Below are 57,671 nucleotides of genomic sequence, written 5' to 3' on the forward strand. Positions count from 1 at the left end.
ATGCAGATCCGGCGCGGTGGGATCGAAGCCGGCCTTCACCCGCAGCGGCTTACCGGTGGCGAGCCGCGCCTGCAGTTGATCGAGCTTGAGGATCTCTTCGGTGCCGCGGCCAATGAGTGCGAGGGATTCTTCGATAGTGGTCAACCACAGACTCCAGCGGCGCTTGCCGTCAAAAACGTGAATGATGTTAAACGCGGGTTAATTCCGCGCCAAGTGAAAATAATGAACAGGCTCAATGGTTTGACGCGCTGTTACAGGCTGTCTATGGTACCGGCGATTGGGCTCGCACTTCGAGCCAGCGAGGAATTTGAACGATGCAGAACTCAGAGCAGGGCCGTGCACGCAAGCGGCGCTTTCACGAACGCCTCCACGTCCTCCACGACACTGCACTGCATCGAAAGCTCAAGGCGCATCTGCCGGCGGCATTCAATGACCGCTGGACACGTCGCCACTGGATCCACGCCAGCCTGTTCGCCACCATCGGCGCGCTGGTGGCCACGATCGTGCCGGGTTTTTCCAACGCCATCGACACACCGCTTTCCAGCCATTCCACGCTGGCGTTGCCGTTGCCGCCGCTGATTCCCAGCCGCAAGCAGCTGGCGCCGAGCACCGATTGGGAAATTCTGCAGGTCAAGCCGGGCCAGACGCTGAGTACCTTGTTCGGCGAGCTGGGAATCCCGACCACGGTGATGTACCAGGTATTGGCGCATCCGGGGACCAAGGAGGTGCTGACCAAGCTGCGTCCGGGCACCGAGATCGCCTTCGACATGCCGACGCGCGGGCAACTGCGCGCATTGCGCTTCGATCGCGACGACAGTCATCGGGTGGAACTGCGCCTGCTGGGCGACGCCGTGCGCGAGAACGTGACCGAGCGGGCGACCACCACGCGCACAGTGGTTGCCAGCGGGGAGATCAGCAGTTCGTTGTATGCATCGGCCGGCAAATCCGGATTGTCGCCGGCGGCGGTGGCGATCATGACCGACGAGATCTTCAAGTACGACATCGACTTCGACAAGGATCTGCAGCCCGGCGACCGTTTCAGCGTGGTCATGGATGAAACCTGGCGCGAAGGCGAGCGGATCAGCACCGGCGACATCCTGGCGGCGACGTTCACCACCGGCGGCAAGACCTATACGGGGTTTCGCTTCGAGCGTGCCGGCAAACCGGCCGAGTACTTCGACATCAATGGCCGCCCGCTCAAGAAGAGCTTTATCCGCATGCCGGTGGCCTATAGCCGGATCAGCTCCACCTTCGGTGCGCGCAAGCATCCGGTGCTGGGCACCATGCGCATGCACAAGGGTGTGGACTATGCGGCCGCCTCGGGCACGCCGATCATGGCAGCCGGCGATGCGCGGGTGGTGTTTGTCGGGACCCAACGCGGTTATGGCAACGTGGTGATCCTGGATCACGGCAAGAACTACAGCACGCTGTACGGGCACATGTCGCGCTTTGGCAAGATCAAGGCCGGGCAGCGCATCAACCAGGGCACGGTGATCGGCTATGTCGGCATGACCGGCCTGGCGACCGGCCCGCATCTGCATTACGAATTCCGCGTGGGCGGACAGCAGCGCAATCCGATGTCGGTGACGATGCCGCCGCCGGAGCCGCTGCAGGGCGTCGAACTGGCGGCGTTCCGCGCGCAGACGGCGCCGGCCATGGCTCGCATCGAGGGCATGGAGAAGCTGATCTACGCCGACGCCGGCAAGCCGGCCAAGGGCAAGTCGCGCAGTTGAGCGCCTGCGGCTGGTAACTGCGTCAGCTGCGTCGCGGCTGCGCAGGCGGGTGGCGCGGCAGGGGTTGGGCGTCCCTCCAGCCGTGTCGCATGGTCGTTGCCGTGCAGCCAATTGCTGCAGCCGAATGCGGGTGGTGAACGCTGCGACTTCCCAATCCGGCGTTTGATCTTGGCTGTCGACCGCATCTGACGTGATTGCGGACCTTGACGATGCCTGAGGTGGGAAGGGAATCCCGACGCATAGGCGATAGTCGGGGCAGGTTGCAGCGCGTGCCGGCCCGACGATGACGCACACGCTGCACGGCTGCCATCCACGTAAGACCAGTTGACGGACCCGGCCCGGCTGCACAAGCTGGCCGGCCGTGTCTTTCTGGCTTCGGCATGTCTGTCTTGGAACACGTTGACTCCCCCTTGTACCTGGGCCTGATGTCGGGCACCAGCGCCGACGGCATCGATGCCGCGCTGGTGCGCTTTGCCGATGACACCCACCGCCGCTGCGAATTGGTGGCCGGGACGACGGTGGCGTGGGAGCCGCAGTTGCGCGAGACCTTGGTGGCGCTCGGCCAGGGCGCCGAGACGGTGGCCATCGATGCGCTAGGCCAGCTGGACGCGCAGGTGGGGCTGGCGTTCGCGGCGGCGGCCAATCAGTTGATCGGCGACAGCGGCGTGGAGCGTCGCCAGATTCGCGCGATCGGCTCGCATGGGCAGACCATCCGCCACCGGCCCAACGCGAGCCCGGCGTTCACCTGGCAGATCGGCGATGCCAGCCGAATTGCCGAGCACACCGGCATTACCACGGTGGCCGATTTCCGACGTCGCGATGTGGCTGCCGGTGGCCAGGGCGCGCCCCTGATGCCCGCCTTCCATCTGGCCATGCTGGGCGCAGGCGACGAAGACCGCGCCGTGCTCAATCTGGGCGGGATCGGCAACCTGACCTTGATTCCGCGCGATGGCGCGGTGCGGGGATTCGATACCGGCCCGGCCAATGCGTTGCTGGACAGCTGGTGTCAACGCCATCACGGCACGCCGTTCGATGCCGATGGTGCATTTGCCGCCAGTGGGCGCGTCGATGCGGCCTTGTTGCAGGCGCTGTTGGCCGATCCGTGGTTTGCGTTGCCACCACCCAAGAGCACCGGCCGCGAGCAATTCCATCTGGACTGGGCAGTGCAGGCGATGGGCAACGCGCGGTTGGATGCTGCCGATGTGCAGGCGACCTTGCTCGAACTCACCGCTGCCAGCGTGGCCGATGCGTTGCTGCGGCTGCAGCCCACCACGCGCCGGGTGCTGGTCTGCGGCGGGGGCGTACGCAACCCGGTGCTGTTGGCCCGACTGGCGGCGCGGCTGCCGGGCGCGATGGTGGAATCCAGCGCGCGGTACGGGCTGGACCCGGATTACCTGGAGGCGATGGGCTTTGCCTGGCTGGCAGCCGAGTTGCTGGCCGGACGCGCTGCCAATCTGTCCTCGGTGACTGGGGCCGCCGGGCCCCGGCTGTTGGGAGCGATCTATCCGGCGTGAGCCCGTTGGCCTCTTCCAGCCTGGATGGAGCGACTGCAGCGCTAGGGATTATTTCCCGCCGGCAGCGCCTTGAGCGCGGCAATCGCCTCGGCCAGCGCATCGACCTCCGGGTGCTGCAGGCCGCCGGTGACTTCGTATTCGCTGGCGAACAGGCCTTGTTCGAGCAGATGCATGACGGTCTGGTGCTGGGTCCAGCCACGTGCGACAGAAATGCGGCGGATACGGTCCACCAGCACCGGGTCGATGTCACGCAATACCAGATCGGTCATGCCCTGCCTCGTGCAATGCGCTGCCCCGCGCGCATCATCGGCAACCTTGGCGGACGTTTCAATCCGGCCGCCTGTCGTGCGCCAATAGCCGCGGCCACAGCCAGGCCAGCAGTAGCAAGGTGGGAATGACGGTCAGGGCGCTGAGGATGAAGAAGGTGCTGTAGGAGGTCGCATTAATCACGGAACCGGAGACGGCACCGGCGAACTTGCCCGGCAGGTTGGCCAGCGAGACCAGCAACGCATACTGGGTTGCGGTGAAGTTGCGGTCGGTCAGCGAGGACATGAAAGCCACCAGTACCGAGGCGGCGAAACCCTGGAACAGGTTATCGGCACTGAGCGCGGCATAGAACGCCCACAGCTTGCCGGGGTTGTGCGCCATCAGCAGGAACGCCAGGTTGGACAAGGCCACCCCCAACGCGGCCACCAGCAACATGCGCCGGAACCCGAACGCGGCGACTGCGGCACCGCCAGCGAAGGCTCCGACAATCCCCATCCAGACGCCGAACAGCTTGGAGACGGTGGCGATATCGGCCTTGGTGAAGCCCGAATCCAGATAGAACGGGCCCGCCATGACGCCGATCACCTGGTCGGGAAACCTGTACAGGCCTACGAACAGCAGCAGCGCGATGCCCAGCGCCAGCCCATTGCTGGAGAAAAAACTGGAAATCGGTTGCCAGAAGGCACCTGAAACATCGACTCGGCGCACCACAGTCGCCTCGGGATGGTCGGGTTCGCGGCACAGCAAGGTGGTGACGATCGGCACCAGCATCAGTGCAGCCATGCCGACGTACGCCCATGTCCAGCCAAGGTATTCGGCCATGTACAGCGCGCCCGCGCCGCCCAGGATCAGCCCGATGCGGTAGCCCAGCGTGTAGGTCGCCGCCAACGCTGCCTGCGCGGAATCCGGTGCGACTTCGATGCGGTACGCATCCACGACAGAATCCTGGGTGGCACCCCAGAACGAGGCGAACAGCACCCAGCCGACCAGGCCGGTCACGCTCAGATCCGGGCGCGAAAATGCCAGCGCGAACAGGCCGATGGTGACGCCGATCTGCGCCACCAGCAGCCAGGAGCGACGGCGCCCCAGAAACGCGGTGAGCGGAAACGCATAGCGGTCGATCAGCGGCGCCCACAGAAACTTGAGGAGGTAGAAAAAGCTGGCCAGGCTGATAAAGCCGATGTCCTGCAGGTCCAGCCCTACATCGCGCAATCGGACGGACAAGGTCTGCGAGGCGATCAACAGAAACGGCAAGCCGCTGCCGAAACCCAGCAGCGCCATGGTCGCCGCCGATGGCGTGGCGAAGGCGCGCTGGATACCACGCCAGCCTTTATAGGTAGGTACGGACGTGGTCATGCGTCACACGGTCGAGAACGAACGCCAGTGGTCGTGGCCGGCGCGGCCCACGGCACCGCTGCATGCAGCCCGCCGCGGACGACCGTCATGGCGTCACGCGTCTTGTCTTGAGCGGTCTGTGCAGCACCCCGACGACGCGCGCCCGAGCCGAGGAAGAACGTTTTGAGCGGCATCGGCACACTGCGTAATGGCGTACGAGAGCCACCGCGCGTGCTGCGGCAGTGGCCAAGGTGCGTCCAGGTGGCGAGATCGCCGGCGAGGTGGTCCCCCCACTCCGTAACACGCTGACGCGATGTGACGGAATTCACAGCCTCGACCTGCCTCACTGCGCGTAATCCACGATGTACGGCGCGTGGTCGGAGAAGCGTTCTTCGCGGTAGATCGAGCAGGCCTTCAGGGCGTCGCGCAGGCCGGGGGTGACCAGTTGGTAGTCGATGCGCCAACCCACATTGTTGGCGCGCGCCGCGCCGCGATTGCTCCACCAGGTGTAGTCCTGGCCCTGCGGATGCAGCACGCGGTAGCTGTCGACCCAACCGCGGCCGTCGGCGGCGCTGGCATCTTCTGGCGCGTCGGCGCACAGGCCGTTGAGCCAGTCGCGCTCGGGCGGCAGGCAGCCGGAATTCTTCTGGTTGGATTTCCAGTTCTTGATGTCCAGCGCCGTGCGCACGATGTTCCAGTCGCCGCACAGCACGTACTGGCGGCCACTGGCCAGCCATTCGTCCAGGATCGGCCGCAGCCATTGCATCACCTGGAACTTGTAGTCCTGGCGCAACTCGCCCGAGGAACCGGAGGGGATGTAGAAGGACACCACGCTGAGATTGCCGAAGCGCGCTTCGATATAGCGCCCCTCTTCGTCGAACTCCGGCCAGCCCAGCGCGGTACGCACCTCGTCGGGCTCGTGCCGGCTGTAGATCGCCACTCCGCTATAGCCCTTCTTGGTGCTGGCGTCGCGAAACCAGGCTTTGTAACCGGTGGGCAGGAAGTCCGGCCCGGCCAGTTGATGCTCCTGGGCCTTGGTCTCCTGCACGCACAGCACATCGGCGTCCTGGGCGGCGAACCACGCGAAGAAACCCTTGCTGGCGGCCGAGCGCAGGCCGTTGGCGTTGAAACTGATGATGCGCATAGGCCGGGAATGGGGAAATGGGAATGGGGAATCGTAAAGCCTACCCCAGGCGCATGCGGAAGGCTGCCGGCGCACGATGCGTTTACCATTCCCGATTCCCCATTCCCCATACCCGTCCAATGACCGACCACCGCACCCGTTTCCTGCAGCTGGCCCTGGACGCCGATGCCCTGCGCTTTGGCGAGTTCACGCTCAAGTCCGGGCGGCTCAGCCCGTACTTCTTCAATGCCGGGCGCTTCGATTCGGGGGCCAAGACCGCGCAGTTGGCGCAGTGCTATGCCGATGCGATCGAAGCGGCCGGGCTGGACTTCGACCTGTTGTTCGGGCCGGCCTACAAGGGCATCCCGTTGGCGACCGCGCTGGCCTGCGCCTACGCAGGACGCGGGCGCGACCTGCCGCTGGCGTTCAACCGCAAGGAAGCCAAGGACCACGGCGAAGGCGGCACCCTGATCGGCGCGCCGCTGGCCGGCCGTCAGGTGTTGATCGTCGATGACGTGATCACCGCCGGCACGGCAATCCGCGAGGCGCTGGCCATCATCCGCGCCGCTGGCGGAACGCCGTCGGGGATCGCGGTGGCGCTGGACCGACAGGAAATCGCGTCCGATCAGGACCGCCGTTCCGCCGCCCAGGCGGTGGCAGCCGAGGCCGGCATTCCCGTGATCGCGGTGGCCAACCTGGGCGACCTGCTTGCTTTTGCGGCAGGAAACGCCGACCTTGTGGGCTTCCAGGAACCGCTGCTGGCCTATCGTGGCCGCTACGGGACCGACACCACAGGCTGACGGCAGGCGACAGGGGGCTGCGATGATGCCAATACAGACACGTTCGGCATTATTCGCCGTTGCGGCGGCTGTCGCTGCGACATTGGGCATGGCTGCGCCGGCCGGTGCGCAAGACAGGCCGGCCGCCAAGAAGCTGTATTGCTGGAACCAGAACGGCGCCCGCGTGTGCAGCGATACGCTGCCCCCGGAGGCGGTGAACCAGGCGCGCGACGAATTCAACGTCAAGAGCGGGATGCGTAGCGCCGAGGTGCAGCGCGCGATGAGCAGCGACGAGCGCGCTGCTGCTGCGGCCAGCGAGCAGCAACGCCAGGCCGATCTGGCCGCCGAGCAGACGCGCCAGCGCACCGACCAGGCGATGCTGATGTCGTATCAGAGCGAGGACGACCTGCGCCGGGTGTTCAACGAGCGCATCGCCATCGTCGACAACAACATCCATACCGCGCGCTTCAATGTGACCAGCCTGCGCGAAGGGTTGGCCAGCCTGCTGCGCAGCGCCGGCGACCGCGAGCTGGCCGGCCAGGCAGTGGCCGACAAGCTGGCCGGCGACATCCAGCAGCGCCATCGCGATTTGATGGCGCAGTTGCGTCTGCAGATCAGCTTCGAGCAGCAGCGGGTAGCGCTGGATGGCGAGATCGCCGACATCCTGCAGCGCTACCGGGCCATGAAGGAGCCACCCGCCAACGCCCCGCCCGCCGGCTGACCGGCGCTTGCGTCATCCCGGCCGTGCGGCGCACCGCCGCGGGCGGCATTTCCCGATCCGGCGCCCTGCCCGCATAATGGCCGGTCTTACTCTTGCCCACGAGGCTCTCCCGCATGGCCCGGATCATCGCCATTGCCAACCAGAAGGGCGGCGTCGGCAAGACCACGACCGCCGTCAATCTGGCGGCCGGCCTGGCGCGCGCGCCCAAGCGTGTATTGCTGGTGGATCTGGACTCGCAGGGCAACGCCACCATGGGCAGCGGCATCGACAAGCGCGATGTGGCCGCCTCCACCTGCGATCTGCTGCTGGGCGAAAACAGCGCCGCGCAGATCCGGGTGACCGCGCCGGAAGGCTTCGATCTGCTGCCAGGCAACATCGACCTGACCGCCGCCGAGATTCAGCTGATGGACCAGGGCGAACGCGAGCAGCGGCTCAAGCGCGCCTTGGCGCCGATCCGCGACGAGTACGATTTCATCCTGATCGACTGCCCGCCGGCGTTGTCGCTGCTCACGCTCAATGCGTTGACCGCGGCCGATTCCATCATCGTGCCGATGCAGTGCGAGTACTACGCGCTGGAAGGGCTGACCGCGCTACTGGAAACCATCGAAGCGCTGCGCGCCAACCTCAACCCGGCGCTGGAAATCGAAGGCGTGCTGCGCACCATGTTCGACATCCGCAACAACCTGGCCAACGCGGTATCGGCCGAGCTGACCGAGCATTTCGGCGACAAGGTGTTTCGTACCATCGTGCCGCGCAACGTGCGCCTGGCCGAGGCGCCCAGCCATGGCCAGAGCATCGTCGGTTACGACCGCACCTCCCGCGGCGGGGTGGCCTACCTGGGGTTGGCCGGTGAGATCGTGCGCCGCCAGAACGACCGCAACAAGGCCGTCCGGCCCGTGGAGACCGTCTGATGAACAAGCCGATCCCCGCAAAGAAGCGTGGCCTGGGCCGTGGCCTGGAAGCGCTGTTGGGGCCCAAGGGCGCGGCGGCAGCGGCACCCGGTGCGGCCAGCGAAGAGACGTTGCAGCCTGGCGATAGCTTGCGCCAGTTGCCGGTGGCCCAGCTGCAGCCGGGCAAGTACCAGCCGCGCCGGGAGATGGACGAGGTCAAGCTGGCCGAGCTGGCCGAGTCGATCAAGGCGCAGGGCGTGATCCAGCCGATCGTGGCGCGCGAGCTGGCACCGGCGCAGTTCGAGATCGTGGCCGGCGAACGCCGCTGGCGCGCTTCGCAGCTGGCTGGGCTGACCGAGGTGCCGGTGGTGGTGCGCGAGCTGGACGACCGCACCGTCATCGCGATGGCGCTGATCGAAAACATCCAGCGCGAAGACCTCAACCCGCTGGAAGAAGCGCAGGCGCTGCAGCGGCTGATCGACGAATTTTCGCTGACCCATGCCGAGGCCGCCGGCGCGGTGGGACGCTCGCGTGCATCGGTGTCCAATCTGCTGCGGTTGCTGGAATTGCCAGTGGCCATTCGCGTGTTGCTGGAAACGCGCCGGCTGGAAATGGGCCACGCACGCGCGCTGCTCACCCTGGCGCCGGAACTGGCCAGCAAGCTGGCACAGGAAGCGGCCGACCAGGGCTGGTCGGTGCGCGAAGTCGAACACCGCGCGCAGCAGTTCGCCGCCGGCAAGGTGCCCGGCTCGCTGCGCAAGGGCAAGCCGGCGCCGGTGGCCCCACAGGCCGATATCGCCTCGCTGGAAACCGAACTGTCCGAGTCGCTGGGCACCAAGGTGGTGTTCAATCACGGCCGCGGCGGCAAGGGCAAGCTGGTGATCCATTACACCGATCTGGACACGCTGGACGGCGTGCTCGAACGCCTGCGCATGCAGCGCAGCTAATCGCTTGCACATCCAACAGGATCCTCGTCGGCCATGAATCCCGCCAAGGTGGACCGCCAGCATCTGCTGCAGCTGACCGATTTACCCAACGTCGGGCCGGCCTGCGAAAAGGACCTGCGCCTGATCGGCATCCGCGTGCCTGCGCAGCTGCGCGGTCGCGATGCCTACGACATGCACGCACAGCTATGCCTGCGCACCGGCGTGCTGCACGACCCCTGCGTGATCGATGTGTTCCTATCGATTGTGCGCTTTATGGAAGGCGAGGCGGCGCAGCCGTGGTGGAAGTTCAGCGCCGAGCGCAAGGCCAAGCTTGCCAGCGAAGCACCGCTCGCCCTGCGGTGAGCGAAGACGCATGGCGCGCTGCAGCCTTTATTTTGAGCTTGGTGTGAGCGGCGAGCACCATGAATCGCGCATGGCGCACGGCGCACCGCAGGCGCGTTGGCAGCATCGGGATGCCGGACCCGCTCGCGGCGGTGTCCGCAATGCGCCGCGCGTGCGCATCCGGAGCGCCAGCCTTTTGTTCCCGCATTTCCCAGGATCACAGCCATGACCATTCTCGTCACCGGCGCTGCCGGTTTCATCGGTGCCTACACCTGCCGCGCGCTGGCGGCACGCGGCGAGACGGTGGTGGGGCTGGACAACTACAACAACTACTACGACCCGCAGCTCAAGCACGACCGGGTGGCGACGCTGTGCCCAGGCCTGGATATCCGCACGCTGGACCTGACCGATCGCGAGGGCCTGGCTGCATTGTTCGATGAGATCCAGCCGACCCGCGTCGTGCATCTGGCTGCGCAGGCGGGCGTGCGGTATTCGCTGGAAAACCCCCACGCCTACGTCGACAGCAACCTGGTCGGCTTCGTCAACATGCTCGAGCTGTGCCGGCACCGCGGCGTGCAGCACCTGGTGTATGCCTCGAGCAGTTCGGTCTACGGCGATTCGGCCACCCCGCCGTTTTCCGAAGACCAGCGCGTGGACCAACCGCGTTCGTTGTATGCGGCAACCAAGGCCGCCAACGAATTGATGGGCCACACCTATGCGCAGCTGTATGGCCTGCGCGCGACCGGTCTGCGCTTTTTCACGGTATACGGGCCGTGGGGCCGGCCGGACATGGCACCGCTGATCTTCAGCCGTGCGGTGCTGGCGGGGCGGCCGATCGAGGTGTTCAACCACGGCAAGATGCAGCGCGATTTCACTTTCGTCGACGATATCGTGGCCGGTGTGCTGGGCGCGCTGGACACGCCCAGCGACGCGCCGGTGCCGCACCGGGTGTTCAACCTGGGCAACCACACGCCGGTGGAGCTGGAGTACTTCATCGACGTGATCGCGCAGGCCGCCGGCCGCCCGGCCGAGAAGGTCTACCGGCCGATGCAGCCGGGCGACATGATCCGCACCATGGCCGATACGCAGCGTGCGCAGGCCGCCTTCGGGTTCGATCCGGCGACCCCGGTCGAGCGTGGCTTGCCGCAGGTCGTGGAGTGGTGCCGGCAGTATTTCGGCGAGCGCGCCTAGCGCTTGGCGGGGGTTGCTGCGGAGTTGCACGTGGGCGTCGATGGGCGCGCGTAGCGCCGGGACTGCCATGCGGGCCAGATGCAGGGCGTACTACTGTCCAGCCGTCCTGGCGTACGACCGCATGGCAGATAGGCAATGCCCATGGCGATGCGTGCCAGCTGCGCTGCGCCGGAAGACGACGCGTGATCGGCCCGCTAGCCCAACACCTTCGCAGCCTTGCCACGTCCCCATCATTCACTACAGGCTGCTTCCAACCGGTCCAATGCGCATAACGCGTGCATGCTTCATGCCTGACTCAGAGAGTCAGGGCACAATGCCCGATCTTTTTCGCTCAGCCTTCATCCGGCCACCCTGCAACCATGAGCCAACCTCAGCTGTCCGTCGTCGTCCCGGTATTCAACGAGCGCGATAACGTCGCCACGCTGGTGGGCGAAATCGTCAGCGCCCTGCGCGGCGTGGTGGCCTTCGAAATCGTGTATGTCGACGACCATTCGCGCGACGACACGCTCGCAGTGCTGCAAGGCCTGAAGAGCACCACACCGGAACTGCGCGTGCTGCATCATGTGACCCAGAGCGGCCAGAGCACGGCGGTGCGCAGCGGGGTGAAGGCCGCGCGCGCCAGCTGGATCGCCACGCTCGATGGCGACGGCCAGAACGACCCGGCCGACATCCCCAAGCTGCTGATCGCGCGCAGCCAGGCGCAGGCGCAGGTGAAGCTGTTCGCCGGCTGGCGGGTCAATCGCCAGGATTCTGGCTCCAAGCGCTGGGCCAGCAAATGGGCCAATGCGATCCGCTCGCGCATGCTGCGCGACAATACGCCCGACACCGGCTGCGGCATCAAGCTGTTCGAGCGCGAGGCATTTCTGGACCTGCCCTACTTCGACCACATGCACCGCTATTTGCCGGCGTTGATGCAGCGCGCCGGCTGGCGCACGGTGAGCGTGCCGGTCAACCATCGCCACCGCACCGCCGGCGTGTCCAAGTACAACAATCTCAATCGCGCCCTGGTCGGCATCCGCGACCTGCTCGGTGTGGCCTGGCTGATCACCCGCAGCAAGCGCACAGTGGTGCAGGAACGCTGATGGACCCGTCCTTTCTCGACCAGCAACTGACCTGGCTGTACTGGACAGGCATCCATGTGACCGGGTGGAAGCTGATCGGCTATGTCGGCGCGCTGATGTTCGGCGGCCGCTGGCTGGTGCAGTTCGTCGCCTCCAAACGCGCCGGCAAGCCGGTGATTCCGCGCCTGTTCTGGTACATGAGCGTGGTCGGCAGCTTGATGACGCTGAGCTATTTCGTGTTTTCGGCCAAGCAGGATTCGGTCGGTGTGCTGCAGAACCTGTTCCCGGCGTTCACGGCGTTTTACAGCCTGTATCTGGATGTGAAGCATCGTGGGTGGAAGCGGGATAGGGCCAGTCATTGAGGCGGGGTTCGGGATTCGGGATTCGAATCGCCTGGTCCGGATGGTTGCCGGTGATCGAACGCTGTTGGTGAGCCGTGGCGGGTGGAGATGATCCCGATGCGCGGCAAAGCGCGTTGCTGCATCTGATTTTCGGCGATCCATCGTGGTTGGCGATGCCTCAGCGTACGCAAGCGATACGGATGCACTGCATCTCACTGACCAGGTTTTGGGCTGCGATGCAGCGTGATTGACGAGCGCTTGCGCGCATTGACGTGATCCGGGGCATCCACCCGATGCAGCGCAGATTGCCGGAGGCGTGGCGATAGCGCTGACCGCTGATGCCTGCTTTTCGGACACGCCGCTGCGCGCGCGGCCGACGCGATGATGGGGTGCCCGCCGATATTGCCGCTCCCGCGTCGCTGGCAACCTGCGACCATGTCCAGTGCGCTCCGTCATCGCCCCCTGCCCACGCCGACGCTTGAAGCAGCGTATTGGCATCTGCGGCTGCACACGCATCAGCACGTGCCGTTGTTCGCGGACTGGCGCTGCGCTCGCGCTGCGGCGGCCAGCCTGGCACTGCCCCGCCATTGGCAAGGTGCGCAGTTGCTGTGCTGGGTGCTGTTGCCTGACACGTGGTGCGGGTTGCTGCAGGCACCGAGCAAGTCGGCATTGCTGCAATTGGCCGCGACGGCGCGACTGATGACTGCCGATGCGGTCAATCGCGCACGCGGGCGTGGTGGAACAGTGTGGCAGCCGCAGATGCAGGTGTCGGCGCTCCCGCTGCTAAGCGATCATCGACAGTTCGCCCGCACGCTGGTCGCATTGCCCCTGCGGGCAGGGCTAGCCGAGCAGGTGGGCGGGTATCCGTACTGGGACGCAGTCTGGCTATTGCCGGACGGTCATGACGCTGCATCGATCACCACGCCACGCGGTCATGCTGAGCGACTGGAACAGGTGGAACACACGGGTGACCGCGTACACCGACGCGATACCGGATGACGGACCGCCGCGTCGCGCACCGGCCCAGCTGCGCTGCCGCTCCACAGGCAACGCAGCGGACGGTCTCCGCATCCGGCAATCAGAACGCCACGGAATGCTCCGGCAACAACGTCTGCAGTTCGTTGCGGAACAGCGTGCGAATCCGCTGCAATGCGGCTTCGCTGTCGGCTTCGAACCGCAGCACCAGGATCGGGGTGGTGTTGGAGGCGCGTACCAGCCCCCAGCCGTCGATGAAGTCCGCACGTAGTCCATCGATGGTCGACAGCCGCGCCGATTCGAACGGCGATTCTTCGCCGGTCTGCGCACGCGCGACAAATTGCGCGACCAGCGCATGCGCATCGCCTTCCACCGGCACCTTGATCTCCGGCGTGGAGACGCTTTCAGGCAAGGCGTCCAGCACCTCGGACGGCGTCTGCTCGCGCTGGGCCAGGATTTCCAACAAGCGTGCGGCGGCGTAGATGCCGTCGTCAAAGCCGTACCAGCGCTCCTTGAAGAAGAAGTGGCCGCTCATCTCGCCAGCCAGTTCGGCGTCGGTCTCGCGCATCTTGGACTTGATCAGCGAATGCCCGGTCTTCCACATCAGCGGACTGCCGCCGTTGCGCAATACGTAGTCGGACAGCTTGCCGGTGCACTTCACGTCGTAGATGACCAGTGCGCCAGGGTTGCGCTGCAGTACATCGGCGGCGAACAGCATCAGCAGGCGGTCGGGGAACACCATCGCGCCTTCCTTGGTCACCACGCCCAGGCGATCGGCATCGCCATCGAACGCCACGCCGATATCGGCATCGAAACGCTGCACCATCTTCACCAGATCGTTGAGGTTGTGCGGCTCGCTCGGATCAGGGTGATGGTTGGGGAAGGTGCCATCGATATCGCAGTACAACGGCACCACGTCGGCGCCGATCGCTTCCAGCAGGCGCGGTGCGATCTCACCGGCCACGCCATTGCCGGCGTCCACCACCACCTTGATCGGGCGATCGAGCTGGACGTCGTCGGCGATGCGCTGGATGTAGGCATCGCTGATGTCGCGCTGTTCCAGTTCGCCAGGCGTGGCGGCGGTATGCAGGCGGCCTTCGTTGATGCGCTGGTGCAGTTCGGCGATGGCGGCGCCGGACAAGGTCTCGCCGCCGACCACGATCTTGAAGCCATTGTAGTCCGGTGGATTGTGGCTGCCGGTCACCGCCACGCAGCTGCCGGCACGCAGCTCGTACGCGCCGAAGTACACCACCGGCGTCGGTGCCAGACCGATGTCGGTGACGTTGCAGCCGGCACGGCGCAGGCCTTCGATCAGGCCGTTGCTCAGCTCCGGCCCGGACAGCCGGCCGTCGCGACCGACCACCACATCGCGTAGTCCCTGCGCCTGCATCACGCTGCCGATGGCCTGGCCGATCAAGGCGGCAACGCCGGGGTTGAGGTCTTTGCCGACCACGCCGCGGATGTCGTAGGCACGAAACATCCCGGCGGCGACCTGCACCGCCGGCACCAGCGCTGGCGGTGCGGGCGACGCCTCGGCGTCCAGCGCGCGTGCTTCGCTGGCAACGCTGGCGTCGTGCTGCAGGCTCTGACTGAAGGTGGGTTCATCGGCGCTGGATTGGTCAGCCGCCCGGCGCCGTGGCAAGGCCACCTGCCCCCGGCTGGCCAGCACCAGCAGCACCGCAATGATCAGCAGCAGTGCCGCCACGATGGCGCAACCGACGGTGCCCAGACCCAGTGGGCCACTATCGCCTTGCGGCACTGCCGCAGCCACGCGCAAGCCGCTGTTCCCAAGCGGCCTGGCCAGCGTTTCGGCCGCATCGGCCAATGCCATATCGCCCTGCTGGGCCACGTTGTAGCTGCCCTGGCGCACGGCCAGGTAGGCGCTGTCCGGCGCCGCAATCGCATCCAGCGGGCCGGTCAGGCGCAGTAACGGCAACCGCGCATACGCCACCGCCGGCTGCCCGCCAAGGCGCACCGCGGCAGCCACGCCCAGGCGGACTTGTTTGGCGTCGCGCACGACCCGGACCTGCGCACGGTCGGCCACCTGCGCCGATTCGAGCAGGCTCAGACGCGCGTACCCGAAATCCTTGGGGTTGGCATAGGCCGCAGCAAGGTCGCCAGGCAGCACCTGGACATCCTCGGCACCTTTGAAACGCTCGCGGATGGCCGATGCGGCCGCCAGCGCGTCGCCACCGGCCAACGCAGCGATGACCGGCGGCTGCTTGAGCACCGCGTCGAGCTGGCTGGCCTGCGTGGCCATGGCCTGGCCGACGTCCTGCACCGCGCGGTCGCGTGCCTGCTCCAGCCCTTGCGCCACCGCGTCCTGGCGCCATTGCGCATAACTGTTCCAGCCGAACCAGACGGCCAGCAACAGCAATATGCCCCCCAACACCGGACCACTCGTACGCACGCTGGACATCCCCTGCCTGCGCTCGTTCGCCTTGCTCATGTAATTTCCCCTGTCAGCGCACGCCGGTGTGGCCGAATCCACCCGCTCCCCGCGCGCTGTCGACGAAAGTATCCACCACTTGCAAGCCCATACGCACGATCGGCAGGATCACCAACTGCGCGATGCGATCGCCGGGCTCGATGGTGAAGGCCTCGCGGCCGCGATTCCAGGTGCTGATCAGCAGCGGTCCCTGGTAATCGGCATCGATCAAACCGGTGCCATTGCCGAGCACGATGCCGTGGCGATGGCCCAAGCCCGAGCGCGGCAGGATCACGGCGCACAGTTGTGGGTCGGCCAGATGGATCGCGATACCGCTGGGGATCAAGGCCGCATCGCCCGGCTGCAGCGTCATCGGCGCCTCCAGCGCGGCGCGCAGGTCCATGCCTGCACTGGATTCGGTGGCATAGGCCGGCAGCGGCCACAGATCGCCGAAGCGCGGGTCGAGCAACTTCACCTGCAAGGACTGGGTTGGGGGGCTCATGCCTGCAATCTCTCCGCGATCAGGGCCAGCAGTTGGTCGGCCAATTCGGTCTTGCTGCTGCTGGGAAACACGCGCTCGCCGCCCTGCCAATAGGCCGTGGCTGCGTTGTTGTCGCTTTCGAATCCGCCGCCTTCGATCCCTACCTGGTTGGCGATGATCAGGTCCAGGCGCTTGGCCGCCAGCTTGCCACGGGCGTAATGCTCCACATCGTGCGTTTCGGCAGCAAAACCGACCACCAGTTTCAGCGCGCCGGTCTGCGCGGCGACCTCGGACAGGATGTCCGGGGTCCGCACCAGTTCCAGGGTCAACGTTTCGCCGGTCTTCTTGATCTTCTGCGACACCACCCGCTTGGGGGTGTAGTCGGCCACGGCGGCAGCGCCGATGTAGATGTCGGCCGGGAATGCACCCAGCACCGCGTCGCGCATCTGCGCGGCCGAGCGCACGTCGATGCGCTGCACGCCATCCGGGGTGGTTTGATGCACCGGCCCGCTGACCAGCACCACATCAGCGCCTTGCCTGGCAGCTGCGGCGGCCAGGGCATAGCCCATCTTGCCGCTGCTGCGGTTGCCGACGTAGCGCACCGGGTCCAGGTCTTCGAAGGTGGGGCCGGCGCTGATCACGATGCGCAGGCCCTCCAACTGCGCGCTGCTGGGGATGAAGACGGGCGCGACGACGCTCCTGGCGCCCTCCGGGGCAGTGCTGGCGGCCGCCGCGCCACCGGCCAGCGCAGCAATGATCGCCGCCGGTTCGGCCAGCCGCCCGGGGCCGGATTCGCCCTCGGCCAGCGGGCCGTCGTCAGGGCCCACCACCGTCACCCCGCGCGCGCGCAGGGTGGCGATGTTGGCCTGGGTGGCAGGATGCAGCCACATGCGGTGGTTCATGGCCGGCGCCACGGTCAGCGGCGCGGTCGTGGCCAGGCACAGCGTGGTGACCAGATCGTCGGCCAGACCATGCGCCAGCCGCGCCAGCAGGTCGGCGGTCGCCGGGGCGACGATCACCCGATCGGCCCAGCGCGCCAGTTCGATGTGGCCCATCGCCTGCTCGGCGGCGCTGTCCCACAGCGTGGTGCGGGTGGGCTGCCCGGACAATGCCTGGAAGCTGAGCGGGGTGATGAATTGCTGCGCACCGCCGGTCATGGCGACCTGCACCTGCGCACCGGCGTCGCGCAGGCGACGGACCAGTTCGAGCGATTTGTAAGCGGCGATGCCTCCGCCGACGCACAGCAGCAAACGCTGTCCGTCCAGGGGGCGGGCCTGAGTGGAGCCGATCACGTCGGGGTCGTCCTACGGTTACAAGGACAACTAGATTAGCCGATGCCTCTGCTTGGCCTGATGGGCGTCGGCGATGAGCACCGGCAATCTCGCCATATGCACATACACGACTGGCCCACCCACGAACGCCCGCGCGAGAAACTTCTGGCGCGCGGGGCCACTGCCTTGTCCGATGCCGAGCTGCTGGCGATCCTCGTCGGCTCCGGCTTGCGCGGCCAGGATGCGGTGCAGACCGCGCGCGATCTGCTGCATCGGCACGGCCCGCTGCGTCTGTTGCTGGACCGCCCGGCCAAGGCGCTGACGCGCCTGCCCGGGCTGGGCCCGGCCTCGGCCTGCAAGTTCGCCGCCGCGATGGAGCTGGCCCAGCGGCACCTGATGAGCGCGCTGGAGCGCGGGGAGGCCCTCAGCGACCCGCCCAGCGTGGGCCGCTACTTCTCGCAGCGGCTACGCGCGCGGGCCTATGAAGTGTTCGCGGTGCTGTTCCTGGACAACCGCCACCGCGCCATCGCCTTCGAAGAACTGTTCACCGGCACCATCGACGGGGCCGACATCCACCCGCGCGAAGTGGTCCGGCGGGCGCTGCTGCACAACGCGGCGGCGGTGATCGTCGGGCACAACCACCCGTCGGGTAATCCGGAGCCCTCCGAGGCCGACCGCGCGGTCACCAAGCGCCTGCTGGACAGCCTGGAGCTGGTGGACATCCGCCTGCTGGACCATTTCGTCATCGGCGACGGTCGGCCGGTGTCGTTCGCCGAACGCGGCTGGCTGGAATGAGCAGTGGTGCGCTGACCTGAACCATTGCTCGGACCCTGCGGCACGCGGTCGGGTAAAATCGCTGGTTTGGTTCCAAGCAGATCCCACGTGAAAGCCCTACTCCGCGCACTGATCGGCCAAGGCATTGAAGCCTTGCGCGCCAATGGCACCCTGCCCGCCGACACCCTGCCGCCGGATTTTGTGGTCGAGCGACCCAAGACCTGCGAGCACGGCGACTTCGCCACCAACGCCGCGATGCTGCTGGCCAAGGCTGCGCGCAGCAATCCGCGCGCACTGGCGCAGGCGCTGCTGGCGGCCCTGCCGGCCAGCGACGACGTGGCCAAGGTGGAAATCGCCGGTCCGGGCTTCATCAATTTCCACCTGGCCCCCACCGCGTATCAGCGCGAAGTGGCGCATGTGATCAAGCAAGGCCACGACTACGGACGCGGCCTGGCCGGCAACGGCCGTTCGGTGGGCGTGGAATACGTCTCGGCCAACCCGACCGGCCCGCTGCATGTCGGCCACGGCCGTGCCGCGGCGATCGGCGACAGCCTGGCGCGCGTGCTCGATGCCAACGGCTGGAACGTCAAGCGCGAGTTCTACTACAACGATGCCGGCGTGCAGATCGAGAACCTGGCGCTGTCGGTACAGGCACGTGCGCAGGGGCTCACCCCCGACAGCGACGGCTGGCCGGAAAACGGCTACCGCGGCGACTACATCGCCGATGTGGCCAATGCCTACCTGGCCGGCGACACCGTCGATCTGGAAGGCCATCTGGTCACCGGCACCAAGGATCCGGCCGATCTCGAATCGATCCGCCGCTTCGCGGTGGCGTACCTGCGTAACGAGCAGAACCACGACCTGGCTGCGTTCCGGGTCGATTTCGACATCTACTTCCTGGAAAGCTCGCTGTACAAGGACGGCAAGGTCGAAGAAGCGGTGCAGAAGCTGATCGCCTCCGGCCACACCTACGAGGAAGGCGGCGCGCTGTGGCTGAAGTCCACCGACTTCGGCGACGACAAGGACCGCGTCATGCGCAAGTCCGACGGCACCTACACCTATTTCGTGCCGGACGTGGCCTATCACCTGACCAAGTGGCAACGCGGCTACGAACGCGCCATCACCGAACTGGGCGCCGACCACCACGGCTCGCTGACGCGCGTGCGCGCCGGCCTGCAGGCGATGGAGCTGGGCATCCCGCAGGGTTGGCCGGAATACGTGCTGCACCAGATGGTCACGGTGATGCGCGGCGGCGAAGAAGTGAAACTGTCCAAGCGTGCCGGCAGCTACGTCACCCTGCGCGACCTCATCGAAGAAACCAGCGCCGATGCGGTGCGCTGGTTCCTGATCGCGCGCAAGCCCGATTCGCAGCTGACCTTCGATATCGACCTGGCGCGGGCGCAGAGCAACGACAACCCGGTGTTCTACGTGCAGTACGCCCATGCGCGGGTATGCAGCGTGCTGCGCCAGGCGCAGGAAAAGGGCTACAAGTACGACCAAGCCCATGGTCTGGCCGAGCTCGCATGCCTGGACGACGAACACTCGCTGGCGGTGATGCTGGAGCTGTCGCGTTACCCGGAAGTGGTGGAAATCGCCGGTCAGGCGTTGGAGCCGTACCAGATCGCGCAATACCTGCGTGAATTGGCGCACGCCTTCCACACGTGGTATCACAACAGCAAGGTGCTGGTGGACGCTGCCGCCGAGCGCGACGCCAAGCTCACCCTGGCGGTCGCCACCCAACAGGTGCTGGCCAATGGCCTGGAACTGCTCGGCGTCAGCGCTCCGGAAAAGATGTAAACAGGCGGTAGCTCCCGGGCGCCATCGCAGGCAGCAGCGTAGCGCATGGCACTGCGGTAGGCGCCGGCCTGCCACCTCGGGCGCTGATGGCGCTCACCGGGCAATCAGCGCAGCGGCGCGCATTGCCACAGCAAGTCGGGCCAGCGGGCCCGCAACGACACGATTCGGAGAAGTGGTAGATGGCAGCACGACGCGGTAAGAGTCAGGCCCGGCGCAACACCAGCAATGGCACCCCCGGTTGGGTGTGGCTGGTGGCTGGCGCCGCGATTGCGGCAGTGATCTTCCTGGCCGCACCCAACCTGTTCAAGAAGGACGGGGACGGTTTCCTGCGCGTGGGCCCGCGTGCCAATCCGGATGCGCAGCCCGAGCCGGTGGCCGATGCCGACGTGGACACGCCGGCCGAACTGCCCAAGCCCAGTGCGCAGCCGCCCAAGCCGCAGGCCAAAGCTGGCGATGCGCAGACCCAGTACGACTTCTACACCTTGCTGCCCGGCAAGGAAGTGCAGATGTCCGATGCCGAACTGGCGGCCAGCGCGCGCGCCGAAGAGGCCGCGCGTGCGCGTGCGGCGCTGGAAGGCAAACCCGTGCCCCCCGCACCCGGCGCCAGTGTGGCTGCCGCCACACCGACCACCAGCGTCCCGACGCCATTGAAGGAAACCACCGCCAGCGTACCCAAGCCGCTGCCGGAAACCGCCCCTGCACGCCCGGCCGCCACGCCGGCTCCGGCCAGCACCGCCGCACTCACCGCGCCGGCCGCCGCCGCGCCCAAGCCCGTCGCAACTGCCGCCGCTGCAACAGCGCCGACGGCTGCTGCGCCGGCGGTCGCCGACAACACCCGCTACATTTTGCAGGCCGGCTCGTTCGGCGCCTCCGGCGATGCCGAATCCACCAAGGCCAAGCTGGCGATGATGGGCCTGGCCGCACGCGTGGAATCGGCCGACATCAGCGGCAAGACGGTCTATCGCGTGCGCATGGGGCCCTACGGCAGCGCCAGCGAGCTTGCCGAGGCCAAGCAGAAGCTCACCGGCAGTGGCGTGTCCGCCATCGCGATCAAGGCGCAGTAAACGCCCGTGTTGCGGCGTATCGCTGGCGTGTTGCTGTGCGTGCTGGCGTGGGCCGGCCCGGCGCAGGCCACCGATCAACTTCCCGACCTGATCCAGATCGACGGCCAGCAGGCCACGCTGCTGGCCGAACCCTTGTCCGGCCCACTGGACGACCCAGCCACCTGGAAGCGCTTCGTGGCGCACGCAGGCAGCGCGCTGGGCAGCTGCAGCGCCAACTGGCGCGGCTACCGCGCCCACTGGCGTCTGGACGGGCAACAGCTGGTGCTCGATCGCGTGGTCCTGGGCGCCTGTAACGACGCGCCGCCCACGCTGCCGCTGGACGTAATGTTCCCGGGCCAGGCAGCGCCAGTGCCCGCCGCCTGGGTAGATGGCGAATTGATCGTCGCGCTGCCCGCCACCGCGACGAGCGCTGCGCACGCGCCGGCCCCGTACGTGGCGCTGCAGCTGCGGCGTGGCCAAGTCGTCGCGCGCCAGACCCTGACCGAACAGCTGCTGCGTGCACGGCATGCCGCAATGGCGAACCCGCGGCCTGCTCACTGAATCTGGTTCCCGCCCCCCTGTCCTCCTGGAGTTCCTCATGTCCAAGACCGTCCTGATCACTGGTGCTACCTCCGGATTCGGCAGCGCCGCCGTGCGCCGCTTCGCTGCAGCCGGCTGGAAGGTCATCGCCACCGGCCGGCGCGCCGAACGCCTGCAGGCGCTGGCCGCTGAACTGCCGGCCGGGCAGGTCCACACCGCCGCGTTCGACATGCGCGATGCACGCGCCTTGTCGGACGCGATCGACGCAGTGCCGGCCGCATTCGCCGATATCGACGTGCTGGTCAACAACGCCGGCCTGGCGCTGGGCACCGCACCGGCGCAGCAGGCCGACCTGGCGCAGTGGCAGCAGATGATCGACACCAATGTCACTGCGCTGGTCACGCTCACCCACCGCCTGCTGCCGGCGTTGATCGCGCGCCGCGGCGCCATCATCAACATCGCCTCGGTCGCGGCAACCTACCCATATACCGGCGGCAACGTCTACGGCGGTACCAAGGCCTTCGTGCAGCAGTTTTCGCTGGGCCTGCGCTCTGATCTGCACGGCACCGGCGTGCGCGTGACCTCGATCGAACCGGGCATGGCCGAGACCGAATTCACCCTGGTGCGCACCGGGGGCAACCAGGCGGCGTCGGATACGCTATACCGTGGCGCCACCCCGATGACGGCAGAAGACATCGCCGAACAGATCTTCTATGTCGCCAGCCTGCCGGCGCATTTGAATATCAACCGCCTGGAAATCATGCCGGTGACCCAGTCCTTTGCGGGGTTCCAGGTGGCGCGCGACGCGCAGTGAGGCGTTGCACTGAAGCCAGGGCTGGGGCGGTGCGCGCGCAGTGCGCCAGCCATACATCCCGCTGCGCCGCGTAGCCCTACCGAGTATCGAAAAGCCGCGCATTGCGCGGCTTTTTTTCAACTCCCGCCCGTGCGATGGATGACTGCAGATCGCATCACGCACGTTCTGCATCGCGGCGCACGGCTGCGCGCCGCCGCAGCAGCGCGCCGCGCAGCTGCAGGAACGGACGTTCCACCACGTAATGCAGCAGCGCACCCGCCGCCAGCGCCACCGTGCCATACACTGCAAAGGCCAGGACGCCACGACCCTCCAGCGTGGCATCGAACCACCCCTGGGTGACATGGAACATCGCCTTATGGGTCAGATACATGCTGTAGGAAATGGCGGCCAACCAGGCAGCGCCCGGCACGCGTCGGCGGCCCAGTGCGCTGTCGGTCGCGGTGCCTGCCAAGACCAGCAAGGCTAGCCCCAGCGAAAGCACCGGCCAGCCCACTGCGTTGCCCAGCAGGCCGGTTCGCTCGCGGAACAACCACATCGCCAGTGCCAGCGTGGCCACCCCGGCCAGCGCCCAGGTGTTGCCGCGCTGCTGCAGCCATTGCCATGTGCGGGGGCGGAAGACCTTCACCATTGCCAGCACGACACCGGCCAGCAAGCCGTCCAGCCGGTTCCAGGTGGGGTAATAGAGATCTTCGACAAACCAGTTGCGCTGCTGGCCGCCGCCGAGCTGATCCAGCGCCGTGTTGTGCAGCCACACGCTGGTGCGCAACGCGATGCCGGCGACCACCACCGCCACGCACACCGCGACCACGCGCGCGGCCGATGGACGCCGCAACAACAACGCCGCCAGCAACGGAAACACCAGATAGAAATGCTCTTCCACGCAGAGCGACCATGCGTGCGAGAACGCGGCCTGCTCGCTGTAGTCGACGAACAGATTCAATGTGAAGGTGAGAAACATCCACCATGGCGCCAGCCCGGGCGATTCGCGAAAACCCGGCCATGCCATGTAGATCGCCAAGACCACCAAAAACGCCGGCAGGATGCGGAATGCGCGGCGCAGGTAGAAATCGGTGAAGTCCAATGGCTTGCCGCGCGACAGCGGGGTCAGCACCTGGGTGCCGATCAAAAAGCCGCTCAGCACGAAGAACAGGTCCACCCCCATCCAGCCGTAGCGCGACAGCCATTCCCAGTCCTTCCCCAACCCGCCGACCACGAACGAATGGAACAGCATCACCCAGACGATGGCGATGCCACGCAACAGGTCCAAAGCGGGATAGCGCATGCGGGCGAGATCAACCGAGGGAGCCCGATTGTGCCGCATGCCGGCAGCGCGCAGTGCGTCGCTGCCAACCACGCGCTGCCGTACCGCGCTGCAGTGCGCGCATCAACTGCTGCGGGCGGATGCGCAGCACCCCCATGCTTATGCGATGGCGTGCTGCTCGGTGCGAGCGGCCGCCGCGGGCGCCACTGCCGTCGGTTCAAGCAGTTGCCAGGCTTCCAGTTGATCGACCGCAGTGCGGACACCGTCTTCCTCGCCAATCCGTTGACCGAGTGCGCGCGCGGCCGCACGCATGGCCGGCGTGCTCGCCTGATGGATGGCAGCGGCCAGGGCTTCTGGCTGCAACCCGGCACGCGCCAGCGCCGGCGGCGCAACGCCACGCTGGGCCAGGCAATGCGCCCAGAACGACTGGTCGTAGCCAAAGGGCAGCACCACCGAGGGAATCCCCGCCGCCAACGCCGCACCGCTGGTGCCGGCACCACCGTGATGCACGGCCACCGACACGCGCGGGAACAGCCAATCGTGCGGTGCCTGTTCCAGATGGAAGAAGCGCTCGGCGTCATCGGCGGCAGCGGTGTCCCCCGCCCCCAGACCGCCCCAGCCGCTGGCCAGCAACGCGCGCTGCCCGGTCAATCGCACCGCTGCCTTGACCGTGGCAGTGAGCTGCGCGACGGCGCTACTGGTCATGCTGCCGAAGCCGATATACAGCGGCGGCGGCCCGGCCTGCAAAAACGCCTGCAGCGCGGCTGGCGGTTGCCACTGCGACGGTGGCAGCTGCCAGAAGCCGCACACCTGCGCGCTTTCCGGCCAGTCCGGCGGACGCGGACACACGTGCGCGCTATAGCCGTAGATCACCCGTAGCCCGCTGCGATCCGGACCGCTCCACGGATACCCCGGCAGCCCCAATGCCGGACGCACGATATTGTTGAGGGCCGGCCGCATCAGCTGCCAGCCGACAAAGCGCATCAGGCGATGCAATGCCACGCTGACACTTCCCGGCAAACGCAGGTTGGGCATCAGCATCAACGGCAGGTGGCGCGACTCGGTGAGCGGCTGCAACTGCGCAAACGCCACCGGCACCCCATACGCCTCGCCCAGGCTATGGACGAGAAAACTGGCACTGCCCACACCCAGGATCAAGCCGGCGTCGGCACACGCCGCGCGGCCCTGTGCGGGCCAATCGCGCGCCCACTCCAGCAACTTCTTGCGCAAGATGCCTGGGGCGCCGCGCATCTCGGCAACATCCGGATGGTCTTGCAACAGCTTCTGGAGATCGCCGCTGAGCGGGAAGAATTCCAGCCCGTGGGCACGGATCAACGTCTCGAAGTTGGAGCTGGTCAGCACCCGCGCCGGATAACCGCGCCGCTGCAGGCCAAGCGCCAGCGCAATGATCGGGCGCACGTCCCCATGCGTGCCAAGGGTGGCGATCACCACCGGGCGCTGGCGTAACGGATCGGCTCTGGACTCAGGCATATTCGGTCACTCCGTCGCCGGCGACCGCACTACGGCCGGTCTGCCCTACAGGCTGTTCAGCCCGCGCGGCCTCTGCGGTGGCCGCGTGCAGCAAGGTGCTGAGCGTGGCCGAATGCGTCGGCGAGAGCATCGAATGGTGGTCGCTGTCCAGAGCGTGCAGCTGCAGGTTGCGCACGTACGGGTGCCACGCCTGGGGACGGTAATCCACCCACAGCGCATCGTCGCCGCCGGAGCTCATGCGCACGCTCGCTTCGACAAAGACCACATCCTGGTCCAGCTGCCTGGGCCGATGACGCCGCGCCAGGTGCAGGTGATGCTGGGTGAGGGCGCCCAGATCGTCCAGCAAGGTGGGACGTTGCTCCAGCAACTGCCGCACCGCAGGCAACTCGTTCAGCCCGTAGTGATCGCACAACAGGCTGGCAAGCTCGGCGACCGTGGTCGGCATCGGCTGGCCCGGCGCCAGATGCAGGGCCAACGCGTGCACCGAGGCGCGTACGTTCTCCGATTCCGACAGCGATGCGGCCTGTTCCAGATGCGGGTAACTGTCGAGCATGACCAGCAACTCGACCTCTTCGCCCAGCGCATGCAATTCGGCCGTGATGGCGTGCGCGATCAAACCGCCCAGCGACCAGCCCAGCAGACGGTACGGCCCCTTGGGTTGCACGCTGCGCAGATGCGCCAGGTAATCGCGCGCGATCGCCTCGATGCTCTCCGGACGGTGCTGCGGGTCGCTCAAGCCCGGCGATTGCAGCGCATACACCGGCCACTGCGGATCCAGCTGACCCAGCAAGGTGAGATACGACCAGCCCAGGCCGATGACCGGATGGATGCAGAACAGCGGCGTGGTGCCGGCGGTGCCGGCGCGCAGCGGCAGCAGCACGCTCAACGGGTCGTTGGGCGTGTGTGCGCTGCGCTTGATCACCTCGGCCAGGCCGGCGATCGTCGGTGCATGGAACAACGTGCCCAGCGGCAGTTCCACCCCGAACATCTGCGGGAAACGCGCGGTCATTTCCGCCGCACGCAGCGAATCGCCGCCAAGCTCGAAGAAGTTGTCGTCTACGCCCACCACCTCGATGCCCAGCACCTCCTGCAGCATCGTTGCCAACTGGCGTTCGAGCGCATCGCGCGGCGCCAGGTGCGCGCGTTGCGGCAAGGCGCCAGGCGCCGGTAATGCGCGCCGATCCAGCTTGCCGTTGGGGGTCAGCGGCAACGCCTCCAGCGGCACCCACAGGGTAGGAATCATCGATGCCGGCAGGCGCTGCTGCAGATGCGCGCGTAGCAGCTCGACCGATGGCGCGTTGCCGTGCTTGCCCACCACATAAGCCAGCAGCTGCAAGGCATGCTCGCCATCGCTGTGGCCCACCACCACCGCCTGCGCCACCTGCGAATGCAGCAGCAAGGCGCTTTCGATTTCGGCCGGCTCCACCCGATGTCCGCGGATCTTCAGCTGCGCATCGGCGCGCCCGATGAATTCCAGCAGGCCATCGCTGCGTTGACGCACGCGGTCGCCGGTGCGGTACATGCTGCTGCCGTCGTCGGCGAACGGGTCGCGCATGAAACGCTCGCTGGTCAGCTGGCGCTTGCCGCGATAGCCCTTGGCCACGCCCGCGCCGCCGATATACAGCTCGCCGATCGCACCGGTCGGCAGCGGTTGACGCTGCGCATCCAGCACATAGACGCGCGTATTGAGCAGCGGCCTGCCGATCGGCGGTGCGGCGGCATCGGTCAGCTGCAACGGCATGATGGTCGACCAGATCGTGGTTTCGGTGGGCCCGTACAACTGGGTCAGGCGCCCCACCCGGCTGAGCAATTGCGTGGCCAGTTCCGGCACCAACGCCTCGCCGCCGATCAGCGCGTGGATGCGATCCAGCACCAGATCCTCATTGGCCAGCAGGATGCGCCACAGCGATGGCGTGGCCTGCACCACGCTGATGTGTTCGTCGGCGATCAACCGCGACAGGCCGCGCGGGTCGTGGCTGATACCGGCCGGTGCAATGACCACGCGCGCGCCCACCAGCAACGGCAGGTACAGCTCCAGCCCGGCGATATCGAAGGTGATGGTGGTGACTGCCAGCACACGATCGCGCGGACGCAATGCCAGCTCGTGCTCCATCGCATGCAGGAAATTGAACAGGTTGCGATGGCTGATCTCCACGCCCTTGGGCGCACCGGTGGAGCCGGAGGTGTACAGCACGTACGCGGTGCCGTCGGGCGTCGCCAGCGGTGCGATCGCCTCCGGCAACACGGCCGGGCGCGGATCCAGCCAGACCATGCCATCGAGCAGATAGCGCTCGCACAGTGCCGGCTCGCAGACCAGGCCGATGGCACCGGAATCGTTGAGCATCTGGCGGTTGCGCGCGGCCGGGCTCTCCGGATCCAGCGGCAGGTACGCCGCACCGCTCCACATCACCGCCAGCAACGCCACCAACAATTGTTCGCTGCGCGGCAGCGCCACCGCGACCACATCGCCAGGGCCCACGCCATCGGCCACCCATTGCGCGGCGATGCGCGAGGCAAGTTCGCACAACGTGGCATAGTCGAGCGTGCGGTTGTCGTATTGCGCCACCACGGCCGCAGGCATCAACTCGGCGCGTTGCAGCATCCCGTGCAACAGCGTGGCCGGCTCCGGCAGCGGCGCTGCGGTGTTGTTCCAGGTGTGCAGCAAACGCCGGCGCTCGCTATCGCCGAGCACATCGACCTGGCCCAGCGCGCATTCCGGATCGGCCAGTACCGCATCGGCCAGATGGGTCAGACGGCGGCAGTGTTCGGCCAGTTCGTCGCTGTCGTATAACGCCGGGTTGGCATCCAGATCGAAACGCACCGCTGCCCCATCGCCGCGTTCGTAGCAGAAGATGGTGAGGTCGTCGGCCGGGCCGTTGGAAAGGTTGTGCGGCACCGCGTACGCCTCGCCGAAGCGCAAGGCGTAGTCGAAGGGCTCGATGTTCACCGCCAGGCGTGCGAACTTCTGCTCCATCCCGAACATGCCCAGATCGCGGCGCACGTCCTCGAAGCGATATTGCTGATGGCGCAAGGCGTTCCGCACCACCGAGGATACCTGCGCGAACAAGGTATGGATGGGCTGCTGCGGATCCATCTTCAGGCGCAGTGAAATGACGTTGGCCACCAGGCCTGCGGTTTGCCGGTAGCGCGCGTTGATGCGGCCGGTGACCGGCATCGCCAGCACCAGGTCCTCGGCACCGGTGCAGCGGTAGTAGTACGCCGCGATCAGCGAAATCAGCATCTGCGGCAGGCTGGCGCCGTACTCCTTGCCCAGCGCGCGCAAACGCACCACCTGCTGCGGCGAGAACTGCCCGGTGCCACGCAATAGCCCGGTGGACAGCTGATTGCCCGGCCGCGCCAGCGTCGCCGGCGGCGGCAGATCGGCCAACTGCTGCATCCAGTATTCGCGATCGCGCTGGAACCGATCGGAGTTGCGATAGTGCTGTTCCATTTCGAGCAGCGACAGTGCACTACCGTACTGCGCAGGCTCCGGCTCCATGTCGGCCACGTAGGCGTTATAGAGCACGGCCATGCGCTGCATCATGACCGACGCGCAATAGCCGTCCATCACCAGATGGCTCACACATTGCACCCATAGATGATGATCTTCGCCAAGACGGAACACCGCGCAATGCCACAGCGGTCCGTTCTGCAGATCTTCCGGCTTGCGGATTTCTTCGTCGATCCAATGTTCGGCGGCATTACGCGGAGCAGGATCTGAGCTGACGTCGAAGTATGGAATCGTGCCGTTGTACTCGGGCAAGACCACCTGCGAAGGCACGCCCTCGCGCTCGACGATACACAGGCGCAGCGTATCGAACTCGTGCGTCAGCTGCATGCTGGCGCGGATCAGCACCTGGGGATTGAGCGGGCCGAACATTTCCAGTACTTCGGCCAACATCAAGGTATTGTCGGTGTGCAACTTGTTGGCCACCCAAAGGCCACGTTGCGCCTTGGTCAGGGGAAAAACGGGAGAGGCGTCAGCGTGCATTGCGTGCATCCTTCTGATGTGGCGCGCAGTCCGTCGACGCCCCCCAACCGTTATGCGGTCAATGGACGCCGAATCAGCATCTGGCCTTAAGAAACGAGGGGTAAGAAACACCGCCGACGACCGACAGTTGCCGGCAATACGCGATGGAAACGCATGATGAAGACGCACAGCACAGCGACTCGCACAATCGAACAACAATGTGCAGGTGACTTGGTTGAAGCACTTGTATCCCGACAAGTTAAACGAACACTAACAATTCGCCCGGGGCCGAAACCGTGCAAAAAATCACGGAAATCGCGTGATACCTAAAATTTTTTCACCGAAGTGTGATTTGAACTAGTGTTCTGGATGCATACATCCGATCAAATTCCGCGCCGCGTCCGGCACATGCCAGCGCCACACCCCGCATACGGCATGGTCGACGATACCCACAGCATTCAAGGCGAATATGCGCGCACCGCGGCAGATAAAACGCCGCACTGAATAAGACCAATTCCAAATCAGCGTTACTGGAATTAGGTTATTCGGAAAATCACTTTACGAGAGAAAATACGCTTTCAATGCGTCTGCCTCGATAAGCGCGCGCGACCACGCGATGGTCGCCTGACTGTCATCGGCGTGCAGCACACACGCGCGAGAATGAAGCCGATCCGATTGCAAGGCGTGGCGCAAGGCAAAGCGCAGGCGCTTTGTTCGACGCGACAAAGCACGGCGGCATGATGCGCAAGCGTAGCCGACCTCAGCGCACGTCGGCGCGACAGCGCGTCGCAGGAGCTGCGGCGGCCATGCCGGTGATGTCCCTGCGCGGTGTTTGCGGCGGGAACGCGTGGCAGGTTGCCATGTCGTTGCACAGCCAGCGCTGCGGCGTTGCCCCAGCGCACTGCGGATCAGCCCAGCGGCTCGTCGGAGAGATAGGTGTATCCGGTCAGCCCAGCTTCCAGCGCAGCGCTGAGTTCCTGCGCCCGTTCGGGCGAGAGGTGTGCGGCAGCAATGCGCTCGGCATAGGTGGCACGCAGCGTGTCCAGCTGATAGCCCACGTAGTCGAGCATCACGTCGGTGGTATCGCCGCGGCGCTGCTGGGCGATGCGATAGCCATCGCGATCCACCACGACTTCCACCGCATCGGTATCGCCGAACAGGTTATGGATATCGCCCAGGATTTCCTGATAGGCGCCCACCAGGAAGAAGCCGATGCGATAGCTCTCACCGGCATTCAAACGATGCAGCGGTAGCGAGCTGTCCAGGCTTTCGTTCTCGACATAGGTCTTGACCATGCCGTCGGAATCGCAGGTCATGTCGGCGATGATGCCGCGCCGCTGCGGCGCTTCGTTCAGGCGCTCGATCGGTACGATCGGAAACACCTGATCGATCGCCCACACGTCCGGAATCGACTCGAACACGCTGAAATTGACGAAGTACTTGTCCACCAGCCGCTCGTTGAGCTCATCCAGCACCGGGCGATGGCTCTTCTCGTCGAAGCTCAAACGTGCGCGCACGCCATGTGCGATGGCGTAGAACAGATCGTCGATGCGCGCACGGTGGGTCAGGTCGATCTGGCCCAGCGCATAGGCGCTGAGGCCTTCGGCATGGAAATGCTGGGCTTCCTGGAACAATTCCACCGCCGGGCGCACATCGAGCTCGTCATGGATCTCGCGCAGGTGGCGGATCGCGGCCGGTTCGTCGTCGTGCGCGTCCGGCACGCGGCCTTCCGGCGCCTGTTCCACTTCCGACACGTTGGCGATCAGCACCGCATGGTGCGCCGTCATCGCGCGCCCGCACTCGGTGACGATGCGTGGCGGGGTCAGGCCATGCTCTTCGCAGGCGCTGGCCAGCGGCTGCACGATATTGCTGGCGTACGAATGCAGGCCGTAGTTGATCGAGCAATAGCTGCGCGAGCGCGTGCCTTCGTAATCGATGCCCAGGCCGCCACCGACGTCGACATGGCTGATCTTTGCGCCCAGGCGCGAGAGCTCCACGAAATAGCGCGTGGCCTCGCGCATGCCGTTGGCGATGTCGCGCACATTGGAAATCTGCGAGCCCATGTGGAAATGCAGCAGGTTCAGGCTGTCGGCGTACTCGGTGTCGCGCAGCGTCTTCCACAGGTCCAGCACCTGGCGCGGCGAGAGACCGAACTTGGCCTTGTCGCCACCGCTGTTCTGCCACTTGCCCGCACCCAGCGAGGCCAGGCGCATGCGCACGCCCAGGCCGGGCTTGACGTCCAGCGCGCGTGCTTCTTCCAGCACCAGGGTCAGTTCGGAAGGCTTTTCGATGACGATGAAGGTCTGCAGGCCGAGTTTGCGGCCGATCAGCGCCAGGCGGATGTATTCGCGGTCCTTGTAGCCGTTGCACACGATCAGCCCGCCCGGACGCGACAGCGCCAGCACCGCCATCAGTTCCGGTTTGCTGCCCGCTTCCAGCCCGAAGCCCTCACCGTGGTGGCTGGCCAGGGTGCCGGCCACGCCGCGATGCTGGTTGACCTTGATCGGATACACGGCCGTATAGCCGCCGGCGTAATCCCACTCCGACTGCGCCTGCGCAAACGCTGCCTGCAGCTTGCCCAGGCGTTGGCCCAGGATGTCCGGGAAGCGCACCAGTAGCGGCAGCTTGGCACCGGCAGCGCGCGCGGCATCGACCACCTCGGGCAGCGACACCGCCGGACCATCGGCGGTCGGGGTGACCACCACGTGTCCGGCAGCGTTCACATCGAAATACCCGTCGGCCCAGTGCGGGATCGAATAGGTCTTGCGGGCTTGGTCGAGGGACCAATCGCTCATTTCGCTGTCTCGGCTGGAATAAAAAAGGGCGTGAAGTGTAACGCCTGGCATGCGCAGGGTCCGTTACAATCCGCGCCGACTTCACGCCCCTCTCCTGGTTGGAGCGGGGTTGGCGTGGGTCAGGCACTGCGCAGTTTGGCTGCGCGAGGCCGTGCCCGACCCTCATCCGGCGCTTTGCGCCACCTTCTCCCGCTGGGAGAAGGAACAGCCCACTTCTTTTTTAGGACTTTGCATGAGCGCCAACGACAACTGGTACATCGAACACTTCCAGCCCACCGGCTCGGCGATCGGCTTCCGCATCAGCGGCAAGCTGGACGAGGTGCAGTCCCCGTTCCAGAAGATCGAGATCTACCAGACCACCGATTGGGGCAAGCTGATGCTGATCGACGGCGCGGTGATGCTCACCAGCCGCGACAATTTCTTCTACCATGAGATGATCAGTCACCCGGCACTGTTCACCCACCCCGCGCCCAAGCGCGTGGTGATCATCGGCGGCGGCGACTGCGGCACGCTGCGCGAGGTGCTCAAGCACCCGGGCGTGGAAAGCGCCACCCAGTGCGATATCGATGAGCAGGTCACCCGCATGTCGGAGAAGTATTTTCCCGAGCTGTGCGATTCAAACCACGACGCGCGCGCCGAACTGCTGTTCGACGATGGCGTGGCCTATATGGCCAATTGCCAGGCCGGCAGCGTGGACATCGTGATCGTCGATTCCACCGACCCGGTGGGCCCGGCCGAAGGCCTGTTCAACAAGGCCTTCTACGAGAGCTGCTTCAAGGCCTTGAAGGACGACGGCATCCTGGTGCAGCAGTCCGAATCGCCGCTGGCGCTGCTGGACCTGATCAATGAAATGCGCACCGAAATGGGCAAGGCCGGCTTCCAGTCGTTCAAGACCCTGCCGTTCCCGCAGCCGTGCTACCCCACCGGCTGGTGGAGCGTGACCATGGCCAGCAAGCAGGCCAAGGCCGATTTCGCGTTCCGCCAGGACGCTGCGCAGGCCAAGGGTTTCGACACCCTGTACTACACCGCCCATCTGCACACCGGCGTGCTGGTTGCCCCGCCGTTCGTGGCCAAGGCGCTGGGCGAGTAATCGCGGCTGGCCTAGCATGGCCAGCAAGTGCAGACAGCAGGTGTTGAATCGTGGCGCTTGAATGGACGCGGCGGGTTCCAGCGACCGGCCGCGCCCGCTTGGCGGTGATCCGCAACCGGTTTGGTAGTTTTCTGCATGACATGGCCTGCGTGCCTACAGCGCGCGGGCCGGTGGGTCAGCGCAACGATTTAGGTCTGGTCACGCAACGCTGGTCGAGTGTGAGGCCGCTGCGCGACTAGCAGCCTTCTGGAGCGGCGAGCCACCGACAGCGCCGCCGTGCGATGGACGCGTCGATGGGTCGCGGCCGCTGATGCGTCACTGCTGCGATCTATGGGCCGTGGTATGTGAAGCCGACCAATGCGCGGAGGTACTGCGCACGCTATAAGCGCGCCAGCACTTCTGTCTTCTTGGCGTCGAATTCGTCCTGCGTGATCAGCCCCGCATCCAGCAGTTGCTTGAGCTTGCTCAACACCTGCACCGGATCGTCGGACGCAGGAACGGCGCTGGCCTGCGATGGCATTGCTGCGCCGTGCGTGCCAGGCGCATGCACCACCACGCCACCGGCCGCCGCGCGCAACTTGTCGATCTCCAGCTGCTGGCGCTTTTCGTAGGCGGATTCTTCCACCTGCTGCGCATAGGCGTACACGCGCCGCGCCTGTTTCTTGGGCAGACTGTCGATGGAGGCGTAGGCGCCCTGCGTGGTGCGGCACATGATGGTGGCTCCGAGCATCTGCTCGCTCATGTGCACATCGAGCACCTCGCGCCAGGGGAAATCGCGGAACGTCATGCCAAGCAGCTTTGGGTAGACCACGATGAAGCGGCGGTTGGTCAGCACCACCGCATCCGGCGAGAAGTTCATCATCATTTTCTTCTGCACGGCGATGTACTCGACCTGCTCGTCGCGGGTCAGCAACTCGGTGATCCTGGGCAGGATCTTGCCCACCGCCACCGGGTCCTGTTCGTCTGTCAAAAACTGCGCCAATGCGTCCATCTGCCCTCGCCCACGGCTGAATCAGTGCGTTGACCAGGACACTACAGCAAACCGCATGGATGGCTGTGCAATGCCGACAACCGTTTGCGGTGCAGCTTCAAATGGATTTTGCTGTCCGCCGCATAGCGGTTGCATGCGGCATGACGCAGAAGGGCGAGCGCTGCCGCCCGCCCTTCTTTGCCATTGGCCCGGATCAAAAGCGGATCTCGGCTCCGAAACTCAGCACTTCCGCACGATTGATCGTGAGGTCTTCGTAGTCGTCGTAATACTCATCAGCGTAGACGTAATTCGTGTAGAGCGCGCTCAAGCTGACGTGCTTGCCGATATCCACACCGAGACCGGCGCCCACGTACGCACCATAGACGCGCTCGTTGTAGTCCTCACCTTTCGCCGTACCGCCCCAATAGCCCAGCCGCACAAGCGCAAATACCGGGGCATCGCCGAAGTTGAAGCGCGCCGTTCCACCGAGGCTGCCGAAATCCACGTTTGGAATGACAACAAAGCCGTCCGCGTCCTTGGAACCATCCACTTTCCCGGTTGCGGCTTCGATACCGATCAATGTGACCGGACCTGCGCGCCAGCGGTAGCCGACGTTGAAGCCCTGCATATCCTGCTTGCCATTTTCAAACACCTTGGCTTTGCCGCTCTGCACACCAAGGAACAGTCCGCTTTTGAGGCGTTGCTCTTCTTCGCGCGGTGGCGCCGATACGTCGGCAGGCGCGACAGGCGCTGCCTCTGCCGACGTCCGCTCGGTCACCGTACTGAAGCCGCCGGACGCACCAGGTTGGCCGGAGCCGCTTCCACCCACAGCGGCCGGCGCTCCGCCAACGTCCGCTTGCGCCGGGCGCGACGATGGCGCTGCAGGCGCGGTGGCGCCCTGGGTGACGGTCTGCTGCTTTTGCTGTTGACGGTAGCTGTCCCATCCGCGCGACAACGACTGCGCCGAGGCCTGAGCCGTGACGCCGAATGCCGTGCAAGCCAACAGCAGTGTTGCGGTCCTTTTCATTGCATCCCCAATGAGTCGTCCTCCATCGTTTCCGCATCCTTGCGCATGCAGGTGGCAACCTGACGGCGTCTGGAAGCGGCGCAGTTGCGGTCGCATCGGGGGCTTCCCGGCATCACCGGATGTCGCGCGACATCGAGCCGGGCACTGCCCAAAGAGCGTGCCCGTGCCAACGCGTATGCGGCCCCCTGACCGCAGCCGGCACAGTGTAGGGAGTCTCAGTCCGTGTCAAGAAGCAGCGTGACCGCCACCGCACCCCGGCGTGTGAACAGACAGGCCTCGCCTAGAGGAGGCGCAGCGCTGGCGATACCAACAAATCGCCTGCATCGGCATTGCCTGCATGTACGCGCTGGCGCATGCCACTGTATCGAATCGCGACTTCCGCCAAACGCCTGATTCCAAAAGCCGTTCCACTCGCGGAACATTTCATTTGTTAAATAGATATAATTTCAATACCCGCAAGTTCTAAAATTGGGCAGACCGATCCCTCGCGATCACAGTGAACCTGCGCAACGCGTGACCTCTCCGCGCCGCCAAGGTCTGGAGAACTGCCATGCATTACCAGCCGCTGGACGTGTCCAGCCTGCACCTCGTCACTCCCGTTCTGCTCACGCAAGGCACCCGGCTGCTCGAGCCGGACGTCTACCGCACTCATGTGAACGGGCAACCGGCGGTGGTCAAGGACTACGGCCGCTATCGCCGCACATTGCTGGCGCCCATTGCGCGGTTGATGGTGCGCCACGAGGCCAGCATGCTGCGGCAGTTGCAGGGCTGGCGGCACGCACCGGCCCTGCTCGGCACGCTGGGCGGGCTGGCGCTGGGCATGGAATTCATTCCAGGCGACACGCTCAGCGCCAGCACCGTCGTGGGCCAGGAGGTCTTCCAGCAATTGCAGCAGGCGCTACGCCGGCTGCATGCGTTCGGCATCACCCATAACGATCTGCATGGCACCAATGTGGTGGTCAGTGCGGGAGTGCCGGTGCTGATCGATTTCACTTCGGCATGGCGATTCCCGCGCTGGCTGCGGCGCGGCACGCTGGCACGTCAGCTGCAACGTAGCGACGTGGCCAACTTTCAGAAAATGCGCCATCGCCTTGCTGGCATCGCACCGAGTGTCGACGAATCGGCACGCAGTGCGGAACCGCGCTGGATACATGTAATCCGTAGCGGCTGGAAGCGGCTGTATCCACGTTTGAAAGGCAAGGCGTGATCAGCGCTGCTGACGAAAGGCGACCGAGCACGCCGTTACGCTCGACTGCTGCGCTGAGTCGTCGGTTTGATCCGTAGCGCGGACATCCTTCGAGCGCGCCATGCCACGTGCTGCGATGCAGATGGCAATGGCGCTGTCGTGTTTGCATGCACCGCGACGCGAACCATTCCCCATGCGCGCCGCGGTGTTTCTGCACTACCCCATCACTTTGCTGCTGCCGAATCAGTCACTGCCGCCTGGCGATAGGCGATCAAGTGCGGTGCCTGCGCGATGAAGCGGTCCAGCACGCCGTCGGCGATCTTGACCGGGCCGCCGAAGCGCGTGGCGCCGGGAATCGATGGGATCTGGCTCGCGACGGCGGCGATCGCAGCCGCCTCGGCAAACAACGCGGGCGTCTGCGTGTCGCCGCGATTGGCCGCATCCAGCCCGGCTGCCGTCTTCTGCAGCGCATGGCCCCAACCTTCCATTGCCTCCAGCCAGGGGCGCGATTGCTCGGCAAAGCCCTTGTCGACCACGCCGTCGCGGATGATCTGCGGTGCCGCAGCCATTTCGTCGGCAGTGCGTGCCAGTTCGGCAATCGCCTGCGTGCGTGTTGCCGCATCGCCAAGCGCGACTGCCTCGCGTACATGATCGAGCACGGCCTTCAAGCGTGGCGCCTGTTCCTGCCACGGCTGGCTGCCAAAGGTTGGCGCCAAGTGCTGGGTGTCGAAGAAGGTCAGCAGGGCCGCAGCGACACGCGCATCGCCGCCGGCAAGATCGCGCGCCGCCGCGTGCCAGGTGCGTTGCGCGTCGTAGTCCTTGTCGTTCCAGGCGAACGCGGCCACACCCATCACCGCGACGCGGCTGGGCACTTCCTGGTTCATCGGGTTGGAGACGATGCCCGACAACTCGGCCGACAGACCCGCCTCGCGCCGCGCATACGGCGCCATCAGCAGGCGCCCGGCCGAGGTTTCGAAGTCGTTGACCGGGTAGTTGTCCCACAGCAGCGTCCTGCGGCCGAACGCCTTGGTGGCCGCGCGCGCATCGGGGATGGAAATGGCCGGCGGCACCACGTCGGTGCCGGTCCACTGCACCACGATCTTCGGGTCCAGATGCTTGCGCAGCGCTTCCTTGTACGGGCTCTCTTTGGCGTCGTAGTACTCGGTCGGCACCATGATGAGTTCGGAGGCCGCATCGTGGCGCGCGACCAGATCCGCCTGCACCAGATTGAGCAGATGCGACTGCGCGATACCGGCCGCCTGCGCGCCGGATTCGCCGAAGGTGGTCTTGTCGCGTTCGCAATTCCATTTGGTGTATTCGATGTCGTCCAGCGCCACGTAGAAGCTGCGCACGCCCAGCGCGCGGAACGCATCGAACTTGCGCAACAAGGCCTTGGCATCGGCCGGATCGGAGAAGCACACCGTGGGGCCAGGCGAAATCGCATAGACGAAATCGACGTGATTACGCTTGGCGGTGGCGGCCAGTTGGCCGAGCGCCTTCAAGGTCGCCTTCGGGTACGCCTCGCGCCAGCGATCGCGCGCGTAAGGGTCGTCCTTCGGGCTGTAAATGAAGGTATTGGCCTTGGTGCGGGCGAGGAAATCGATGTGCTTGCTGCGATCGCTCATCGACCACGGCGCGCCGTAGAAGCCTTCGATGGTGCCGCGGATCGGCATGGACGGGTAATCCTGGATCGTCAGCGTCGGGATGGCCGGCCGCTCGACCAGCTGCCGCAGCGTCTGCGCCGCATGAAACAGGCCATCGTCATCGTGGCCGGCCAGCGTGATCAGGCTGCCGCGATCGCGCGCAACGCTGGCCAGCGTGTAGCCTTCCTTATGGGTGTCCTGCGTCGCCTTGCTGCGCGTCAGCGCATCGCGCACCACTGCCGCATCGCCGGTGCCGAGCACGATGTACGGGCGGTCCAGGGTGGCAGGCAGGCGTGTGGCGGTCGCAATCTTGGTGACGCCGGCGCCATCGAGAATGCTGCGCACCAGCGCCACCGTGGCCTTGTCCGCGCCAGGGGCGACCACCAGCACCGCCGAGCGGCCCAAGGTGATGGTGGCACCATCCAGCGTGATCGAGACCGGAGTCGGATAGATCGCCGGCTGGGTGACCGGTTCGGTGACCGATTGCGCCAACGCAGGGGCAGCCAGGCCCAGCGCCACCAAGACCGAAAGCAGGCGCACGCCCGGCTTGCTGTTGCGTCGCTTCATTCTCGAACTCCGGTATTGGAATGGTATTACGCCCTAGGGTAGGCAAGTCGCGCGACGGCGACAAGCGCGGCCGGAATTTCAATTTGGCCAATACCTGGATTGGCCTGCGGTGACATCAACCTGCCTCTGCATCGCAGTCCAGAAAGTGCGTCAGCGATAGGTGGCGGTATTGAAATGGTATGAAACAACGGGTGGTAGCGCCGTCGCGCCTGGCAGCGGCCTTGCCCGTAGGCGCACAGCCGCGCATCCGCTGCGGTGATGCGCGCCACCGTCAATGCACTGAGCGCATGCGGCGCACGCCGCATGGCTTGAACGGCCCGATTCCCTGCGGTCGGTGCAACTGCAATACGCCTGATCCAGCACCGCTGGCTGCATCGCCGGCTCAGCAATACGGCCCCCGGTATCGACGTTGCGCGGGCCGAGGGCATCAAACCCCTCGTCGCCCACCACACACCTGGCAAGCACCAAGCGCCAGGTTGCGAACTACAACGCGTCGCTATCCAGCTCGCCGGTACGGATGCGTACCACCGTGCCCAGGTCGTATACGAACACCTTGCCGTCGCCGATCTTGCCGGTACCGGCCGCTCCGACGATCGCCTCGACCACGCGCTCGGCCTGGTCGTCGGTCACCGCCACTTCGATCTTCACCTTGGGCAGGAAATCGACCACGTATTCGGCGCCGCGATACAGCTCGGTGTGGCCTTTCTGCCGGCCGAAGCCTTTGACCTCGGTCACCGTGATGCCCGCCACCCCGCAGCCGGCGAGTGCTTCGCGCACATCGTCGAGCTTGAACGGTTTGACGATGGCCATGATCATTTTCATCGGTGCAGGTCCCAGGGCATGACGGCCGCGCAGCATACCGTGGACGGGCGCAACACTCATCCAACCCGCGCGCTGCCATCACCGCGGACGACGGCCGAATGGGACTATCCTTACCGCCTGCCGACTGCCTTGCCGATGTCCCGCGTGTCCCGGCCTGCACTAGGCTTCCTACGGACCTGCGGAGAACACCATGATCGATTTCAACCAGCTCGACGACCTCGCCCGCCGCCTCAGCGACCTGGTGCCGCCGGGCCTGCGCCAATCGCGCGAAGAACTGCAGAGCACGTTCAAGGGCGCGTTGCAGGCCGGCCTGGGCAAGCTGGACCTGGTCACCCGCGAAGAGTTCGATGTGCAGCGCGCGGTCTTGCTACGCACCCGCGAAAAACTCGACGCACTGGAGCAGGCCGTCGCCGCACTGGAAACACGCGCCCCCGGCGCGCCGCCTGCCGCACCTCCCACCACCACCACCTGAGCGAAGGCCACCACCATGAGTCTGGCGCTGGTGCACAGCCGTGCCCGCGTGGGGGTGCATGCGCCTGAGGTTCGGGTGGAAGTGCATCTCTCCGGCGGGCTTCCCTCTACCCAGATCGTGGGCCTGCCCGAAGCGGCAGTGCGCGAATCGCGCGAGCGCGTACGCGCTGCCCTGCTATGCGCACAGTTCGAATTCCCCGCCCGGCGCATCACCATCAACCTGGCACCGGCTGATCTACCGAAAGAAGGCGGCCGGTTCGATCTGCCGATCGCCCTCGGCATCCTGGCTGCCAGCGGGCAGATCGACCGCCAGGCCCTGGCCGATTACGAATTCCTCGGCGAGCTTGCGCTTACCGGCGAGCTGCGTGGTGTCGACGGCGTGCTGCCCGCGGCGCTGGCGGCCGCGCAGGCCGGGCGACGGCTGATCGTCCCGCTCGCCAACGGTGCCGAAGCCGCCATCGCCGGGCACGTCGAAGCCTTCACCGCGCGCACCCTGCTGGAGGTCTGCGCCACGCTCAACGGCAGCCAGAAAGCGCCCGCCGCCGAGCTGGCAGTGCAGGCGCTCGGCGCACGCGCCCTGCCCGATATGGCCGACGTGCGCGGGCAACCGCACGCACGTCGCGCGCTGGAAATCGCCGCTGCCGGTGGGCACCATCTGTTGCTGGTCGGCAGCCCCGGTTGCGGCAAGACGCTGCTGGCTTCGCGCCTGCCTGGTCTATTGCCCGAAGCCAGCGAAGCAGAAGCACTGGAAACCGCTGCAATCACCTCGATCAGCGGCCGTGGGCTGGATCTGGCCCGCTGGCGGCAACGGCCGTACCGCGCCCCGCATCACACCGCCAGCGCAGTGGCCCTGGTCGGCGGCGGCACGCATCCGCGCCCCGGCGAGATCTCGCTGTCTCACAACGGCGTGCTGTTCCTGGACGAATTGCCCGAATGGCAACGGCAAACCCTGGAAGTCTTGCGCGAGCCCTTGGAGTCGGGCGTGGTCACGATCGCGCGCGCGGCGCGCAGCGTGGATTTTCCGGCGCGCTTTCAATTGGTCGCCGCCATGAATCCCTGCCCGTGCGGCTGGGCAGGCGATGGCAGCGGGCGCTGCCGCTGCAGCAGCGACAGCATCCGCCGCTACCGCAGCCGCATCTCCGGCCCGTTGCTGGACCGCATCGATCTGCATGTCGAAGTGCCACGCCTCCCTCCGCAGGCGCTGCGCAGCGGCAACCTCGGTGAAGACAGCGCCAGCGTACGTGCCCGCGTGGTCGCCGCGCGACAACGACAGCTTGCACGTGGTGCGCTGCCCAATGCGCAACTGGACCAGGCCGACACCGACCGCCATTGCCGTCTGCAACACAACGATCAGGTGCTGCTGGAGCGCGCCATCGAACAGCTGCAGCTGTCCGCACGCTCGATGCATCGCATCCTGCGCGTTGCGCGCACCATCGCCGATCTCGACGACAGCGCAGACATCGCCACACGCCATCTCACCGAAGCGATCGGCTACCGCAAACTGGATCGTGCGCTTGGCGCCGCCAGCGCGGCGTAGCGCGCTCGTCCGGTCAACCGGGCCGCGATCCGCAAGCCATGCGCGGGCGTGCCGCCCTGGTACTGCAGAGCGCCCGCTTTGCCAGGACGTTATGCCGGTGCCGGTGCCGGTGCCGGTGCCGGTGCGCAACATCATTCGCCGCCGCGGTGTTCATCGCATGCAGCCAATTGGTCGCTCGGGCGGCATCGGCCCACGAGCGGCATCGTGCCAACGCCAATACGCACCGAGCCGATGCTCTCAGGCACGCCCGTCCTTGCTGCACGGCCGCTCGCGCCGCATCCCAACATGCATTTCATGGCGCGACACGTACAACAGGCGCCACTCCATTGTGCTGAGGCCTGTATGAGCCACCATCCCGAACTCGCCACTGTCCCTTCGCTGGATCTGAATCGCTACCTAGGCACGTGGTACGAAATCGCCCGCCTGCCGACCCGCTTCGAGGATGCGGACTGCACCGATGTGTCGGCGCACTACACCCTGGAAGACGACGGCAGCGTGCGCGTCCAGAATCGCTGTTTTACCGCGGAAGGCGAGCTGGAAGAAGCGATCGGCCAGGCGCGCGCCATCGACGACACGCACAGCCGGCTGGAAGTGACCTTCCTACCCGAGGGTCTGCGCTGGATCCCTTTTACCAAAGGCGACTACTGGGTGATGCGCATCGATGCCGATTACACCGCCGCACTGGTCGGCAGCCCGGATCGCAAATACTTATGGCTACTTGCACGGTTGCCGCAGCTGGACGAAAACATCGCCCAGGCCTATCTGGCGCATGCACGCGAACAAGGCTTCGACCTAGCGCCGCTGATCCACACCCCGCACACCGGGCGGCTGACCGAGCAACCGCTTCCGTAGGGGATTCCGACTAGTTGGTACGTCGTCAGGCCGGCGACCACAGCGCCGCTGCGCCTCACTACAACGGTAGCGGCGTCGATGCACTGACCAACGCACGACAGGCATCTAATGCTCGCAACGACCACCCAGACGACACTCGCCCACCGACGCCATCACCATGCCTAATGGCATGGCGACCCGGCGCCCTGGCCCTGGCCTTGGCCGTTCTTCCATCGCGCAGGCCAGCGTTCCAGTCCCCCTCAATCGTCGAGCGTGCCGAGATCCTTGGCAGCGGCCTGTGCACCTTCCAGGCTGTCGAACGCCACGCCGGTGTCGCCGACCACGTACTTGGTCAGCTCGCCGTCGCGTGTTGTTTCCAGCATCTTGAAGATCGGCACCGCATCGGTGCCGCCGACGCGTTCTTTCTGCGTTGTCATGGGTGATTCCTCCAGTAAAAGCGCCCTGCGTGGGACCGGTGTCCCGTCGCTCCCGGGCGGGAGCGCAGACGATTGGACCCTAGCGCGGCAGTGCGTGCAGTCGCGTGAATCCGCAGGCGGCCCCGACTGCCAGGATGCGACGCAGGACGATCGGAAAAAAATCACGGCCGCTTCGCTCCGCAAACGCGCGCAATGCACGCGTGTGTCGTACATTCGCGACGTGCAGCCTCATCAGTCCATGCCGTGTGTCACCAATCGCTACGTGCGCCACGTTCGCGCGCGCTCCGGTTGGCGTGCACCTTCCATCTGCCAAAGCCTGCGTTGGCGGCATTTCTGCAGGGGCCATGCGTGAACCGGCAGCGCAGCCGTCGCGGGTGGTGAGGTGAAGCGCCAACGCATCATCAGTGTCACCGTGCTGCTGGTGTTGCTGAGCGCAACGCTGCCGATCGGCCTGTCCTACTACCTGGCCTGGCGGCTGGCGTTGGCGCGCGAAGAGGGCAGGCTGAGCCAGCTGGCTGCGCTGTCGATCCGGCGCACTGAAACCGCCTTCGACGAGGCGCATGGCATATTGTTGAGCATGGCCGCCTCGCGGTTGCCACCGTGCTCGCCCGCGCACCTGGCGCAGATGCGCGCCTTGGTGCTGACCAGCCACTACATCGTCGAGCTGGGGCGCTTTCAACAAGGTCGTCTCAGCTGTACGTCATGGGGCCAACTGCGCAACACCATTCCGCAGCGCACGGCCGATTTCGTGGTCAAGCGCGGCATCTCGGTGACCACGCGGCTGCTGCCATTGGCCAATCCGCAGCGTCCGCTGATGGCGCTGCAACTGGGCGAATACAACGTCCTGATCAACCCCGACACGCTGGCCGACATCAATATTCCGCCTGGCCTGCAACTGGCGATCGGCACGCCGGACGGACAGATTCTCAGCAGTACCGGCACCGCCGCCGAACACTTGCTGATCGACCCCACGGCCAAGCGCGAGCCAGGCGATCTCATGCTGTCGCAGGTGCTGTTCGGGCGCGACCGTCGTGGCGATTGGTCCGCGGTGGTCACCGAGCCGGTGGCCTATCTGCGCGGCCCACTGGCGGCGGCGAGGTGGCAGTTGGTGCCGGTTGGCATCGCCATGGCACTGCTGCTGGTCGGTGCAGTGCTGTGGGTCTCGCGGCGGCGGCTGTCGCCACTGGCGCGGCTGGGAATCGCTGTGCAGCGCGGCGAGTTCATCGTGCACTACCAACCGATCATTGCGCTCGATAGCGGTGCCTGTGTCGGTGCCGAAGCGCTGGTGCGCTGGCAGCAGCCCGACGGCGTGCTGGTGCCACCGGACGCCTTCATCCCCCTGGCCGAACAAAGCGGCCTGATCCTGCCGATCACCGATCTGGTGGTGGCCGAAGTCCTCCGCGAACTCGGCCCCACCCTGGCCGCCGATCCAGCGCTGCACGTGGCCATCAATGTCTCCGCCGACGACATCAAGAGCGGCCGCGTGCAGGGCGTGCTGGCGCAGGCGTTGCGCGGCACCGGGGTAGACAGCGGCCAGCTGTGGGTGGAGGCGACCGAACGCAGCCTGATGGACATCGATGCGGCACGCACCACCATCACCCATCTGCGCGGTGCCGGCCACACGGTGTCCATCGACGATTTCGGCACCGGCTATTCGAGCCTGCAGTATCTGCAGGGCTTGCCGCTGGACGCGTTGAAGATCGACAAATCGTTCGTGGACACCATCGGCACCCATTCGGCCACCAGCGCCGTGACCGCGCACATCATCGAGATGGCCAAGACGCTACGGCTACGCACCATCGCCGAAGGGGTCGAGCGGCAGGAACAGCTCGATTATCTGCGCGCCCATGGCGTGGATCTGGCGCAGGGCTGGCTGTTCTCGCGCGCGTTGCCGGCCACTGGTTTCATCGCCTATCACGCACAGGCGCGCAGCGCGACGCAGTAAAACCGGCAACAAAAAAGGCCGCCATTGGCGGCCTTTCGATGTCGATCACGCGTTGTGCAATCCGATTACGCGCTCTGCAATGCACCACTGCCCTGCCGCACCGGCTTGGGCCGGCTCGGAAAGGCATGGCGCACGATCCGCCACATCACCTGGCCGAACTGGCGCGGCAGCGAGCCGGTGTTGTAGTGCTGGCCGTAGCGCGCACAGACCTGCTTCACTTCGACGGCGATCTGCGCATAGCGATTGGCCGGCAGGTCCGGATAGAAGTGATGCTCGATCTGGTGGCTCAGGTTACCCGACAGCACGTTCATCAGCTTGCCGCCGGTGAGGTTGGACGAACCACGCAGCTGACGCAGATACCAGTGGCCACGCGATTCGTTGCGGATGGATTCCTTCGGGAACACTTCTGCATCGGCGGTGAAGTGGCCACAGAAGATGATCACGAACGTCCAGATGCTGCGCAGCACGTTGGCGGCCAGGTTGCCCAGCAGCACGGTCAGGAAGAACGGGCCGGCCAGCAGCGGAAACACGATGTAGTCCTTGAGCATCTGGCGCCCCATCTTGCGGCCGACCGGCAGGAACGAGGCGCGCAATTCGGCCGCCTTCATCTTGCCGGCGAACCAACGGCCCAGACGCAGGTCCTGGATCGCCACGCCCCATTCGAACAGCAGCGCGAACACCACCGCGATGAACGGCTGCAGCAGGTAGAACGGGCGCCAGCGCTGCTCGGGGAAGATCCGCAGCAGGCCGTAGCCGATGTCATCGTCCATGCCGCGCACGTTGGTGTAGGTGTGGTGCTTGAAGTTATGCGTCTTGCGCCAGTTGTCGCCGGTGGCAACGATGTCCCACTCGTAGGTGTTGCCGTTGAGCTGCGGGTCGCCCATCCAGTCGTACTGACCGTGCATGACGTTATGGCCCAGCTCCATGTTCTCCAGGATCTTGGACAACGCCAGCAGCAGCACGCCGGCGATCCAGGCCGGGATCAGCACGCTGTGCACGAATGCGCCCAGGAACAGCAGCGCACGACCGGCCACGCCGGTCCAGCGCACGGCGGCCACGATGCGGCGGATGTAGCGCGCATCGGCAGCGCCCACCTGGCTCAGCACGCGCGCGCGGATGGCATCGAGTTCGTCGCCGAAAGACTGCAGTTCGGCAGCGGACAAGGCACGGTTATGGACTCGGCTCATGAAGATTCCTTACAGATCCAGGATCAGGTCGGTGCTCGGCGCACTGATGCACAGGCGCACCTGTGCGGTGGGTTCGTTGCTGCGTTCACCGGTCAACAGATGCCGGGTGGTGCCGGATTGGCGCGGGCAGGCGCAGGTATTGCAGATGCCCATGCGGCAGCCGTGTTTGGGCCGCAGGCCCTGCGCTTCCAGCCCTTCCAGCAGCGACTGGCCGCGCGGCAGGGTCAGGGTACGGCCGCTGCGTGACAGTTGGACCTGCACCTGCCCGGTCTCGGCCTCATCCAGTGCCGGCACGCTGAAGGCTTCGGCCTGAAATGCAGCCACGCGTCCCTGCAGACGTTCGCGCGCGGCCTGCACGAAACCGCCCGGCCCGCAGGCCATCACATGGCGCTGGTCCAGCGCGGCAATCTGGTCCAACGAATAGGTGTCCACGCGTTCTGCAGGCGTCTCGCCTTCGCGGGTGGTCAGCAGTTGCACACGCAGGCGCGGATGCGCCGCAGCCAGCGCTGCGAATTCGTCGACAAAGCAGGCTTCGTCGCGCTGGCGCACCCAATACAGCAGGTCCACGTCCATCGGCATGCCGGCTTGCGCGGCGGCCTGCAGCAACGCACGCATCGGCGTGATGCCGGAGCCGGCGGCCAACAGCAGGAGCGGGGTAGGCGTGGTCGGCAACAGCATGTCGCCGAAGGCCGGGGCTAGCGACACCACCGTGCCCAAGGCCGCATCGCGCGCCAGGAAGCGGCTCACCAGCCCACCCTCGATGGCCTTGACGGTAATCGCCAGCCGGCCGTCGGCCAGCACCGTGGGGCTGTAGCTACGCAACAGGCGGCGGCCGTCGATCTCCACGCCCAGACTCACATGCTGGCCGGCCTGCAGGCCGCGCCAGTGGCCGTTGGGCTGCAACACCAGGGTCACCGCGTCACGACTGGCCGGGATGCGCTGGACCAGGCGCGCCACCGGCTGTTCGAGTGTCCACAACGGGTTGAGCCGGGTCGCCCAAAAATCGAACAGTTGCGGCGACACCAGCCGGCGCGCCAGGCGTGCCGGCAGCGGGGACTTGGACTTGCGAGGAGATGCCAGGTTCATGGGTCGCACTATACGCATGCATGCACAGCCGTGTATACACTTGTATATTGCTGGAGGGGCTATGATTCAGACCCACGCCCGGCTGCAGCCTCATGACCTCTATCGCCCTGCCTTCCCACGACGCGCCGCCGTCCCGCAAGCCGGCGATTTCACGGGAAGATCTCATCGCTGCAGCGCTGTCCTTGATTGGCCCGCACCGCAGCCTGTCCACGCTGAGCCTGCGCGAGGTGGCACGCGAGGCGGGTATCGCGCCGAACAGCTTCTATCGCCAGTTCCGCGACATGGACGAGCTCGCCGTGGCCTTGATCGACCTGGCCGGGCGTTCGCTGCGCACCATCATCGGCCAGGCGCGCCAGCGCGCCACCTCCACCGACCGCAGCGTCATCCGCGTCTCGGTCGAAGCCTTCATGGAACAGCTGCGCGCCGACGACAAGCTGCTGCACGTGCTGCTGCGCGAAGGCGCGGTGGGCTCGGACGCTTTCAAGCAAGCAGTGGAGCGCGAACTCACCTATTTCGAAGACGAGCTGCGCGTAGACCTGATTCGCCTGGCCGCGGCCGACAACGCCAAGCTGCACGCTCCTGCCCTGGTGTCCAAGGCGATCACCCGGTTGGTGTTTGCGATGGGCGCGGTGGCAATGGATTCCCCGCCGGAAAAAGACCCCGAGCTGATCGAGCAGATCTCGCAGATGCTGCGCATGATCCTCACCGGCGCGCGCGCCCTGGGCACGCACGCTGGCTGATCGTCTGCACTGACGTTGGCGTGCGGGTGAAAGGGACATCGCAGGCGGTCGGCGTCGTGCCAGACGACGGATCTTCAGCGACGTGGCGGGCACGGCATCGGCCTTGCGAGCCACCCTGATCCAACATGTCAGACCTCGCGTCACCGGGCGACATGCGGGCGCGCAGCACGCGCGATGAGGTGTCATCCCGTCTGCCATCGGCACATCGTCCTCTTTGCGAGGCGAAACTGGCCCGCAGCACCGACGCGCGACGCCTCGCCCAATGCTCCGCATGCGGCACCTCGGCGAAGCATCTGACTGCCCCATTCTCTCCAAGCGATGGAAGCATCGCAGGAGACGGCTTCCGTAGCCTACGAAAACCAAGAGGCAGCACGCAGCATGAGCGCGTCCAGTGTGTAGCTTGGGCATGGGTCACGCGACACACTGGCCAACAGCACGCCGCTTGAATTGCGTGACGATTGCTCGCCGCGCGCAGGGCTGGCTCGCTTGATCCTGGTTTTCGAAATCGTGTCATCGCCTGCGTCGACCATCCCACGCAAGGGGTATGGCCTGCTACCGCTACGCGGTTTTGATTCTGTTTCCGACTTCCGAATCCGACCACCAGACAGATAATCCGAAAAATAATTGCATAAAGTGCTTGCATCACTAAAAAGACGCGGGTAATGTTCGCGCCCTCGGCAGCCACGCCTGCACGTTTACCCAATCGATCTCATGTTCCTGCTCAACTCCGCCACATTCAATCGACTGCCCAGCGCGCACCGCGCGGCATCGTTTGTGCGCACGAAGAAAGCAGACGTGCGCATCCCCCTCTTCGACTGATGTCCTGACAAGGAGATCGGTCACCCGATCTCCGAGGCAAGCGAACGCCCTCGGATGCTGCATCCGGGGGCGTTTTCGTTATGCGTTCGCACCGACTCTTGCGGATGACCTTCCAGGCACCCGGGCATGGACTGCCCGACAACACGGACGTAGCACGCGATGAGGCGCGAAAGCGCTGTGCCCTGGTGCCGGGCACGGGTAGCGCGTGGTCATGCGCATACAAGAGTTACCGTTGAATAAACGGTAATCAGAAACATTGCGGAAGATATTCAGCGGCCTGGAGTTTATTCCAGCTGGTGCGCGCGGCGATGTCGTGGCGTATACCGAACTCTTTCTCATGTTTCTCGTTACGGGTATCGGCTCCTGGTGGAGCGGCGGCGCAAGCCGTAGGCCTGGTTCAATTCCGGAATACCCACCACTGGATAGCTCAATTGGTAGAGCAGCAGATTTGCAATCTGTTAGTCGCGGGTTCGAATCCCGCTCCATGCATGATCTTTCGGTCATTCCTCGGGACGCAAGTCCCTTTACGGAAACGCCCATGCCGCAGGCAAACAGGTATCCATCGCCTGACCGCCCATAGCAGCGGCAGCCTTGCCGGGCCCTTGCCCTGAACGCGCGTGCTCCGCCGTTCGCGACCGCGACGCAGCACATCGCACCGCGGCAGTCACGCACTTGCAGGCGCCAACAGCGCATTGCGCCCCGCACAGCCGCCGTCACCGGCGTTTCCACCTTTCAACGCCGCGTTGCATCGGCACACGTTCCGCCAGCAGTCCGATCCGGGCAGCGGGACGGCTGTAGCCCCGGATCGGACCACCGGAGCCAAACCTAAGGAGAAGTGCCAATGTTCTGGACCAAGCGGGTCGTGATCGGTGACGGCGAGCGCGGCCTGGTGTATCGAAACCGTCGGTTCGAGCGCGTGCTCGTCCCCGGCGTCTATCGCCTCTTCGACCCGTTGGGTCGCAGCGAGGTCATCGTCCACGCCATCACGCAAGGCGCCTATGTGGGCCGCGACGCGGAGATGCTGTTCGACACGCTCGGCAGCACCCTGCCGCAACACTTCGTGTTGGCCGACATCGGCACCGCGCAGGTCGGCTTGCTGATCCGCAACGGCAAGCTCGACGACGTGCTGCCACCGGGCACGCGCACGCTGTACTGGCGTGGTCCGGCGGCAATCGAGCTGCAGACCCTGCCATTGGGCGAGGGGCTGCAGGTGCCCGCCGATGTGCAACGCAGGCTGCGTCAGCTCGGCACGCTGTCGCGCGTAGCGGTCTGCATGGACGTGCCGGCCGAGTCGCAGGGACTGGTGTTCGTCGACGGCAAGCTGGTTGCACCGTTCGGGCCGGGGGCGTATGCGTTCTGGAACTTCCAGAAGAACATCGCCACCGACGTGATCGATCTGCGCGTGCAGTCGGTCGAAGTGTCCGGGCAGGAGCTGTTGACGCGCGACAAGGTGTCGTTGCGGGTCAACCTGGCCGCCAGCATGCGCGTCACCGATGCGGTGGCGATGCGCACGCGCGTGGCCAAGGCCGGCGATTACCTATATCGCGAGTTGCAGTACGGCTTGCGGCGCGCGGTCTCGGCCAAGACGCTGGACGAGTTGTTGGGCGACAAGGCCTGCCTGGATGCAGATATCTTCGGGTATGTGCGGGGCAGCGTGAGCGGCTTCGGCATCGAGGTGCTGGGCGTCGGCGTCAAGGACGTGATCCTGCCGGGCGAGATGCGCGAGATCCTCAACGCGGTCGTGCAGGCGGAGAAGCAGGCGCAAGCCAACGTCATCCGTCGGCGCGAAGAGGCCAATGCCACGCGCTCGTTGCTCAACACCGCCAAGTTGATCGAGGACAGCCCGGTGCTGATGCGTTTGAAGGAACTGGAGGCGCTGGAAAAGGTCACCGAAAAGATCGACAAGCTCACCGTGTTCGGCGGCCTGGATGGCGTGCTGAAGCAATTGGTGACGATCAGGCAATGAAGGTAGTGCGTGGCGGAAGGATCTGCCACGCACTGCCGCAAGGGAATGACAACAATGAGTACATCGCAACACTTTGAATTTCTGCACGCCGAAGGCAGCACGACCCCGATCAAGGGCTGGGTACGCGGCGTGCCCCTGGAAGAACAGGCACATGCGCAGCTGCGCAATATCGCGGCGGTACCGTTTGTCGGTCCGTGGGTCGCGGTGATGCCAGACGTGCATCTGGGCAAGGGCGCAACCGTGGGCTCGGTGATTCCGACCCGTGGCGCCATCATCCCGGCGGCGGTCGGCGTGGATATCGGCTGCGGCATGGCTGCAGTGCGCACCACACTGCGCGCCGCCGACCTGCCCGACAATCTGGCGCAGTTGCGTGCCAGCATCGAGCGCAGCGTGCCGGTGGGCAACGGCCGTGGCGGCGAGCATCGCAAGCTGCCGGACAGCATTGAGAGCCGCATTGCGCAGTCCGGGCTGGTGCAGCGCCTGGATGCGATCAAGCAGCAGCACAAGCGCATCCGTACCGACAAGCTGGACTGCCAGATCGGCACGCTGGGCGGCGGCAACCACTTCATCGAGATCTGCCTGGACGGAACCGATGCGGTATGGGTGATGCTGCACAGCGGGTCGCGCGGCACCGGCAACCTGATCGGCACGTACTTCATCGAGCGCGCGCGTGAGCAACTGGCACATCGCGTGCTGGGCTTCCATCTACCCGACAAGGACCTGGCCTTCTTCATGCAGGGCGAGCCCTTGTTCGACGAATACGTCGAAGCGGTGTCGTGGGCGCAGGATTACGCCCGCGAAAATCGTGAGGCGATGATGGCGCGCGTGCTGGCCGAGATGCGTCACCGCCTGCCGAAATTCCAGCTGGAAAAGCTCGCAGTCAATTGCCACCACAACTACGTGCAGAAGGAAACGCACGGTGGCGAGGAATTGTTGATCACCCGCAAGGGAGCGGTGAGCGCTCGTGCCGGCGAGCTGGGCATCATTCCGGGTAGCATGGGCACGCGCAGCTACATCGTACGTGGGTTGGGCAATGCCGACAGTTTCCACAGCTGCAGCCACGGCGCAGGGCGTGTGATGAGCAGGACCGCTGCACGCGCGCAGATCACCCTGGCACAGCATCGGGAGGCCACCGCACATGTGGAATGCCGCAAGGACGCGGCAGTGATCGATGAGTCGCCTGCGGCGTACAAGTCCATCGATGCGGTGATGGCGGCGCAGCAGGATCTGGTCGAGGTGCTGCACACCTTGCGCCAAGTGGTGTGCATCAAGGGATAGCTGTCCATCAAGGAATGGAAAAGGGCCGCATTAGCGGCCCTTTTTGTTGCAGACACGTTGCGCGAGCGGGTGAGCAACCTCATCCGCAATGCGGTGCACAGTTCAGTCATGTCGCGATGGCGCTCACATCAAAGCACGCGCGTTTCACTCTTTCGACGCCATCGTGGCGCCTCGTTCGCGGTCTGATCTCCAGGGCGCATCCATTAGATAACCGGAGGCGGTATGAGCAATCTCGACAAGCAGGAACGCAAGGAAGAAGCAAGGGACTTGAACCGCGACCCCATCTCCGGTGCGCCCGGTTCGCATCCGGTCGGCGTCGGTGTGGGCGGCATCGCCGGCGGTGCGGCAGCAGGCGCGCTCGCAGGCACGGTGTTCGGGCCGCTCGGCACCTTGATCGGTGCAGCAGCCGGTGTGGTTGCTGGCGCTGCGGCTGGCAAAGGCGTGGCCGAGCGGCTCGACCCCACTGTGGAGACGGAATACTGGCGCCAGGAGCACCGCAATCGTCCTTACTACAAGGAAGGCACCGACTACGATCGCGATTACGCAACCGTCTACGGATTCGGTTTGCAGGCACGTGAGACCCGCCCCACCAGCACGTGGGAAGAAACCGAAGCCACGTTGGCCGGCGAATGGCCGCGTAACCGCGGGCAATCGCGCCTGGAATGGGACGAAGCGCGGCTTGCAGCACGCGACGCATGGGAGCGTGCGGACCGCACCCACACTGTCTATCGCGACAGCGACACGCACTACGCAGGCCGCTTCGACAGCGCCAGCTACCGCGATGCCGACTATTCCTATGACGACTATCGCCCGGCTTACCGCTATGGCATGCAGGCGCGCCAGCAGCACGCCGGCCGCCAGTGGGACGACCACCTGGAACGCGATCTAGGCGATGGCTGGGATCGCTTCAAGGCAAATTCACGCCTGAGCTGGGAAAAGGCCAAGCACGCGGTGCGCGAAGCGTTCGATTCCGAGCATCACGATGCAGCCGCGCGCCGTCACCCGACCGACCCGCGCGTTTAAAGCGTGATCGCCGCGGCGCTGTAATAAGCGCCGCGGCGAGCGCAACGCGCTGAACCAGGGCGGGCCCGTTGGGGCCCGTTCCGCGTGGTGGAGCGATGCAAGTTCCATTGCTCGCTCGGCGGCACTCAGGGCGCATCGATGCGACATGCATTCCGAGCTGAGCAACCAACACGATAGTCCGCGCGCGCTGGGCATCACCAGGCCGAGAAGGCGACGGATGCACGCCCCATCGAGCTTGCGCGCGCCATCTCGTCCCGGACGACTAATCTGCGGTCTTCTCCACCGCACGGATGTCGCCACGAAAGACCGGAGCGGCCTGTTCCAATGAGGTCGCAGCAGCACCTTGCTGATCCTTGAGCAGCTGCTTGCGCGTGGCCACCACTTCCTTGGCCAATGCGATCCGACGTCCCACGACCATTTCGGTCAGCCAGTCGATCAGTGCACGCGTGTATTGCTGCTGGTGTTCCTTGATGCTGAGCGCATGGTCCGCGCCAGCGATGACGCGCGATGTGAGCGAACGCGCCTGCACGAACGCTTGCGCATAGTTGTGCAGCACCGGCTGCGGCACGATCACATCGTGTTCGGCTTCCACCAACAGCACATCGCCCTTGTACTCGGCGCAGGCGGCCAAGGCGATGTTATCGGCCGGATGCAGGCGCTGCTGGCGGTACGCCATCAGGTCCGGGTCGGCGTTCAGGCTGACCTTGGGTTGATCCCAGTGCGCGTCCTTGTAGAGCGCAGGAGATCGCAACGCCAGCCATTCCACCGGGCGTTCGCGCGTCAGCAATGCGGACAAATAGCCCCCGTAACTCAGGCCGACCACTGCGATCGACTGCGCATCCACGTACGGCAGGCTCGCCAATTGATCGTACGCGGCCTTGATGTCGTCCAGGTTCTGCGCCCGTGTCACGGTCTGGCGCATCGATGCATAACCCTCATGCCCACGTAGATCGAAGGTCATGCAGATGCAGCCCAGGCCTGCCGCCTCGCGCGCACGTACCAGGCTGTGGTGTTGGCTGCCGCCCCAGCCGTGCACGAACAACACTGCAGGCATACCTGAAGGCGTGAGCAAGGTGCCACTGAGTGCGTCGTTGCCGACCGGAATGTCGATACTGGAAAGTTTGGCTTCCATTACGTTGCAGAGATCCTCCTGTATTTGTAACGCGGCCCAGGGCCGGGTTGGGTTGCGCGGTAGTAGACCTGCGCATCGGTCGGCGGCTCGCCCGCATAGATTTCGTGAGTGGACGCACTGACCCACTGCAATGCGGGATCTTGCTGAAACGCGGCAATTGCAGCGAGTTCGGCCGGGGTTGCGCCCCCGATTCGCCAGGATTGTTCCAGTACGCCGCATACCGGAACGTTGCCCGCATCCTGCCCGCTGACCACATCGTAGTTGCGGCGGGAAATCTGCAGCTCAGGATAAGCCGCGGTGACGCCTCGATCGTAGCTGCACGCCTGTTCGACCACCCGCCGCTCGAGCGATGGCAAGGCTGTCGCCATCAATGCCTCCAACGACCCGCGGTAGACGCGCAACGACGAGCCGCCGTAGACATCGCTGCCGTCCGCATTGGGCACGCTGCATTGCGTGCCGTAGTACGCGATCTGGACGCCGGCAAGACACAACTCGCCCACGCTGTGCGTCATTGGCTGCAAGATATTGCGCTCAAGCACGCCGCCATGCGTACCTAGATAGGTATCGGGCAGGCTGTCCAGCATCTGCGTCAGCTGCCATGCATCGGCAATGCGCCACTGGTCGTTGCCACCTACGCCGGTGGGTAGCTTCAGGCGCACGTCTCCGCCGCCAGACAGCGCCTCGAACGCATGCAACGCATCCGGGCGAGAAAACGCGGTGTAGCCCGGCAGCGTGGCGGGAATCAGTGATATGGCTAGCGCCTGATCCCAGCCCGCCGTGCTTGCCGCATCGGCGCAAATCAGTGGGTGACCGATGACCTTGGTCGCCAGAAACGCATGCGGCACGATACCTCCGAGCAAGTCGCCGGCGCCTTGGATACCAAGTCCGCGTGCTTGTGCGGTGGTGAGCGTGTCATCGGGTACGTGGAACGTTCCAGCTTCAACGACGCCATGGCCGGCGACGCCGGCATCGCGCACGCCCAGCAAACGCGCAATTTCGCCACACACCCAAGCATGCGTTGCACGCTCATGACCATGCTCGGGCACGGGGCGCGTGGCATGCCCAAGCACCTGCCGGTAGTGCGTCTGTGCCATGACCTCTCCCCTGCGGCGTGATCGCGCGTCGTTGCTGGCCTCGGTCGCAGCTGAGGGACGAGTCGTGGAAGTGGGTGTCGCCGGAGCCTTACTTCAGTGCCAGATACAGGCCAAGCACAATCAGGAACACCACGATCAAACTGATGGCGATACGCCCGCCGCGCAACTCCAACAAGGCGTGCCACCACACGCGGGCTTCAGGTGCGCCGCTTGCATGATGCGGCTTACGGCTACTGGTCTCGCTGTCCTGCATCCTGGGTACTCTCGCTCCATTACGTCGCCGCTTACCTTAATGATCAGACGTTACATAAGTGTGGAGCGGTTCAGAATCTTCCGTGAAATGCGGCATTGCAAAGGCGATTTTCGCCTGAGCGGCGATCACATACGGGACCCAAGGTGGTCGGGTGCACTACTGTCGTGACATCGGAACGCGTACGAGACCAACGCGTTGTTTCGACAACGCGGTTACAAACGCGTCACGTGGTGCGCGTTGACCACATGCACGCGGCTGCATGCGCCGCGTGCAGATGCAGTCAAACAATCTGACCAATTAAGCGTGCAACGCGCCGAAGTGCTGCAATGGTCGGGTTCGATGATCAATCGTTGACATACCCGCAGTTACCCTGCAGGTCAAGTTTGTTTATACCGGAACACCCCAAGCCATGAGCAGAGATCCATCCGTCATCGATGTACAGGCCGAAATCGCGCATTGGCAGGCGCGGCATGCCCAGGGCAACCTTGGCGCAGGCAAGTTCAGCGAGTTGTCCCCGGTGGTGAAAATGGCCTGCGATATCTATCTGCAAGCCCCGCGTTCGAGCGACCAGGAACGTCTGCGCCTGTTCCGTGACCGCCTGGAGCATCACTTCATCTCATCCAGCACGCAGTCCAACTACGAACAGTTGGCAACCGATTGCTGGCAGCGTTTGGGCGCACGCAATAGTTGAGTCCGCAGTACCCAGCAACACCCGTTTTTCATTGGAGATCGTCATGAAAACCCCGTATCAAGTGCAGCAGGAGCTGGAACGACTGGAGCGGTTGGTGCCGCACATCGTCAGCGACCAGGGCGACCGCGCGGAGGAAATCCTTGGCTTCCACGTCGCCAGTCTGTTGGGCAGCGCGCCGGCCAGCGAACACGCGTTGATTCGCGAACGCACCGCCCGCATGGCGCGTACCTGCCGCAGTGCGCAGGACGCCGTGCGCGCGCCCAAGGTGCCTGCCAGACCATTGGGCATGTCGCCCGTTGCCCAGCCGCAATGGGCCTGACCGACCTCCCCGGAGCCGCGTAGCGGCTCCTTTGTATTTCAACGTCGGCAATCGTCGACTCATTCCAGGATCTTCATGAAATTCACGCTTATCACCGCTTCGCTATTGGCCATGCTCTCTCTGACTGCCTGCGATCGCCCCGGCGGCGATGCGTCGCGCACTGCGCCAGCGGTGTCGCCCGAGCCGACGGCTGCGCCCGTCAGCGGCAACGGTGCGACCGAGTTGGCCAAGGGCGATAGCGCAGTGCTGGGCGTGCTGGCAGCGATCGACGACAACGAGATCGCACTCGCCAAGCAGGCCATCGCACAGGATCTGGGCGGTGCCACCGGCGAGTTCGCGCAGCAGATGCTGCACGACCACCAAGCCAACCTTGAAAAGACCAAGTCGCTTGGCGCAACGGAGAGCCCACGCGCACAGGCCATGCGCGCCAAGGGCAAGGCGGCAGTGGAAGCGCTGTCCAAGACGCTGACCTTGCCGGACGGCAAGGATGCGTACCGCAATGCATTCATGCGCAACATGGTCATCGACCATGGCGACACCATCAAGATCATCGATTCGGAACTGCTGCCCGCCGCCGAAAGCGCGCCGGTCAAACAGCATCTGGAAGAGACGCGCCGCGTGGTTTCGGCGCATTTCGAACGCGCCCACGCGGTGTCGTCGTCCAAGTAGGCGGCTGATCAAGCGCTCGCCCTGCAAACGCGCCGGCCAGTCCGGCGCGTTTGCGTTGGGTGGGCAGCACGCGCCGCTGTCGTCCAGGTAGCTGGGCCACGCCGCAAGCTGACGGCGCAGCGCACAGCCGCATGTCCGTGCCAGCTTCACCTCGCTTGGCGGGATCCTGGCCTATCGTGCCGCATCGATTCGGCCAGGAGCCCTGCATGCATCTGCTCATCACCGGCGGCACCGGCTTCATAGGACAGGCCTTGTGCCCGGCATTGCTGCAGGCCGGCCATCAGGTCAGCGTGCTGACCCGCGACCCGCACCGCGCCGCGCGCAGCCTGCCCAGCATCACCGCAGTACACACACTGGAGGGGGTCCAGGCCGATGCGGTCATCAACCTGGCTGGCGAGCCGCTGGCCGCCGGCCGCTGGACCGACGCCCGCAAGCAGCGCTTCCGCCAATCGCGCCTGGGCATCACGCGCCAATTGCAGGCCTGGATCGCGCAGCAGCCGGCCGCGCAACGCCCCTCGGTGCTGATTTCCGGCTCGGCGGTGGGCTACTACGGCGAACGTGGCGATACTGCGTTGACCGAAGCCGAGCCCGCCGGCGATGACTTCTCTGCGGTGCTGTGCCGCGACTGGGAAGCCGAAGCCAACACCATCGCCGCACTCGGCCCGCGGGTGAGCTGGGTGCGCACCGGGATCGTGCTGGATCGCGATGGCGGCGCGCTGGCCCGCATGCTGCCGGCATTCCGATTCGGCGGCGGTGGACCGTTCGGCGATGGCAGGCACTGGATGAGCTGGATCCACCGCGCCGATATGGTTGCGCTCTTGCTGTGGTTGCTGCAGCAAGGCCAGCCTGGCGCCTACAACGCGACGGCACCCAATCCGGTGACCAATGCCGACTTCGCACGCACGCTGGCCCAGGTGCTGCACCGCCCCGCCCTGTTGGCATTGCCGGGCGGTTTGCTGCGGCTGGGCTTCGGCGAGATGGCCAACCTGCTGCTGATCAGCCAGCGCGTGCTGCCGCAACGCGCG

50 protein-coding genes (2 of these 50 only partly in view) are annotated in these 57,671 nt (G+C 65.5%); 30 read left to right on the forward strand and 20 right to left on the reverse strand.

All coding sequences use genetic code 11. The annotated features are described in order from the left end of the window. Positions 1-144, reverse strand: partial view of a tyrosine--tRNA ligase gene (tyrS, locus tag AMD14_RS20065; protein ID WP_011052588.1) — the 5' end (the start) only. Its footprint begins 1,068 nt before the window's first position; only the first 144 of its 1,212 coding nucleotides appear in the window; its start codon is at positions 142-144; its stop codon lies beyond the left edge, outside the window. A gap of 170 nt (positions 145-314) precedes the next feature. Between tyrS and AMD14_RS20070 the strand changes: the two genes are divergently transcribed. After that, positions 315-1,733 carry a M23 family metallopeptidase gene (locus AMD14_RS20070; RefSeq protein ID WP_011052589.1) on the forward strand — a complete coding sequence of 473 codons (1,419 nt, stop codon included), beginning with the start codon at positions 315-317 and terminating at the stop codon, positions 1,731-1,733. Between the two features lie 380 nt (positions 1,734-2,113). Then, a complete protein-coding gene (locus AMD14_RS20075) occupies positions 2,114-3,247 on the forward strand; it encodes an anhydro-N-acetylmuramic acid kinase (RefSeq protein WP_045714622.1) in 1,134 nt (377 codons plus the stop codon). 41 nt (positions 3,248-3,288) lie between these two features. On the opposite strand, the gene AMD14_RS20080 is transcribed toward AMD14_RS20075, so the two are convergent. The 3 genes from AMD14_RS20080 to AMD14_RS20090 all read right to left on the reverse strand — a co-directional run bounded on the left by AMD14_RS20080 (position 3,289) and on the right by AMD14_RS20090 (position 5,993). Beyond that, on the reverse strand, positions 3,289-3,516 hold the full coding sequence (locus AMD14_RS20080) for a hypothetical protein (protein WP_003489057.1): 228 nt from the start codon (positions 3,514-3,516) through the stop codon (positions 3,289-3,291). 58 nt (positions 3,517-3,574) lie between these two features. Then, complete coding sequence (locus AMD14_RS20085; protein WP_015463687.1) at positions 3,575-4,870, reverse strand: AmpG family muropeptide MFS transporter; 1,296 nt, start codon at positions 4,868-4,870, stop codon at positions 3,575-3,577. A 322-nt stretch (positions 4,871-5,192) separates the two neighbouring features. After that, on the reverse strand, positions 5,193-5,993 hold the full coding sequence (locus AMD14_RS20090; RefSeq protein WP_011052592.1) for an exodeoxyribonuclease III: 801 nt from the start codon (positions 5,991-5,993) through the stop codon (positions 5,193-5,195). A gap of 119 nt (positions 5,994-6,112) precedes the next feature. Here AMD14_RS20090 and pyrE point away from each other — a divergent pair, with 119 nt between their 5' ends. The 9 genes from pyrE (at position 6,113) to AMD14_RS20135 (ending at position 13,222) form a co-directional block, all read left to right on the forward strand. Next, positions 6,113-6,772 (forward strand): orotate phosphoribosyltransferase, encoded by a 660-nt coding sequence (pyrE, locus tag AMD14_RS20095; RefSeq protein WP_011052593.1) that lies wholly within the window; start codon positions 6,113-6,115, stop codon positions 6,770-6,772. A gap of 88 nt (positions 6,773-6,860) precedes the next feature. Next, positions 6,861-7,472 carry a hypothetical protein gene (locus AMD14_RS20100; protein WP_011052594.1) on the forward strand — a complete coding sequence of 204 codons (612 nt, stop codon included), beginning with the start codon at positions 6,861-6,863 and terminating at the stop codon, positions 7,470-7,472. A gap of 113 nt (positions 7,473-7,585) precedes the next feature. Further along, positions 7,586-8,383: a ParA family protein gene (locus AMD14_RS20105; RefSeq protein WP_003489066.1), complete on the forward strand. Its 798-nt coding sequence runs from the start codon at positions 7,586-7,588 to the stop codon at positions 8,381-8,383. Next, positions 8,383-9,309: a ParB/RepB/Spo0J family partition protein gene (locus tag AMD14_RS20110; protein WP_011052595.1), complete on the forward strand. Its 927-nt coding sequence runs from the start codon at positions 8,383-8,385 to the stop codon at positions 9,307-9,309. Before AMD14_RS20105 ends, AMD14_RS20110 begins: the two co-directional genes overlap by 1 nt. Positions 9,310-9,342: 33 nt before the next feature. Continuing rightward, on the forward strand, positions 9,343-9,651 hold the full coding sequence (locus AMD14_RS20115; RefSeq protein WP_003489070.1) for a helix-hairpin-helix domain-containing protein: 309 nt from the start codon (positions 9,343-9,345) through the stop codon (positions 9,649-9,651). Positions 9,652-9,855: 204 nt separating this feature from the next. Further along, positions 9,856-10,821: an SDR family NAD(P)-dependent oxidoreductase gene (locus AMD14_RS20120; protein ID WP_011052597.1), complete on the forward strand. Its 966-nt coding sequence runs from the start codon at positions 9,856-9,858 to the stop codon at positions 10,819-10,821. 359 nt (positions 10,822-11,180) lie between these two features. Then, on the forward strand, positions 11,181-11,903 hold the full coding sequence (locus tag AMD14_RS20125; RefSeq protein ID WP_015463688.1) for a glycosyltransferase family 2 protein: 723 nt from the start codon (positions 11,181-11,183) through the stop codon (positions 11,901-11,903). Beyond that, positions 11,903-12,244 carry a lipid-A-disaccharide synthase N-terminal domain-containing protein gene (locus AMD14_RS20130; RefSeq protein ID WP_003489077.1) on the forward strand — a complete coding sequence of 114 codons (342 nt, stop codon included), beginning with the start codon at positions 11,903-11,905 and terminating at the stop codon, positions 12,242-12,244. The genes AMD14_RS20125 and AMD14_RS20130 overlap by 1 nt, the downstream gene beginning before the upstream one ends. 414 nt (positions 12,245-12,658) lie before the next feature. Then, on the forward strand, positions 12,659-13,222 hold the full coding sequence (locus AMD14_RS20135; RefSeq protein ID WP_005914401.1) for a hypothetical protein: 564 nt from the start codon (positions 12,659-12,661) through the stop codon (positions 13,220-13,222). A 79-nt stretch (positions 13,223-13,301) separates the two neighbouring features. Here the strand turns inward: AMD14_RS20135 and AMD14_RS24785 are convergent, their stop codons facing one another. From AMD14_RS24785 to coaBC, 3 genes are read right to left on the reverse strand one after another with little or no spacing between them, the layout of a single operon-like run. Then, entirely contained in the window at positions 13,302-15,647 is a 2,346-nt protein-coding gene (locus tag AMD14_RS24785; protein WP_015471480.1) for a phosphomannomutase/phosphoglucomutase, read from the reverse strand. Positions 15,648-15,660: 13 nt separating this feature from the next. Continuing rightward, positions 15,661-16,128, reverse strand: coding sequence for a dUTP diphosphatase (gene dut, locus AMD14_RS20145; RefSeq protein WP_007964142.1), 468 nt, complete (start codon positions 16,126-16,128; stop codon positions 15,661-15,663). Then, a complete protein-coding gene (gene coaBC, locus AMD14_RS20150) occupies positions 16,125-17,399 on the reverse strand; it encodes a bifunctional phosphopantothenoylcysteine decarboxylase/phosphopantothenate--cysteine ligase CoaBC (RefSeq protein ID WP_003489095.1) in 1,275 nt (424 codons plus the stop codon). The genes dut and coaBC overlap by 4 nt, the downstream gene beginning before the upstream one ends. Positions 17,400-17,495: 96 nt before the next feature. On the opposite strand from coaBC, the gene radC reads away from it, so the two are divergent. From radC to AMD14_RS20175, 5 genes are all read left to right on the forward strand, one after another. Beyond that, positions 17,496-18,173, forward strand: coding sequence for a RadC family protein (radC, locus tag AMD14_RS20155; protein ID WP_011052600.1), 678 nt, complete (start codon positions 17,496-17,498; stop codon positions 18,171-18,173). An 87-nt stretch (positions 18,174-18,260) separates the two neighbouring features. Further along, positions 18,261-19,949: an arginine--tRNA ligase gene (argS, locus tag AMD14_RS20160; protein ID WP_045714623.1), complete on the forward strand. Its 1,689-nt coding sequence runs from the start codon at positions 18,261-18,263 to the stop codon at positions 19,947-19,949. 179 nt (positions 19,950-20,128) lie between these two features. Next, positions 20,129-21,013 (forward strand): SPOR domain-containing protein, encoded by an 885-nt coding sequence (locus AMD14_RS20165; protein ID WP_011052602.1) that lies wholly within the window; start codon positions 20,129-20,131, stop codon positions 21,011-21,013. A 6-nt stretch (positions 21,014-21,019) separates the two neighbouring features. Further along, positions 21,020-21,553: a hypothetical protein gene (locus tag AMD14_RS20170; RefSeq protein WP_011052603.1), complete on the forward strand. Its 534-nt coding sequence runs from the start codon at positions 21,020-21,022 to the stop codon at positions 21,551-21,553. Positions 21,554-21,590: 37 nt separating this feature from the next. After that, a complete protein-coding gene (locus tag AMD14_RS20175; protein ID WP_003489104.1) occupies positions 21,591-22,346 on the forward strand; it encodes an SDR family NAD(P)-dependent oxidoreductase in 756 nt (251 codons plus the stop codon). Positions 22,347-22,500: 154 nt separating this feature from the next. On the opposite strand, the gene AMD14_RS20180 is transcribed toward AMD14_RS20175, so the two are convergent. From AMD14_RS20180 to speA, 4 genes are all read right to left on the reverse strand, one after another. Then, complete coding sequence (locus tag AMD14_RS20180; RefSeq protein ID WP_015463690.1) at positions 22,501-23,628, reverse strand: acyltransferase family protein; 1,128 nt, start codon at positions 23,626-23,628, stop codon at positions 22,501-22,503. Positions 23,629-23,766: 138 nt separating this feature from the next. After that, positions 23,767-25,098, reverse strand: coding sequence for a glycosyltransferase (locus tag AMD14_RS20185; RefSeq protein ID WP_011052605.1), 1,332 nt, complete (start codon positions 25,096-25,098; stop codon positions 23,767-23,769). Then, entirely contained in the window at positions 25,091-29,032 is a 3,942-nt protein-coding gene (locus AMD14_RS20190; protein WP_234705871.1) for a non-ribosomal peptide synthetase, read from the reverse strand. The genes AMD14_RS20185 and AMD14_RS20190 overlap by 8 nt, the downstream gene beginning before the upstream one ends. Positions 29,033-29,976: 944 nt before the next feature. Continuing rightward, the gene (speA, locus tag AMD14_RS20200) at positions 29,977-31,863 is read right to left on the reverse strand and encodes an arginine decarboxylase (protein WP_003491107.1); all 1,887 of its coding nucleotides are present in this window, start codon (positions 31,861-31,863) and stop codon (positions 29,977-29,979) included. Positions 31,864-32,095: 232 nt separating this feature from the next. Here speA and speE point away from each other — a divergent pair, with 232 nt between their 5' ends. Next, a complete protein-coding gene (gene speE / locus AMD14_RS20205; RefSeq protein WP_011052607.1) occupies positions 32,096-32,953 on the forward strand; it encodes a polyamine aminopropyltransferase in 858 nt (285 codons plus the stop codon). A gap of 379 nt (positions 32,954-33,332) precedes the next feature. Here speE and AMD14_RS20210 read toward each other — a convergent pair whose 3' ends face one another. Both AMD14_RS20210 and AMD14_RS20220 read right to left on the reverse strand, forming a co-directional pair. Further along, entirely contained in the window at positions 33,333-33,944 is a 612-nt protein-coding gene (locus AMD14_RS20210; RefSeq protein WP_015463692.1) for a PH domain-containing protein, read from the reverse strand. A 193-nt stretch (positions 33,945-34,137) separates the two neighbouring features. Continuing rightward, complete coding sequence (locus tag AMD14_RS20220; protein WP_011052609.1) at positions 34,138-34,950, reverse strand: outer membrane beta-barrel protein; 813 nt, start codon at positions 34,948-34,950, stop codon at positions 34,138-34,140. 550 nt (positions 34,951-35,500) lie between these two features. Here AMD14_RS20220 and AMD14_RS20225 point away from each other — a divergent pair. Beyond that, entirely contained in the window at positions 35,501-36,157 is a 657-nt protein-coding gene (locus AMD14_RS20225; RefSeq protein WP_015463693.1) for an RIO1 family regulatory kinase/ATPase domain-containing protein, read from the forward strand. Between the two features lie 203 nt (positions 36,158-36,360). On the opposite strand, the gene AMD14_RS20230 is transcribed toward AMD14_RS20225, so the two are convergent. Together AMD14_RS20230 and AMD14_RS20235 are read right to left on the reverse strand one after the other, a co-directional pair. Continuing rightward, positions 36,361-38,346 carry a glycoside hydrolase family 84 protein gene (locus tag AMD14_RS20230; RefSeq protein WP_011052611.1) on the reverse strand — a complete coding sequence of 662 codons (1,986 nt, stop codon included), beginning with the start codon at positions 38,344-38,346 and terminating at the stop codon, positions 36,361-36,363. A 483-nt stretch (positions 38,347-38,829) separates the two neighbouring features. After that, positions 38,830-39,204, reverse strand: coding sequence for a P-II family nitrogen regulator (locus AMD14_RS20235; RefSeq protein WP_191480812.1), 375 nt, complete (start codon positions 39,202-39,204; stop codon positions 38,830-38,832). Positions 39,205-39,358: 154 nt separating this feature from the next. On the opposite strand from AMD14_RS20235, the gene ubiK reads away from it, so the two are divergent. The 3 genes from ubiK (at position 39,359) to AMD14_RS20250 (ending at position 42,028) form a co-directional block, all read left to right on the forward strand. Continuing rightward, on the forward strand, positions 39,359-39,640 hold the full coding sequence (gene ubiK / locus AMD14_RS20240; RefSeq protein ID WP_003486493.1) for a ubiquinone biosynthesis accessory factor UbiK: 282 nt from the start codon (positions 39,359-39,361) through the stop codon (positions 39,638-39,640). A 15-nt stretch (positions 39,641-39,655) separates the two neighbouring features. Beyond that, positions 39,656-41,176 carry a YifB family Mg chelatase-like AAA ATPase gene (locus tag AMD14_RS20245; RefSeq protein ID WP_015463694.1) on the forward strand — a complete coding sequence of 507 codons (1,521 nt, stop codon included), beginning with the start codon at positions 39,656-39,658 and terminating at the stop codon, positions 41,174-41,176. A 342-nt stretch (positions 41,177-41,518) separates the two neighbouring features. Continuing rightward, positions 41,519-42,028, forward strand: a complete 510-nt coding sequence (locus tag AMD14_RS20250; RefSeq protein ID WP_015471471.1) for a lipocalin family protein — start codon at positions 41,519-41,521, stop codon at positions 42,026-42,028. A 239-nt stretch (positions 42,029-42,267) separates the two neighbouring features. Here AMD14_RS20250 and AMD14_RS25125 read toward each other — a convergent pair whose 3' ends face one another. Further along, complete coding sequence (locus tag AMD14_RS25125; RefSeq protein WP_003486502.1) at positions 42,268-42,444, reverse strand: hypothetical protein; 177 nt, start codon at positions 42,442-42,444, stop codon at positions 42,268-42,270. Between the two features lie 382 nt (positions 42,445-42,826). Here AMD14_RS25125 and AMD14_RS20260 point away from each other — a divergent pair, with 382 nt between their 5' ends. Next, positions 42,827-44,389 (forward strand): EAL domain-containing protein, encoded by a 1,563-nt coding sequence (locus tag AMD14_RS20260; RefSeq protein WP_011052635.1) that lies wholly within the window; start codon positions 42,827-42,829, stop codon positions 44,387-44,389. A 65-nt stretch (positions 44,390-44,454) separates the two neighbouring features. On the opposite strand, the gene AMD14_RS20265 is transcribed toward AMD14_RS20260, so the two are convergent. Both AMD14_RS20265 and AMD14_RS20270 read right to left on the reverse strand, forming a co-directional pair. After that, a complete protein-coding gene (locus AMD14_RS20265; RefSeq protein WP_011052636.1) occupies positions 44,455-45,576 on the reverse strand; it encodes a fatty acid desaturase family protein in 1,122 nt (373 codons plus the stop codon). Positions 45,577-45,585: 9 nt separating this feature from the next. Continuing rightward, on the reverse strand, positions 45,586-46,662 hold the full coding sequence (locus tag AMD14_RS20270) for a ferredoxin reductase (RefSeq protein WP_005914374.1): 1,077 nt from the start codon (positions 46,660-46,662) through the stop codon (positions 45,586-45,588). Between the two features lie 92 nt (positions 46,663-46,754). Here AMD14_RS20270 and fabR point away from each other — a divergent pair, with 92 nt between their 5' ends. The 4 genes from fabR to AMD14_RS20300 all read left to right on the forward strand — a co-directional run bounded on the left by fabR (position 46,755) and on the right by AMD14_RS20300 (position 52,488). After that, positions 46,755-47,402: an HTH-type transcriptional repressor FabR gene (gene fabR / locus AMD14_RS20275; RefSeq protein WP_011052637.1), complete on the forward strand. Its 648-nt coding sequence runs from the start codon at positions 46,755-46,757 to the stop codon at positions 47,400-47,402. Positions 47,403-49,062: 1,660 nt separating this feature from the next. Next, positions 49,063-50,187, forward strand: coding sequence for a slipin family protein (locus tag AMD14_RS20290; protein WP_011052639.1), 1,125 nt, complete (start codon positions 49,063-49,065; stop codon positions 50,185-50,187). A gap of 54 nt (positions 50,188-50,241) precedes the next feature. Beyond that, the gene (locus AMD14_RS20295) at positions 50,242-51,465 is read left to right on the forward strand and encodes an RtcB family protein (protein ID WP_011052640.1); all 1,224 of its coding nucleotides are present in this window, start codon (positions 50,242-50,244) and stop codon (positions 51,463-51,465) included. A 222-nt stretch (positions 51,466-51,687) separates the two neighbouring features. Then, complete coding sequence (locus AMD14_RS20300) at positions 51,688-52,488, forward strand: hypothetical protein (protein ID WP_003486518.1); 801 nt, start codon at positions 51,688-51,690, stop codon at positions 52,486-52,488. 262 nt (positions 52,489-52,750) lie between these two features. Here the strand turns inward: AMD14_RS20300 and AMD14_RS20305 are convergent, their stop codons facing one another. Further along, a complete protein-coding gene (locus tag AMD14_RS20305) occupies positions 52,751-53,620 on the reverse strand; it encodes an alpha/beta hydrolase family protein (RefSeq protein WP_003486520.1) in 870 nt (289 codons plus the stop codon). Next, a complete protein-coding gene (locus tag AMD14_RS20310) occupies positions 53,620-54,714 on the reverse strand; it encodes a DUF3182 family protein (RefSeq protein WP_011052641.1) in 1,095 nt (364 codons plus the stop codon). The genes AMD14_RS20305 and AMD14_RS20310 overlap by 1 nt, the downstream gene beginning before the upstream one ends. Positions 54,715-55,376: 662 nt before the next feature. Here AMD14_RS20310 and AMD14_RS20320 point away from each other — a divergent pair. The 4 genes from AMD14_RS20320 to AMD14_RS20335 all read left to right on the forward strand — a co-directional run. Continuing rightward, complete coding sequence (locus AMD14_RS20320; protein WP_003486531.1) at positions 55,377-55,658, forward strand: hypothetical protein; 282 nt, start codon at positions 55,377-55,379, stop codon at positions 55,656-55,658. Positions 55,659-55,701: 43 nt separating this feature from the next. Next, on the forward strand, positions 55,702-55,977 hold the full coding sequence (locus AMD14_RS20325; protein ID WP_003486532.1) for a hypothetical protein: 276 nt from the start codon (positions 55,702-55,704) through the stop codon (positions 55,975-55,977). 75 nt (positions 55,978-56,052) lie between these two features. Continuing rightward, the gene (locus tag AMD14_RS20330; protein WP_011052643.1) at positions 56,053-56,646 is read left to right on the forward strand and encodes a DUF4142 domain-containing protein; all 594 of its coding nucleotides are present in this window, start codon (positions 56,053-56,055) and stop codon (positions 56,644-56,646) included. Between the two features lie 206 nt (positions 56,647-56,852). Next, positions 56,853-57,671, forward strand: partial view of a TIGR01777 family oxidoreductase gene (locus AMD14_RS20335; RefSeq protein ID WP_011052644.1) — the 5' portion only. Its footprint extends 69 nt past the window's final position; 819 of the gene's 888 nt are visible here — the first part of the coding sequence; the start codon lies at positions 56,853-56,855; its stop codon lies off the right edge, out of view.

It is taken from the genome of Xanthomonas citri pv. citri (assembly GCF_000961215.1).
GTDB lineage: Bacteria > Pseudomonadota > Gammaproteobacteria > Xanthomonadales > Xanthomonadaceae > Xanthomonas > Xanthomonas cissicola.

Coding starts and splice junctions, on each gene's coding strand:
- AMD14_RS20070 (WP_011052589.1), top strand. CDS start 315: ATGCAGAACTCAGAGCAGGGCCGTGCACGCAAGCGGCGCTTTCACGAA.
- AMD14_RS20075 (WP_045714622.1), top strand. CDS start 2,114: ATGTCTGTCTTGGAACACGTTGACTCCCCCTTGTACCTGGGCCTGATG.
- AMD14_RS20080 (WP_003489057.1), bottom strand. CDS start 3,516: ATGACCGATCTGGTATTGCGTGACATCGACCCGGTGCTGGTGGACCGT.
- AMD14_RS20085 (WP_015463687.1), bottom strand. CDS start 4,870: ATGACCACGTCCGTACCTACCTATAAAGGCTGGCGTGGTATCCAGCGC.
- AMD14_RS20090 (WP_011052592.1), bottom strand. CDS start 5,993: ATGCGCATCATCAGTTTCAACGCCAACGGCCTGCGCTCGGCCGCCAGC.
- pyrE (WP_011052593.1), top strand. CDS start 6,113: ATGACCGACCACCGCACCCGTTTCCTGCAGCTGGCCCTGGACGCCGAT.
- AMD14_RS20100 (WP_011052594.1), top strand. CDS start 6,861: ATGGCTGCGCCGGCCGGTGCGCAAGACAGGCCGGCCGCCAAGAAGCTG.
- AMD14_RS20105 (WP_003489066.1), top strand. CDS start 7,586: ATGGCCCGGATCATCGCCATTGCCAACCAGAAGGGCGGCGTCGGCAAG.
- AMD14_RS20110 (WP_011052595.1), top strand. CDS start 8,383: ATGAACAAGCCGATCCCCGCAAAGAAGCGTGGCCTGGGCCGTGGCCTG.
- AMD14_RS20115 (WP_003489070.1), top strand. CDS start 9,343: ATGAATCCCGCCAAGGTGGACCGCCAGCATCTGCTGCAGCTGACCGAT.
- AMD14_RS20120 (WP_011052597.1), top strand. CDS start 9,856: ATGACCATTCTCGTCACCGGCGCTGCCGGTTTCATCGGTGCCTACACC.
- AMD14_RS20125 (WP_015463688.1), top strand. CDS start 11,181: ATGAGCCAACCTCAGCTGTCCGTCGTCGTCCCGGTATTCAACGAGCGC.
- AMD14_RS20130 (WP_003489077.1), top strand. CDS start 11,903: ATGGACCCGTCCTTTCTCGACCAGCAACTGACCTGGCTGTACTGGACA.
- AMD14_RS20135 (WP_005914401.1), top strand. CDS start 12,659: ATGTCCAGTGCGCTCCGTCATCGCCCCCTGCCCACGCCGACGCTTGAA.
- AMD14_RS24785 (WP_015471480.1), bottom strand. CDS start 15,647: ATGAGCAAGGCGAACGAGCGCAGGCAGGGGATGTCCAGCGTGCGTACG.
- dut (WP_007964142.1), bottom strand. CDS start 16,128: ATGAGCCCCCCAACCCAGTCCTTGCAGGTGAAGTTGCTCGACCCGCGC.
- radC (WP_011052600.1), top strand. CDS start 17,496: ATGCACATACACGACTGGCCCACCCACGAACGCCCGCGCGAGAAACTT.
- AMD14_RS20165 (WP_011052602.1), top strand. CDS start 20,129: ATGGCAGCACGACGCGGTAAGAGTCAGGCCCGGCGCAACACCAGCAAT.
- AMD14_RS20175 (WP_003489104.1), top strand. CDS start 21,591: ATGTCCAAGACCGTCCTGATCACTGGTGCTACCTCCGGATTCGGCAGC.
- AMD14_RS20180 (WP_015463690.1), bottom strand. CDS start 23,628: ATGCGCTATCCCGCTTTGGACCTGTTGCGTGGCATCGCCATCGTCTGG.
- AMD14_RS20185 (WP_011052605.1), bottom strand. CDS start 25,098: ATGCCTGAGTCCAGAGCCGATCCGTTACGCCAGCGCCCGGTGGTGATC.
- speA (WP_003491107.1), bottom strand. CDS start 31,863: ATGAGCGATTGGTCCCTCGACCAAGCCCGCAAGACCTATTCGATCCCG.
- speE (WP_011052607.1), top strand. CDS start 32,096: ATGAGCGCCAACGACAACTGGTACATCGAACACTTCCAGCCCACCGGC.
- AMD14_RS20210 (WP_015463692.1), bottom strand. CDS start 33,944: ATGGACGCATTGGCGCAGTTTTTGACAGACGAACAGGACCCGGTGGCG.
- AMD14_RS20220 (WP_011052609.1), bottom strand. CDS start 34,950: ATGAAAAGGACCGCAACACTGCTGTTGGCTTGCACGGCATTCGGCGTC.
- AMD14_RS20225 (WP_015463693.1), top strand. CDS start 35,501: ATGCATTACCAGCCGCTGGACGTGTCCAGCCTGCACCTCGTCACTCCC.
- AMD14_RS20230 (WP_011052611.1), bottom strand. CDS start 38,346: ATGAAGCGACGCAACAGCAAGCCGGGCGTGCGCCTGCTTTCGGTCTTG.
- AMD14_RS20235 (WP_191480812.1), bottom strand. CDS start 39,204: ATGCTGCGCGGCCGTCATGCCCTGGGACCTGCACCGATGAAAATGATC.
- ubiK (WP_003486493.1), top strand. CDS start 39,359: ATGATCGATTTCAACCAGCTCGACGACCTCGCCCGCCGCCTCAGCGAC.
- AMD14_RS20245 (WP_015463694.1), top strand. CDS start 39,656: ATGAGTCTGGCGCTGGTGCACAGCCGTGCCCGCGTGGGGGTGCATGCG.
- AMD14_RS20250 (WP_015471471.1), top strand. CDS start 41,519: ATGAGCCACCATCCCGAACTCGCCACTGTCCCTTCGCTGGATCTGAAT.
- AMD14_RS25125 (WP_003486502.1), bottom strand. CDS start 42,444: ATGACAACGCAGAAAGAACGCGTCGGCGGCACCGATGCGGTGCCGATC.
- AMD14_RS20265 (WP_011052636.1), bottom strand. CDS start 45,576: ATGAGCCGAGTCCATAACCGTGCCTTGTCCGCTGCCGAACTGCAGTCT.
- AMD14_RS20270 (WP_005914374.1), bottom strand. CDS start 46,662: ATGAACCTGGCATCTCCTCGCAAGTCCAAGTCCCCGCTGCCGGCACGC.
- fabR (WP_011052637.1), top strand. CDS start 46,755: ATGACCTCTATCGCCCTGCCTTCCCACGACGCGCCGCCGTCCCGCAAG.
- AMD14_RS20290 (WP_011052639.1), top strand. CDS start 49,063: ATGTTCTGGACCAAGCGGGTCGTGATCGGTGACGGCGAGCGCGGCCTG.
- AMD14_RS20295 (WP_011052640.1), top strand. CDS start 50,242: ATGAGTACATCGCAACACTTTGAATTTCTGCACGCCGAAGGCAGCACG.
- AMD14_RS20300 (WP_003486518.1), top strand. CDS start 51,688: ATGAGCAATCTCGACAAGCAGGAACGCAAGGAAGAAGCAAGGGACTTG.
- AMD14_RS20305 (WP_003486520.1), bottom strand. CDS start 53,620: ATGGAAGCCAAACTTTCCAGTATCGACATTCCGGTCGGCAACGACGCA.
- AMD14_RS20310 (WP_011052641.1), bottom strand. CDS start 54,714: ATGGCACAGACGCACTACCGGCAGGTGCTTGGGCATGCCACGCGCCCC.
- AMD14_RS20320 (WP_003486531.1), top strand. CDS start 55,377: ATGAGCAGAGATCCATCCGTCATCGATGTACAGGCCGAAATCGCGCAT.
- AMD14_RS20325 (WP_003486532.1), top strand. CDS start 55,702: ATGAAAACCCCGTATCAAGTGCAGCAGGAGCTGGAACGACTGGAGCGG.
- AMD14_RS20330 (WP_011052643.1), top strand. CDS start 56,053: ATGAAATTCACGCTTATCACCGCTTCGCTATTGGCCATGCTCTCTCTG.